Origin of the sequence: Paenibacillus gansuensis (genome assembly GCF_042684925.1) — a bacterium.
Lineage (GTDB): Bacteria > Bacillota > Bacilli > Paenibacillales > DY6 > Paenibacillus_N > Paenibacillus_N gansuensis.
Window position 1 is genome coordinate 1 of record NZ_JBHUME010000008.1, and the last position, 57,671, is coordinate 57,671.

Consider the following 57,671-nt stretch of genomic DNA (forward strand, 5'->3'; position numbering starts at 1 on the left):
GTAAAGGCATTTAACTAGGGTCTCATCATTCATTATTTAATTCTCCTTAAATTCAGCTAAAGTGTCCCGTTAGTTCAGCGACAAACCTCTTTTAATTTGTAACCAATACTTGAATTTCTCTTCGGAATTTACGTTATCTTCTATAACTGCATTATAAATGTCTACACTAAAGAATTTTTTGCGGTATAAGGGATGATTGTATACACTATTCTTTAACTTCAAAATAGCCATTCGTTGTACCACATTTATCTGGAATTTCAATTTCTCGATCTCTTGTTGCTTTTGTTCGAATTCCTTGGAAGAAATCGCCCAGACATCTACTTTCCAAGCGTTTGTATTAAAATCTGCATAACAGCCCCAATAGTACCCCTTCGGTAAGTGTTCTGTATGCCCGATAAACTCATTACGATAATTCATCTTAGCAGGTTTAATACATAATGAAACTTCCTTACCTAATTCAAAAAATGTTTCTTCATTCATTTTATCGCTTGCTAAATAAATATCTAAATCTCTCCATGTCATTAACTGCAGGAAGTAGCTGCCGCTTATAAATACATCCCCGTACTTTTCCAATTTTCGAATTAAACCTTTTTCGTATAGGAGCCCATCTGCCTCTGTCATAATTAAGGAATTGAGTGCTTCCAGCTCAGAATTCATCTTTTTACCTCCAACTGCTTAATTTGGGTTCAACATCCTACCTTGCATCGACTTTGGAATGTAATCTGCCCGTTACCTCAATGCAAACCAGGGAGCAGTTGCCGGGAGGAGAACCTGGTTATTCCACCTTTTGGCTTTGTCTTAAAGAGAATTAACCTTTTTTACTGGATAATCTCTTATAAACAAAGACTATTGGAAACCACAAAAATATGGCGTGCGTGAGTCCGATAAACGATGCAATCAATACGGAAGCTGGAACGCTTATCATACCCGCTTTAACGCCACTTACAATTACTTTTTCGCCGCTTTGAATAACTACTTTATTCGTAAAGAAAGAGGTTATCAGCAAACAGATACCGACAATCAAACCAAAAACTGTATATACTAAAACTGTTTTTCGTATGACTGATTTAAACATCTCAAATTTTTACTCCTTTTGGTTGGTTGATTTCAGCGAATAGGTACATATTTAACTATCGTTTCCCGTTAGCTCAAATCATGTACGATTTTCTAAGCACCGAAGAGATTTTCAATATATTCAAAGTTTTCCTTTAATGTTTTACTGCCATCTACTTGTAATACATTTAACTGTAACTTAGATGCTGTATTCTGCACAAATACAGAAAAGAGTGCATCCCGTGACATCCAATTGTTAAAAGCCATTTTGGGATTTTCAGTGTTTCGTAATATATCATGTATCCAAACCCTTTTGGCATATTGTTCTCTTTGGAATCTCTCAGTTGGAATAATCCAGACAGCCTTATGATGTTCGCCTAAATGAGCTGATACAAGAGAAGGTAATAGTTGATTGCCTTCAACAACACAAGGCTTATCTGTTCTCTTTGCAAGGTCATTTATGACAAACGAAAAGTCCTCAACAAAAGATTGTATATATAAACTTAGCTGTTCTTGGACCTCCCTTGCATAGAAAGCTTCATTATGGCTCATCGTAGAAACTTTATGCATTGCTGGATACTCAGTAGATGAAACATTTTTTAAATGTCTATCAAAATGTTCATCACAAGAATAAAGTTTAACTCCATGCTCTTCTGCATACATCCTTGCTATTGTACTTTTACCTGCACATGATGAGCCACCTATCCAATAAACAACTTGATTTCTAAGCAATTAATTCCCACCTCAAATGTTTTAACAACCACTGTCCCTCAATTCCTTTTTCCAGCCAACGAAACTCATTATGTATTCAATAGATGATGTGAACCCTTTTTAGATGTTCTCATTCCATAACGTTCCACGTTAAACTGCCCTTTAGCGTAACGAGGCTGCCATACAATTTCGTGGCAGCCTCGTCAGTTTCCTTTATTTTACTATCGTTCCCAGTTAGTTGAATCTATTCAGCTTTGTTATTCATTAAACAAGTGCATCGTCGTTTCGGTAGTATCAAATTAGCCAATTATTCAAGGAATTGGTTGCCAAACGTCAAATCGATTACCATTCAAATCGTAGAATCTAAAATTTTTTCGATTTTCATCATACGTTTTAAGTTCCGATACCGAAACCCCCCGTTCTTTTAACGTTTTATATGTCTCTTCAATATTATCTGATTTAAATGACAGCAAATGCATTTCATAGTTTTTACCTTCCCAATGGTCTGTTTTATAAGTAAGTTTCACATCTTCTTCGCTATCAACTGTCACTAACATTATCGCAGGTCCTTTACCGAGATCGAAGCAAATACCATTCCAATGAAAACCTAGTTTCTCTTGATACCACTTTATGGTTTCCTCAATATCTAAGACAGGCAGATACAAAATGTCCATGTAGCCAACAACGTTTTTCATATTAAACCTCCATTTTTATGTTCTTTATGATCCAGCAGTCGCTTAAAGTAATTTATTCCTCGTTAGCTCAGCAAGGACATTTGTATTGCCATTAATCTGTTGCCGTCAGGATCTTCAAAAATAACAATATTGTTTTCTAATTTCTCGTTATGAATGACAATCTCGGATTCCTTTAGAAACTGGAGTGTCTGCCGAATATCATCTGTCTTAAAAAACATTAGCGGCTGGGGAGCTGGAGCCGCGCCATTATTGGAATCCAGCAGAATTTCGGTTCCTTCGAAATGTAGCGTATAAACCGTAGAAAGCCGCCCCTCTATGTAATCTTCGTTGTATGGTAAATCAAACACGCGGCAATACCAATCAACTGCCCGCTTCATATCTGAAACGTGGATAAAGATCGAGCCTACTCGTTTTTCAAGCCTGCTTCCTGCCATTGTTTCCATTCAATGTCCCTCTCCTTTTAAAAGGAAAATAAACCCACATTTAGCATAGCGAATATATGTTCCCTTGTAAAGAGTTAGTTCATAACGTTTACTTTACTATCCTGCCCGTTAGCTTAACGAGGCCCCCTCCCTTTAGTTTAACACTTTAGAATATATTGTTTTGCTGCTGACACAGACTCCATTGTTAAACTCTAATTTAGCTATACCGATTTCGATTATTTCGCCTCTCAAAGGTTGGAATCTGTGTAGGCAATGCTCAAGAGCAAATATTAAATTTTCTTTGTTTAATCTTGTAGCTAAAGTACAATGTGGAGTCCAATTGTCTTGATTATTATATCCATTGTAGTTATCGAAATTATTATATTGTCTGAGGGCGTTACAGTAGTGAACGTGACTATTCAAAAGCTGGGAGCTCATTGTAGGTGAAAGAAAAAGTGTCCCCGATGTAGGGAATATAGAGATGGCATCAAATTTCACATCTATTGGCTGCATTTCATTGGTTGCGATTTCAAATTGAGTTATAAACTGTTCAATTGGGATTTCTGAATTGTATACTGCGATAGTAATATGTGGTCTTAGTTCTTCAATATCAGCCATAAATGAGGAAATGTTTTTTGTCTTTAATTCAGTCCACGTATCTTTTACATAACGTTCGATATCATTATCGAAGAAAAACTCAACTGCGTAACTCATGCATTTCCTCCCCACGTCTCTGCTCATTCAATTACAATTACCTCTCCATCTTTCAAGGTCTTAAATAAGATCTTGTTTTCGATTAAGTAGTCTACTACCTTCTCGATATCCTCAGACTCTGGATGATCGGATCTGTAATGTGGAGCAATAGAGTAATCCAAAATATTTAACCCGTCCCAAATCGTGCTGTGTTGTTCGCCATATGGTTTCTGTTTTGGATCATCTACGAGTTGAAGTCCTTTTAATGTTGGTCCAAGAATACATATGCCTGCGCTATATCCTCCATAAACGATCTGTTTTCCTATTCTGTGATATTGCTTTATAATTTCATCAAAGCCGCTAAGTTTCATTGCTTGTGCTAAAACGAATGTATTTCCGCCTCTTGTCCATATGACGTCATAACCTTCAAGTTTTTTTTCCAACTCTATAGATTTATAGAAATATTCCCTTAAGTCTAATATTTCTATATGAAATCCTAGTCGCTCAAGGTCGGAAACGTCTATTGCATCACTTTGCTTTCTTCTTTCCAAATCGGTTGCAAAATCCAACGCATTGTTTATAAAAGCAACCTTTTTATTTCCGTTCTCTGTCAGTCGTTTTAATGCTACTTCTTCATTTCCAATTTTAAACGAGGATAAATAGTATTTCATGATGGAATCCCTCCCCTTGTCTAAATAATTATTAGTATTAGTTTAATTATGCAGTTTAAGGGAATTCAAGTGAAGTGAATGGAGGGATATATTCAAATTATCCTGCCCGTTAGCCATTCATGCACACCCAGTTCCGCACCACAGAACCATGAAAGTTAATCCGTTCTTTCATAGTAGGTTTAAATAAAGGCTGCTGATCAATTAGATCAGCAGCCTTCACTTTGTTATTGAGCTATAGTTCCCAGTTAGTTCAACCTTTCTAACCAAACGTGACCTTGAAGATACCCCCTCTCAAGAGCCCATCTTAGCCATTGCTTCTGCTCTAAACTAAAACATGGTTTGTCCAATCGCTTCAAGATTAACTCGCTCCTCATTTGCCGCGAAACAAAATAGATTTCTCTTTTTCAAACTTCTCATCTTGTTTTTTATTAAGTTCCTGGACTACTCCACCACCACAAGCCGGAAACACTCGCACCCTGAATTTAACATCATTTCAACAATCAAATTTCTATCTTCCCAAAAAACAGCAATATCTAAATCTTTATGAATTCTGGTCTTTCTGCCTACAAACAAATCAATAGCAGCACCACCACATCTTTTCATTGAAAGCCTAGATCAATTGTTGTTCAGGATAGGATTTTTGAAAGTTATGTCATCAGGTTCTAAACCTGATATGTGGAGTCACTATTCAATCGGCTCGCCTACATGCTTGTGTACTAGGCGTGTTATAAGGTTACGACATTTTCCACGTATGTCCCCATAAATTTAAGGTTGCTCGACATCGGAATCGCTTTTAGATTCATATATAAAGTGGAATCTGATAGGCACATAGGTAAAAATATTAACATTTTGAAACATAGATTTCGATATTATCTTTATGCAGTTACTATACGATAAAGAGGCGTATAACATGTACAGAAGTTCATTAGTAGTCGGTGAGGTTTTATACCAGAATGAAAAGGCCTATATGGAATTGCAGGATATGGATGTCCTACTAACATATAACTCTACCAGAAATACGACAATACCCTTGCTTGATATTTACAGATCTACAGATGTTCACATTAGTTACAAGATTCCCGAAACCAATGAACTGCTAACAACCGCTTTTGAATCTACCTCTGAAAATATAGAAGTTAGTAAATCAAAATGGTCGAACTTTTTGGGGGAGATCAAATGGTCGCATTTCGTTTCTTGGAGGAAGCTAAGAAATTCTATTGTAGTCGCCAGTACAAATAATTCGCTAGTTATTCAACTCCCCAAGGTATTAAGCAAATCCATGACAACCTTTATACAGCAGAAGGCATGGGATAATATACGATGCAGGGTATTATTTGTGGAAGAGAACAGATGGCAACGCATATGCCAATACGAACTTAAATATTCTTGTAAGGTCTCCATTGGTGGCTTTAGTATTGATTGCTCATTTCAGCAATACGCGGAAATTGTTCCTTATGTTTATAATGTACGGTCACTGGTAGCGAAAAAGATGGATGCTAAGTATCAAGAATACCTTATGCGGGAACAAGCGATGGTAAAGGGACATTTAATTGAGCTAAGAAGCGGGCTCAGAGAGTATTTGAGGTCTAGCATCATTGTACGGGATTTCACGATATCTATATTAAATAACGGAGAATTATTAAAGAAAATTGAAACCTCCTTTCAGTTAATGATTACAACGTTGCAACAAAAGGCCTTTCGTATCGACGGGAAAACCGATAAGAGCTTCACTGAGATTACCTTCAGCGACGGCAAAGAATTTCATAAACTGGTTATGTATGCTCGTGATGGAGAGTCCTTTATGGACTTTTATGATAATTATCTCTATAACAAACGGAAAAATGAAGAGGCGCGATTTCATATTGAAGTGGCAAACATGGCAAGCAAACTTAAGTCAATGGAAACTGTAATGGCATTTGTGGAACCAATGGTAGCCAGAGTTTTCGCTCCAGTTTTTATGAATACCCTGGCTATTACAAGTTTTGAAGAAACGCTGCAAACTGAGACGATTCCAAGCTACGGAATGCTTTCTCGCGGAATGACAGATGTTCAAATTGCTTGGTCTCATTCTGCCCTTATATATACTGAAAAGTTCCTTCCCTTTGTAAAGCTGATAGAATCTAAGACCCCAATAAAAAGCATTAATCCCTTTGGGGCTGAAGATGCAATTCACAATTATGCAAACTTACATGCAATATGGCAGGTATTATGGGAATCTGCAATTCCGTACTTTTCCAGTATGTGCGCGAAGTTATTGCCATTAACTTTAGATGGTATGTACTCGGACCAGCCGTTTTTCGCTGTCTGTTACGAAACCATTCAGGAAAAGGTGCCTTCCTTCACTCAAGATCAAATATTAATGCTTATGTCATATTACTTTATGAGCACGAACAGGGTGCCTTCATATATGGAGTACAATGTCTTAAACTGTTATAAATTATTGGAACGAGAGTACTCTGTTTATCGCCAACATAAGGATGCAATATTGCTTGAAAAGGAACTGTTTATGCAACAAGGTGAAAATCGTGAAACTTTAAAAATTGAAGATACTGATCTGATGTCAGGAAGCCAATTTGAGGAGTTTATCGCGAGATTGTTGCGACAAATGGGTTTTTCCGTTTCTATAACGAAAGCCTCAGGAGATCAAGGTGTCGATCTTATCGCTACCAAATCGAATGTTAAGTATGGGATACAGGCTAAGTGTTATTCTAACAATGTTTCTAATAAAGCTGTACAAGAAGTTGTGGGAGGTTTGGCATATTACGGATTGACTAGTGGCTGGGTTATCACTAATAGCTATTTCACTCAATCAGCTCGAGAATTAGCTGTGGCAAATAAAATTGTGCTTTGGGACCGTGATGTGCTAGAGGAAAAAATGGCACAACTTTAGGATAAAGACCACCCGAAAGGGTGGTCTTTGGCATTATTAATTTAAAACTATTGTCATCTCATTAAAAAGTCGTGTTACGCCTCTCACCTTCTTAAAACCTCTCTTACCTAAAGCCACAGTGCTTCACAGCCATTCCAGCTCTCCTCCCCCCTGCTAATTCCTGGAGCAATTAAACTCGTGCTTCGAACAGAGTAAATACAGAGGATTGGACGGAAAAGATCAGTGTCCAAAAGCAACTAAAGTTCCCAGTTAGTTCAATTGCGGCGTCTCCTGGACTAGCTCGGTAACTGCAGCTTCGGGCGGCCTCGTATCCGTTACGGTGGACGTTTTCCCTGCAGTCTACAAACGAAACTACCGCAACAAATAAATATTTGTTGATAAAAGTTGCATTGTCGAGTTATCATAACAGGAACAAATGCTCCTGTCATGAGGTGCAAGGATGCGGAAACGTGACAGAAGATCACCATTGATTTGGCTGCTGTAAGAAAGAAATGCGCGAGGAAGGCATAAAGGTCTACCTGACGACTAGGGACCACTTGGAGATCCGGCATATGTATAAGATTAATGGAGGCTACCAGGGGCATATCGGGTTTATGTGGGGCTATCTAGGGGCGGAGGTACAGCAGCGGCTGAAGTACTATTTAACACCCGCAAAAATTTTTTCCATTTAGTTATTTGCAATTAGCATTATACATGATAAGATTAGAACAAATCCGGAAGCACCGGTAAATGAGAAGTCCATGGGGACGCGCCCCTGGGCTTTTTTTATTTAGGAAAACAAAGAACCTGTACTTATAGTACAGGTTTTGAAGCCGCTTCCGTTTTAGGCTGAGCGGTTTTTGTATTTATTTTGAGCATCATTTCAATAAGCTCATCACGTTTAACGAGTCTTACCTTGGTCGACTTGGCTAATTTATACGCCTGCTGCGTGTAGTCACTATTTGAGACGACCCATGCCTCAGATGCCCCATAGTGCATGATTGCTGTATGAGCTTCCTGGACAGCCTTCAGACCGACATAATTTGAGTATCGCTTAGCCTGGACGACGATCTTTTTACCATCCTTTGATATCGGCACCAAAATCACCGGCTGTCTTAGTCACCTCTGTCCGGTACCCCTGGGCTTTAAAGAGCTGCCCCAGATATTGTTCGAACTGCCGCCCATCCATCTTGTCGACATCAGCGATCCCGGATCTCCGTAGGCGCTCATTCTTAGCATTTGGACTGCCAATTTAATTGAGAGAGCAATACCGAATGCGGTGCCCATAGCAGTAAATCCAATCGGGAAAGAATTCGTTCCAGCATACGTTAGGAAGAATACAGCTGCTGAAAACGAACCTACAATCTCAATGAACAAGTCACCTTTCCTTCTTTTTCTCCTCTTACGCTTAGGCTCAGCAACCGATTCCATCGGCCACCTCTCTTTAATTTTTAATTATTCTACCCTTTAGCTTAATAAGGTTGCCATTGGCAGTCTCGTTAGTTTCCTTTATTAAGCTCACGTGTCCCGATAGTTTAATAGATCATTTATAATGATCTCTAATAAATCAGGTCATCCCTAGTTTCAATGACTTGTACTTCACAATAAACTCTATACTTATTTAGGACGGTATAAACGTCATCTTGTCCCATAATTTGATTGTTCTCATCAAAATATTGCATTGAGCCACCCAATATATATAAAGTTATAACCTCTTCATTTTCTGTTATAAGGGTATGAATGTCACCTGGCGGCTCATATATAAAGGTTTCCGGTACAGCAACCCTCGCCCTTCGTATCTCCATTTCACCTGAAGCAATCATTTCCTTCGAGAAGCCCGTGCTAACAATGCACGGGCTAATGACATTTATGTTCCAACTCAATGACATTTTATATTCCAACTAGCGACATTTAAACTTACAACTCACACTCTAGATGAAATTGACCTTTAATTATTAATCTTTGTTACAGTATAAGTATGACTATTAATATAAATTGTATCCCCTTCTACAACATTCACAAGAGCTAATTGAAAATTATTCATAAATTCTCTTAGATGAAAAACCTCTAGCTGCACATCAAATGTCTCACTAGTGTGAATATCTTGAATCCTTATCAACTTTCCATAATTCAACTCCTGTTGAGATATAGCTTCTTCTTTGTAAATTTTTTTCGATTTACTCAAATTATCATTACCGAAAATATGTTTATTGTGATAATCAATATATTTTTGAGCAATAGAATGCTTAATTATTAGTTTTTTTTCATTAATTGGATGATTAGAATTTTTGTGGATGATTCGCTTTTCATTAATGAGTATAGTTATTGAGCCACGATCAAACATAGCGTGATGGTTGGGGCAGAGGACAATCATATTTTCAACCACATCTGCTCCCTGATGCAAGCCTCCAAGTGGCCTTATATGATGAACCTCAGACATGAACTGATTATTACCTAATTCCAATCGTTCCCCACAAACCTGGCAAGTATCTTCGTACAATTGCTTTAAATGATTCACAATCGGGGTAATTCTATTTACTTTATTTGTTATTAAAGTAAGTCGTTTAGGGTTCTCAACTCCAATATTTTTTATATCATCAAGTGTTTTATTTATAATTTTTTTTGAATCGGAATAAACCGACTCGGGTTTTATTTTTGAACTATTATAATCAACTATGTTTTCGCTTTCTATTATGAGTGCACTATTACTTGGAAGTTCTATTGAATCATTTATGCTTGGATGCACAATAGTTATTAATTTATTAACATATTCTTCCTTTTTGGGAACAATCCCATCATTTATGTCATCAAAAAAGCTGGCTTGAATGTTTTTAGGTATTATTAGTTTATTTTGTCTTACAGTTAAAAAATCTGTATTTTTCTTAAAGTACTTCTCTAGTACCGAAAATGAGTATGGTTTTAATTTATTTAATATGGAATCTATCCTTTGTTGATCTTGTGAAGAGAGAGTTACTTCACCAATAAAATTTTTAACAAAAGTAACATCTGTAAACGTTAAATACGAGGAAGTATATGTTGTATTTAATAAAGACTGATCAGTTTTATACTTCATTTGACTAGGCATAGGTGATTTGAAGTAACTTGACTGGTAATGACTAGGTATTATAAATAACTCCCTACCGTTTTTAATTTCTGTCTTAATCCCATTTGCAATTGCAATCTTTTTAAATTCTTTGTGCTCATAAGACATTATTACAGAATAAATTTCACTTATCCTCGCACGGTCTTTTTTTCCGCCAGAGTTCCCTTTAAATAAAAAATTACCTATAATTCTTTCGTACATTCAACTTCTCTCCCACTACAATCTTTAGGCTATCGCGGCAGCCTTGTATTTTTTTCAATTGAGCCGTCGTCTCTCATCTATTCACCCAGTTATACTTTACGAACCGCGAACCAGAGTTGGATATAGTTTAGGCCGTCTTTGGCGCCATACATTTCGAACTCTATACCATCCACCTGCTCATAGCCAGCTGTCGGGAGCCATTCGGTGTAAAAACGTTTTTACAGCGTTTCGATCGTCTCTCCGAACTGATCCACTGATGCGGCTCCCATGGGAAGATTGCCCACGTATGCGCGGGAATAGTCACTGTGTACCCGTCCGTATTGCTGACTTCGTCTTTGAAGGCAAACAGCATGTACGGGAATGTATCCGGTCCTGTCTTCCGGTAACTGCATACCGCATGCACGGAATGCAAATCGCCTGCACACGCTTCAAGCCGCTTCACGTCGCCGTTCTCAATGCTCTGCTCCCACAGCTTCGCAGGTGTCTGCGGTACTCCCCACCCCCGTCGACTCGGAATACGCCTTCAATGCCGAACACTTCGAGTGAAAGCTTCCGGAGGTATGTGGTGAAGCGTGCAGCAGAACAACAAAAAAGGAGCGAAACCTCCCCCCTTCTGTTCCCGCATGGCTTTCGGTTGCCGAATCCGACTGTACCAAGCCTTTTCTGTCCAAAGAATGAATAATCCATTGGTGAGATCCTGCGAATAAGCGAGCATTCGTTAGAATACTACATTGTACCGAGGGAGTTTAATCTATTGATATCCTTCAACTAATTGATAAAATCTAATACCACCTTTTTCTGTTTAAAGCTATCAGAATGTCATTTCGCTCTTTGACACGGAATATCTTTGTTCCACTTCCATTTTATTTGCCGTTCCGTTTTAAAAATCGTTACCATCATTACTTTGGTGACTGATTTTTAATTGTAAATAACATTTAGATTTTGCATAGCCCTTATCTTAAAGAAACTTGATACTCTTCACCATTATTAAATTGTATTATCAAGGTATCGTGATTTTTAACGGTTAGATTGTAATTACTGTGATGTAGACTTCTACGTCTAAATGTGTTGTTTTGGGATAATCTTAACTTATCATTTGTACGTCGATATAAAAAGCGAGATTCTTGAATAAAAAATGTAACCATTTCTTGTTTTTCAACTGTAACAAAAGCAATCATATGTAAATCCGATTCATGAAAATCATACATAATAGAATTTGAAAAAACCCAGATGATGGGTAACATTATAAATATACAAAAAAGTGTATAAGCTCCATATATAAATATACTGATGGGTGGTCTAATATTTATTATAATTAGAACAATAATACCTAATACGAATATTGAAATAGTTTTAACTAAGACATCTTCTGTAATCAATCCTATAAAAATATAACGACCGAAAACATAGTTTAAAAGGAATATAATAAGAAGAGTAATAAGATATATCGTAATTACACGGCAAATTTTTTTTAATATCATCTTAACCCCCTTCTTAGATCCATCTATTATATCTGAGGTTTTTTTGAGTGTTTAGTATGATGATGTAAATTAGTTTGTGTATGATACTCCAGTAACAGCCTCATAAGTTTCCTTTATATAACTTTTGTGTCCTGTTAGCTTAAAGATCTGTAGTCATATGAACTTCTACTAACTGGGAACGTCTTCGTACGAAACCAATCGGCCGCTTGCTGCACCAACGGTGATGAATTTCTCGGTGTAACATCATTGATCGAAATCCAGTCATAACCATTAGAGTCTTGTCCTTCGAACTGAACCACGGAACCCCCTATTTTTCCAGAGACAATAATAACTTCATATAAAATCGCAATATGATGCACATACTCAGTAGAGTTATCCTGTAACGTCCATAACACAGAAAAATCACAAACACCAATATTGTTGAGTTCTTCGACTTTGAATCCTGTTTCTTCGTTAAACTCCCTTTTTAAGCCTTCCTCTAAGGACTCCGATACTTCTAGTCGCCCCCCAGGCAAGTCAAATTGTCCGACATAAGGGCCTAAACTTTTTCGAATAACTAGAATTTTCTCGTTAACCATACATATTCCGTAAACCCCTATGTGGCGATAAAACTTTTCCTCCATTGAATTTAATCCCCCTATTTTCGTCGCAGGTATGTGTTGAGCAATCGTGTCCCGTTAGCGCAGCGCTACTAGCTACCTTAGCCCATTCAGTTGCTTGCCTGTCAATTTCAAGTCCCAACTTATCCTTTCCCTTAATATATGACGAAATATCATTAGGGAATTTAGCTGCCAGTTCAACTTTGAGGTCTCCATAACTTTTGGCTACTTTCGAATGTGTTCTTAAATAATCTCGAAAAGCAAGGTGCCGCTGAATTTGTGGATTTCCAATGGCGTAAATGTGTATGTGATGAGTCCGATTAATGCCGCCTTTAGTAAAATAACGTCTTCCATCTATTCCGTTTTCACCTTTTGGCTCATAACCTCGGTTGAGCAGTTTCTCATTATATTCGTCTACTATACAGATATCTTTGACAACAGGCATCAAGTCAATTATTGGCTTAGCACTCAACCCTGGGACAGATGTACTCCCTATATGATGTATTTCAATAATCTCCGAACCAATAATTAACCGAAGGTTTTCTGCCTCTTCCTCAAATTTTAAAACCCCAAAGAGGGTCATAAGAAAGAATCTCTACTTTCCTCATCTTCTTATCCTATCCAATCGCTTCGTCATATGAACTAGCTATATATATAATTCGTTACCCTACCCTTTAGCGTAACGAGGCTGCCATACAAATTCGTGGCAGCCTCGATTATTTCCTTTATTTAACTATCGTGTCCCGTTAGCGGAATATCAGGGTTATAAACCTATGATATGGTTCTCCAGGCATCTGTAACGACAAGTTTTAAAGCCATCCTTACTGGGATGCTGGGAAGGCTTTAATTGACTACACTTTTCGTACCGCAAACCATAATTCGATATAATTGAGGCCGTCTTTCACGCCATAACTCATATTCCTTTCCAACACAACCCTCATCTCGAACTGAAAAACAAATAAATAAAGAGACGGCATTTGCACCGGCTCTTTATTTATCACGATTCATTTATGATGCTCCAACGACAGCCGCCACAATCGGTCCTTCAACATAATCGGGACAGACAGCCTTCACATCTTCGATATCGACGGTGCGGAAATTTTTGCCCTCTTTCTTAACGTATCCGATGCTCTTGTTCTTGATGGCAGTTGCAACTCTTCCAGGCTTAGGAATCCAAATCCATTTCTTGAACCGATTCTTCTCCTTGTCAAACCAGCCAACCAGCATATATGGCATGGAATGAAGCTTACAAAACTCAGTTTCACGAATCGGGATGTTTCTCCAATAATACATGAGGAACCGCTCCGATACAATGTACTTCATCTCTTGCACATCCAAGTCAGGAAAGAACTCGAGTGCTGTAACAATACAGTCTACACCCAACTCGCAATCCAGCACTTTTCTCCTGATTTTCCTTGCTTCCGTGAGGCTCGAAATATCCCCGGTGTTTGTTGTACACTCAATCGTCACCAATTTAGAGTTGATGGAATTGAAGAGCACCGGGTATATCTCTCGCTTTGCGACTTCGTGCGCCCTGTTTGACTTATCACAGTTTTCTTTAAATTCTTCCTCGCTCGTTCTCATAGAGCATTTCCTCCTGTTTTGCTGGGAAGCGCAAAAAACCTCTCAGCATCACAGGTCGGATTACGATGTCCCTGTTAGCCAAGGGGCATCGCATCCCTATGCTTTTTTGTCGTACGCTCTAATATATGCACAAGCTGAATTTATAATGTCTGCTGTTAAAAAATTTCAGCGCTTTTTCATTTCTGGCCCCAATCGCACGAATAGCCTCCGCTTTAACGGAGTTGTAAAATTTGGATTAGAATCTAATGCAAGTCCGTTCTAGGTTTTAAAATGATGGCTCTGTTATCGTTGAATGTTGATTTTCGAGCAAAAGAAAACCACCTCGCGTTAAGGTTGTGATTAAACTATCGTGTCCCGATAGCTTAATGTAGGCTAATAAACTTACATCTTTTGAATTGCCATTTCAATTTGTTTATTAAATTGCGCATTCTTCGAATTGTCTACGGTTCCTTGATGCCAATACAGAATAAGAACATTTTTGTATTCATAAATCCTTGGTATTTGCATATCATACTTTGCTTTTTGATGATTGAAATCATTTAGACCTTCTTGTCGATCTGTTTCTGAATTGAAAATGTATAATGAAATGTACTCTTTATTAACTTCTTTTACATTTGGTCGGAACACAAAAAACCTGTTTGCATTAACGTTATTCAATACCCAATCATTTTTCAGTTCCTCTTTCTGCATTTCAATTCCCTCAGTTTTTAAAGCGTCTGTCACTTTACTCAAAGTAAGATTGTTTTCGTTATCCGTCACGAGTTTCTCTTTATCTTTTACATTCACTTGCTCATTTCCCGTTTGATAAGAAAAACATCCAGTTAGAATGAAGCAGATGGCTATTAGTGTAATCATCATTTTCTTCATAATAATCCCCCCTTTTTATCATTTATCGACGTTCGAATATGAAAAAAGGTTTCCAAAATAAGGTGATGCGATTATGCTAACCGTTAGCCTAACGAGGCTGCCATACAAATTCGGGGCAGCCTCGTTAGTTTTCTTTATTGAGCTATCAGTGTCCCGTTAGTTTAATAAAGTTCTGATAATCAAGTTTGCCGTGATATTAGGGCCGTATAGGTGCTGTTTAGCTGCTGTATAGGTTACTTTCTTCGGTTCTTGCACCTTGGACACCAAGTTCCATTCTTGATATTATTTGGTTTTGCCGGCCATTCGTGACCTCGGCCGCATCTCCAAATCAAATGTGTCTGACTATTAATATAAATTTCTGACAAACACTCCCCTCCACGTTGATGGGCCAGTTCATGCATTTCCTCTATAGTATCCTTTCGGCCTTCAGCACGTTTTTTGGTCGAACATATCTTACACCATCTCCCACTCCTTACATCAGAAGCTGTAGCTTTCCATGTATGACCCTTTTCGCATTGCCAAAGAAGATGCATTTGACTGTTGATATACTCTTTAGATAGACACATACCATTCCGCTGCCGAGCAGTTTCATGAATGTCAGCCATTGTTAGTGGCTGATTGCCAGCACACTTCCCGCACCACTGACCACTAGTAATATCATTTGGTTTAGCTTCCCACTCATGACCAAATTTGCAGCGCCACGGAACTGGGGTCTTGTTATTTATATACGAAGTCGCGAGACACTTACCACCGTGTTTCTTTGCCAAGTCCCTTAGCTTATTCAAAGGTTCTAACCCTTCATAAAACGAACTAAGATTTACCTTATTGGTGACTAAAGGAACATCTAGTAGTTTTAGATGCTCCCTAGTAAATTGGATGAGTTCATCGTCAGAGTGAGAGGCAGTATAGGGGATCGCAATCAATCGAATACCGATCGCAACACACATTGCTTCCTTCTTGCGGTCAACTTCTTGCCGCTCAAGAAATTGACCATAGAATTTATGAAAGTGTTCTAGAAACTGATAATGCTGAATTCCGTGGTACTCGAAGGCTAGCTTCAAATTCTCATTATACCCATCCAATTCATATGGCTTTATGATTTTCTTATTTTTAATGAAAGCTTGTCCGGTTAATTCTTGAATGATGATCCGGCATTTATCCTCTGTCGTAAGTCGGCAGTTTGTGCACCAAGAGCCGTTTTTTATAGAATTCGGCTTGGTAAACCACCGGTGACCATTATGGCATTCCCATTCCAGCTCTGTATGGGCATTCGTATAATCAGTAGAAAGGCATCTGCCTTTCCTTGCTTCAGCCAGTTGCTGCATCTCTTCTATACCTGCTCGAGCACCTATTGCTCTCTGTAGAATGGAACACTTTGAGCACCATTTTCCACTTTTGATAGCCACTGGAGCCCGTTCAAAAACATGACTCTCACTGCACAGCCATTTCAGCTTAGTGCCGGTGTTTAAATAATGCTCGGATAGGCACTTCCCGCCCTTGGCTTGTGCTAGCTCCCTCATTTGATCAATGGTTGATTTTTGACCACCGGCGCAGATTCTACACCAGGAGCTAAACTTGACTTTGGCGGGTACAGCGTCCCATGTATGACGATTAGAACATTCCCATGTGAGTTTAGTTTTGCTGTTGATATATTTATCCGACAGGCAGCGACCGCCTCGTACTCCAGCTAACTTGTGCATGTCTTCTATCGTTTGCTTTTTGGTCATTTTCAGTGTTCCCCGCTTGCTTATGAATTAGCGACTGCAGGCTGTGTAATTGAACTATCGTGTCCCGTTAGTTCAATAAAAGGCACACCAAATTGCGGCACCATCATTTGTAGGCTTTTGACGTTTGCGAATATTCAATACTTGTAAATTTTTTTAACTTTACGTATCTTTCTTTTTTTGGGGAGTATAAGTATACGTTTTTCATCCACTCTCCACTTATAATCAGGATATTCTTTTTTGTAAAATTGTATTGCTATACGAGCAAAGTCGCGGAAAGATTCGTCGTTCCATAGACCAATAATATAGTTTTTGTCTTCTTTTTTTAAGTAGGTGTTGTTATTACCGGTATCAATGATATCTCTTAAATAAGGATCGAGCTTGATTCTGTTATCTTTGTCACTGTGACCATGAGGAATTGATGGGAAGTAGTCTCTATCAGCCTGATGAAATACCCACTTAGACTTGATTACCTTACTTGGGGCATCCGTTATAAAATCAAGCTTGTCTTCATCTCTATTTTCCCCTCCAGGTGTGGGAAGAGTTCTATCACTAACACAATCGTTGCTATCCTGATTAGTATTTTGATTAGTTATTTTCTCTCTTTTTTCCTCTGAAGGAAAGTCGCGTTTCTTCATTTGCTCTAGTAATTCTTTAAGTTCTTCACCTTCATCATTATCAAACAAGTTACAGATCAGCTTATACCCTCTAACCATTTGAAAAAGCTCTGCGTGCAATGTACTGAGAGGATGAATCATATTTTTAAGTTCAACCAACCTCTCTAAGTACTCCCAATTAGATAGCCACCCCGATTGCATAGCAGTATTTGTGAAATCAAGGAAATCTTTCGCGGCATCCCTATTTAGATACATTTGTTGCCCCCCATATCGCAGATGTGAAAAACAAATTTGTTTTATCCCGATAATTTATATATTTTGCCTTTAATACTAAGTAGTATAGCGCTAAACGGCCCGTTAGCTTAATGCCTACGGCAAGTCTACAACTTTATTTTTACTGAACACTTCACACATGCTCCTGTACTGGTTCAACAGCTCATAGAACTTGATGTTATAAATGACAAGAACTTTATCCCATACTCGAGAACAACGACCTTGGCGATGATTTTTCTATAGTCAATATATTATTGATGTGACGAGGATTCTGGTGGATAACCGAGTATTCGCCCTTCTATCTCATGACGTGTATAGTCATGCAAATCCGGACGTTCATGATCACTAACTCCGGTGATTCACCATATCAACGGCAGCGTAGTTTGGGCCCAATTTTAATGTCGATTCTCATGCGGTTGGGCTGAATAAGTATAGGGTAAGTGGTCAAAACTGGTTCCTAAAGATGGAGGTGTATAATGAAACGCAAAAACATTTGGTCTACTGAGGATGATAAACAATTAACAGAGATAGTTTTTAGATATCTTAGAAATAGAAGCACGCAGCTTAAGGCCTTTGAAGAGGCAGCAGAGTTACTTGGCCGGACTAAGGCTGCTTGCGGATTTCGATGGAATAGTTTCTTAAGAACACAGCATGCTGAAACGCTCGTGACGCTAATAGGTGACACGAAAGGAAGACGTAGAACTAAACCAGTAGCCGCATACCTGCACTGTGATACCAATACTGAAGGTGACAACAAGCCACTTACTAAAGTCTTTACTTATATTAAAGAACTTGAGCAAACGATTGCAAATCAACAGAAAGAGATAGAGCATCTTCGCAATCAGGTGAAGCACGATGGCGACCGGTATATCGCTAGCGAGGATTTACAGACCCTGATGAAAATCATTACTCAAGCCCGAAGGAATGGCTATCTAAATCAAGCGAATTAACAAGAGGACCATGCTGCGACATGGTCCTCTTACATGACTTATTAGAGATTCCCACTTTTACGTCCTATTAATGATTTTGTCTTACTTGAGTTATGCGTAATTTAATAGAATTCGAGCTTTGCCAAGATATCCAACAAAATTTTCTGTTCTCAAGAACTTGATGTCATAAATGACAAGAACTTTATCCCATTCCCGATAGGCCTCGGCATGCAACAATTCTATGCTTAACCGTTACTAGTCCATCATCCTTATTCTCGAGAAGAAATCGATTATGATCCTTACGGGACTGCATACTTGAAGAACCGAGTAACCAATAAACATGGTTGGTTTATCACGAATAAGGTCATATATCTAATTTAAGCCGAGCATTATAAGTAGTTTCTCACTGTGAAATCGTTTTATGAAGTTTTGCCTAATTTTAAATGGGAAACACTTTGTCCCCCATTACTTACGGCTCAGCTAAAATTATAACGAAAGCTCACAATCATTTGTAAGCCAATCAAGCAAAAACTCTTGCAATTCAGCAAGACCTATAAAATGTTCATTCTCATCAGGACACAATCTGATGTAGGTAAGTGAGTGCTTATTGATTTTAGTCTCGTTACCCCCAAATCCGGCAAAAAGACAGCAAACCCTGTCAACGACTGTTTTTCTGCTGCTTGTGTGCTGAATGGATAAATAAGAGTTTAGCTGTGTAAAGGGTTTAATAGGAATACCAGGTCGGAACAAGTACCGGAAACTAGAAAGTTTTGCGTCGAAGACGATACTGTTTTTACTGTATTCGCTTCCGTCTGATGTTTTATGATGATAATCAATCCGGATGTCTGGCCACCGATGCTCACTCATGGAATAGAACCCATCACTATCTACAGTGTCATCAGGTGAATAAGGCAGCAGCTTGCCATAATGAACATGCAGTTCCCCCACTTCATTTTCCAATATAAAGCGAGATCCCTCTGGAATACCTTGGTTTAAAAAGCTCGAAATATGGTCCGGGAAACCTACACGAGGTCTAAATCCAATTTCTTTAAGTGATTTCATTACTTGCAGCAAGGAATAATATTCATAAATACGCCAGGTCGGCCATGGTATGGCTTTATACTGCCTCGCATCGCCTTCTTGCTTCTTAATCTGCTGCCCTATGCTATATAGTTCATCCAGAAGGTGATAGTAACGATTCTTAAGAATTGGTTTATTCTCTGTCGTTCGAACTTTGTTAAAAGAGTTGGAGCTGAGCAGAAATCCAAAGGAACCAGCTATCCCCTTTATCTCGTGATCCCATTTTTTCAATGACCCTAGCCACTTCTGTAATTTCTCAATCTGAACCCGGGAAGTATGGAATAAACTGCTTTCTCCTTTTTTAAAACCCTCCGGGACATCACGAAGTTGTTTGATTTCATCAAGCTTCCTTATCGATGCATTCATTCTTGCCTTATGATTCTGGATTTCCTTTTCAGTGCTCTCCATGTCTTCACGAATTTGAATCAAGATAACCAACAAGTCGTTCTTCCAATGCTGAATAACCGACTTCATCCATTGGTTCTGAGGATTGTCCGAATGCAATTGCTTACGCCGGTTAAGATAATATAATTGTGGGTTCGTTCCCTGATTTAGTTTAGCCCCCGTGGCGTTGTTCCATCGTTCTGCTTTTGAATCCTGAATACCAAGCCGCGATGACACAACGTGCACTGTTCTTATCTCTTTATACCAATATTTCCTGATGTACTCAATGCACGCCATAATGGACTGTTTATTCGTTTGTAGCCAGCGTGCATAGTCGTGATACCATTTTGAAGGTGAAGTATCCAAATGATCCTCAGAGAAGGTCCGCTGACTCATTACGAGCTCACTACAGATGCCTGAAACTTCATTTTCCAATAGCTGATGTATCCGTGTAACTTGTCCGAGTGTAAGGTTATTTGGCAGACATTGAATGCCCGAAAAATACGTTCTACCGTCCACTGTTACTTTAATGGTGTAATATCCCATCCTCCAAGGATATTCTGTGGAGTCTGATGTTTGAGATGATTCTCGTGAAAAAATGACTTTAACTTGGCCAGGCGGTGAAGCTAAAAATATGATTGGTTGCTGATCGCCGTCCTCGTTAAAACGAGTAGTTTCGATCTGAACGGTAGCTTCCAATTGATTAATCTCATTAATTAAATAGTAGTCAAAGCCAATCGGCACCATCTCACGTACCTCTGGCAGCGCATTGCGATCCACTTCCGTTTCGTGGTCCCAAAATGTACGCAACTCACGCCGATCCCGATAATCCGAACCAAACACTAAATCAACGCGAAACGGTAAGGTGTCCCTATAATACGTAGCCATTACGCGTCAACTCTTTTGCTTTTTGTGTAAGATACTTACTGGAGAACTCGAAATCCCACTCTTCATCACGGAACATTGACACTAGATCCCCTTCTTGATATGTGCCTTTGTGGAAATCATACGTACCTATAAGCGATTCAATCTGTTCACGATGACCACGTATCTTTGTTAAGATCCGCTGCTTCACCTGGTAATCTAGAGCTCTTGTACGGCTTAGCAATGGCGCCCCTTTGTCATCGGTAGGGATATTGTCCAGATATTCGCTGATTCCCATCACAATTCGGAAAGATACTCCTGTTTGGGCATCAATATTACTGATACTCTCGTTCAATTTATCAAATAAGTCTAATTCTTCAGCTAATAGGCTTCTAATCCCATTTGATGACCTCGTCCACTGATTCCGATAAACATCACTTTTAATTTTGAAGTCTTTCGTCCATTTCGGCGCTTCTCCAATATAAGTTGTCTCTTTCACTTCGCGAAACTCTTTCTTCTGAAGGTGAATCACATTCGCACGGTCGAGTAGCCGTTTACTAAAATCCTTTGTTGTTTCGTCAAAATTAGCCGTCCCGACAAACAACACATTTTTTCCAACCTTGATACGATTAGGCAGCGAGCGATCGCGGCAAATCGAGTTCTCACTAAACAAAGTAAGGTATCGGTCTTCCTCGCCCATTTCGAGTAAGGAAATAAATGGGCTGAAGTAGTGTTCTACTTGGCCCAGATTCATTTCATCGAAGATTACCATAAACATACGGTCTTCGTTTTGAGCTGCTTTATTTAAAAAAGAAACTAGGCCGGTTTCTGATTCAGTATATATTCCAAGTTGTTGATTAAGATACCCAAGTATATCTGCCGGTTCAGTATAGGCAGGGCTAACTGGAACAATCAATATATCATCGTTTGACTTTAACCCTAAGGCATTGGCATATAAGGTTGCAAGACGTGTCTTTCCTGTTCCAGACATCCCACCAAGAATCGTTAAAAAGCCTGTCTTAAGTGCAATATGGAAATTGTAGAGGTCAGCCTCAACATAAGCCAAATCCCCTTTATCTGCTAGATAGCGAAGCTGGTTTAAGAATTCGTACTCATTCATGTTTGTACCGGATTCAGATGCGCGCTGGATCACTTCCGCTACTTCTTGGTTTATTACCTCTTCGATGACAGGTTGAGCGGAAACTTGAGATGACGCTGATGTCTCGATAACTACTGGTCTATTAATGCTGACTCCATTACTATCAAATAAATCACGCAATTCAGCTGCATAAACGTCCGGGATGAATGCTAGGTCACGATATATACCTTTCGTACGTTGATTCCAATCCTCTGGAAGTTGTATCTTTTTCACTTCATCTGGCATTTTACAGTAATATGTTGTACGTATGTTTGCAGAAGTGAGCATATCACTGTGAGGGATATGGTAAAGGTATCGATCACACACTAGAAACTCAGGAGTTTCCATTAAATTTGGGTAATCCAATAATCGGAAAGGTTTCAGGTCTGCTAAATGCGATTCAAATCGAATGGAAGATAAGTCTCTATCAACCCGTGGTACCGGAACATAGTGATCCGATTCAAGTGTGTCTCCAACCCAAACGAAGTCGAAGTTATAATGATACAGATCCGAACTGTTATTTCGCTCTTTGATCTTTGGTTTGAACAGAATCAATTTATTTTCAAGATGTTCATACAAGTGCTGTATTTTATTCTCTGTTTCATAATATTTTATTGACCGTAAGAAGGCCTGATTTCGATTGTCAAAGGTAATATAGATATCTTTTGGATCCTTATGAATAACGTTGGTCAATAACTTCGGTTCGGCAGAAATAGCTTGTATGTAAATGTTTATTAAGCCTGGAATATTATTTTCTGTAATGGCCTCTCTCGTTTGTCCTAAGCCTGGTATTCGCGCATCATAGGGATCTGCTAGCTTGCCAAGTAATATACAGTTGCTAATATCTCTAATATCGATCGGTGAGTTAATCGCCATTCTAATTCTCCTCCAACATAAAATTAATGATTTCTGCTATGTGCCTCATTTCCTCGTATCCCGTAACTTCTCTGTACTCTGCTCCAAACCTATTCATAAGTCCTACAAACTGAAACCAGTCATCAGTAGAGATGAAGTTGTTTCGAAGAACGAAAAAGCATGTATTTTTATACCTCTGATCCCATAATCGTTTTGAACCTATACTTGTAAGCGCATCTCTAGCAACCCCCTGGATATTAAAGAAAGTAGTAACGATACTGCTCGGATCATCCGTGACAATAAGGTAGTGACGGTCTTCAGGCTTAATTTCCCTCATATAGCGTTGAATACTATCTCTCCAATAGGATGCAGAATCATATTTCACCTTTATTTGTTCCAATTCGTTATTGGCTGCTTGATAAGCAGTTGTTGCCACCTCATTCTGACTCATCAACACCTCGAGTTGTTGCCTCAGTTGCGCTGCTTCTTTCTCGATCAACTCTAATTCACGTATTCGAGCATGGAGATTTTGATTCTCGCGAGCCTGTCCTTCAATTGTGGCTTTATTCTGTACGAAGTCCTTTTCCAAATCTGCATACTTCTTTGAATGGTAATCTCTAATAACTGCATCACATAGGCGTTTGTATTCGGGATTCTTGTAACGCTCGTCAGTTATAAGAAAAGAAAATAAAAGTTGGTATCGTTCCTTTTTCTTAGTTTTCAGTAACTCCGAAAGCAGCTCATCTTCATCATTGCAGAACTTAGTATCTTGAATTCCTAATACATCGCTCTGTATTACTGGTATTAAATCCTCAAAAGTTTCCCTACCTACAAGCTTGTCTAGCTTATTCAACACCGGCTCCGTGTCAACTAGTGCTTCCAAGGGGCTGAGCTCATTTGGTGCTGCAAGTAATTTAGGCAACAGTTCGATGTACTGATCTTCAAACATTGTATAGAACATACTGATTTGCTGATAAGGCCTTATTCTTGATTCCGCTTTCATTTTTAGAATTAGGTCATCTACAGATTCAGAAACAAGGTCCGGGTATTTGCCGATCAGATCTGCCCCAGATTTCTTGAAGAGTTCGTGTATGTGCATTTTTAAATGCTTCGAGCGGCGACCATTATTACTGAAACCTCGTGTAAGTACACCAACTACCTGCGTTTTAAGAACATTTGGGGTTCTCAAGTCTCGTGGAAATCCGGGAATTAACCTGGACAGCGGAAGATAATCTTTTGATCGTAATGTTCCAAGAAACCAGCTAAGCTCATCCAAAACAGCCCCTCCTATATTGAGTGAATTTCACTACTATTTTACCACATACTGGGCACATGGTAGCACTTATTTGAGCAGAACCCTCATAGAAACAACTTCTGATCGCGTAGTAGCCCCTTCTTCAGGAATGAGCTCAAGTTTTGTCAAAATCGGAAATGGGATAAGTTCTTGTCATTCAAATTTGGCTAGAACTTTATCCCATAAAACAAATAACAAAGATTTTCGCGACAGATAATATAAAGTTGTGTCACCCGACAACACCGAGTACCGTAATTTCCTTACGCGTCCATTTTCGTATAATTAAAGAACTATTAGCTGGTTTTAGTTGATTAATAAAATTAATGCGACAAAAACAAAAAATCCCCAACAATACGATTTACCCAGACAGCGAAAAAGTCTGGTTGCTCTGATTCAAAAGTCCATTTACCGTCTTTAGAACGAAACATAAAACGACTGAGATACCATAACTTTGCAGGAAAAATTATTAATAACTCCAAATACAATACAAAGAATTTCCTCCATCATATAGACGCCACATTTTTGATCTAACATGAATCACCGATAACAGTGCTTCAAATTTTCTATCCCGTTGATAATACTCATTTATCATAAAACGAGCGGAATCATAGGAACTATACTGCCCTTTAGTTCAATAAAGGCTGCTGATCATTTGGATCTGTAGCCCTCAATGTGTTTTTAAGCTATCGTTCCCAGTTAGCGTAATGAACTGCTATCGAATGAGGAGGGGGTGCTTTCTCTTCAAGTTGCAGCTCACCATTTTAAAGGAAACTGCCAATCGCCTCGCGAATACCATAAATAATTAATACCAAACCAGTATATATAGGAGAAGTCCGAAAAATGTACGATTCAACCTTTAAGCAACTACGAATGAAATATGCTTATAACCTTGCATCTCAAATCAGTGAAGTAATTAATTCTGAAGATTGGGATGAACGACTGCAAAAAATATTATGGCCGCATTCGGTTGAGCCTGATAATTATTTTTCTGAACTAATAACTGAAAATATCGAGAAGGTAAATGAACCGACAAAAGAAACATTACTCCATGTACTTATCAGGGATATTTTTAACATGGAGATTGGTGCAAGATTGTATCATTTTAACGATGAAATTTACAGTGAAGACACTGATTTTGTTGAAGAATTTCTTGAAGAAAACTTCATCAATATATTGCAATTCTACAATGTTGCAATACCTGACTACCATGAAATTCTTGAAAGGATAAATAATGATTATGAAAACGATTCAATCAATGAGGATGAATATGAGAAGAAAATCAAAGAATTTGCAGAAGAGTTATCTAGTTTGATCGATCTAGTTGAGGATAATATTGTAAATGAAACATTTTATTTGCTGTATTATGATAAACCCTTCCTCTTTGAATTTAACAACATTCTGTCATCGTATGTAGAAGAACAAATTGGAGTAGTTGCACGTTGCAGTTTACCCGAATGGCTTAAAAGGGCGGTTATCTTTAGAGATTACGGCAAATGTCAGGAATGTGGATGGGACTTATCAGGAGCATACAGAAGATTGGAAGATCGTGAGAGGCATCTTGATCACATGATTCCATTAATAAAAGGTGGAACAAATGATCCAACAAACTTTCAACTTTTATGTTCAGTTTGTAATTTAGAAGATAAAACAGAGGTAATAAAACCTGAGTACCGTATTCAAACTCATTGGTGATCCCCATTAATATCTTCTGGAGCCAAATACCGAAATCCTAACGCAACCAGCATATTGACCAACATCGTGAATGTTGGTCAAAAGAACACTACGATGATAACGACCACTCAATAGAGAGTGGTCGTTTAGCATTGTTAGCAATAATTACGCTAATCTGCCCGTTAGTTCGAATAAAGGCTGCAGATTCAATTTAATCTGCAGCCTTCACTATGCTATTAAGTTATCGTCTCCCGTTAGAATTCCTGTAGAGCGTTAATTTTGTGCATTGCACAAAAACGAGCGACTCCGGTACGATGTATTAGTCACGGGTGAGAGTCCTAGTACTGAATTATCACAATCTAGCTCCAAAAGTAGCTACAACATTTAATTCCTCTGTTTCAGAGGACCTTATCGTACATAATTTTGATGTAACGATCTTCATGATTAGCCATATATGTACACTTTAATTCAGTACATCATGTAACTTTCACATTGCAGCATGAAAATTCCCTTTAATCCTAGTCGCTTCAAACCTTTCAATTGAAGTCCTATTATTCTGATAGAAGTAAACAGATCCTTCGTAACCTACAAGCGCCTTATCATCACGCTGCTGGCCTTCAAAATAAAAGATACGATCGGAGTCTAAGCCGATACATGTTTGTACTCCATTTTCGTCTTTAATGAGCTTTGCTTTACAGATAAATCGCGCCGTTCCAATCATCGCTCATGCTCCTTTTAATATGTACTGTTATAGGCATAACTTTAACTTTAAAAGTTCAATCTTAACATATAAAAGTTATAAGTAAAGCCTGCTTTTGGGGCCAGAGTTAACGTCCTGTTCACTATATATGCGATTCAGGATTGGCGGCGGGATACGCTTTACTTCGATGATGCCAAATAACCCATGCTATTAGCGTGGTGAACCGATAAGTACCTTTTGTTTAACTCTACCTGAATTATGTGCTGGTTGACCCTTACCAGAATTTTATCTGTACCGTGATTCAGTGATAGCAAGTACATATCCATCATCAGTTCCTAGCCATGCACCCGTTTGAATGCTGTAGTATCCTTCAACATTAGCGTAGAAAGCTTTCTGAATTTCATTTTCAGCAGATTCCAACTCGATACCCGGTAGCCCCATATAAGCAAGATTTTCTTTCATTTTGTCGCCGGTATTGAATTCGTCCTTGGTCAGGTTTACACGAATACGGTGTGCTTTACCTTCCAGGAACATGATTTCAACTTTTCCGTTTTTGTAATAATTCATCTTGCCTTTAATTTTGATACCCTCGTCCAATAGGCCCCAATTCACAGATTCTGTTTCAGCAGGAGCCCCTAGAACTGTGTTAACTTCTTTCTCAGTTTTGCGGGCATGCTTGTTCAGGTCAATGACCGCTTTTGCCGCCAATGCTGCTTGTTCTGCTTTCTTCTTAGCTTCAGCTTCAGCCTTAGCTTTTGCTTCAGCGGCCGCCTTTGCCTTAGCCTCATTTTCAGCTTTCTTCTTAGCTTCTTCATCAGCTTTTGCTTTGTCAGCATCTTCGGTACTTTTTTCAGCAGACGCAGTTTCTACAACTGGTGCAGGATCAGCAGATAATTCAACCTTGTCGGGTTCACCACCGGACTTAGTTACAGCTGCCAAGAACAAGAAACCCACGGCTGCTACTACAGCTTTTTTCCGAGTTAGCTTCTTTGATAGGGTGGTACGAAACTGTTCATTGAAAATAGCAATAGCAAATAAAATAAATGCAAGTGAGGATAATGCTGTTAGTGCTGCCATGATGAAATTTCCCCTTTTTTTGATGTTTAATTGTCAAAGAATTATGTAAGTTGGTATTGCTTGGTCAGGCTTATGATTTCTTGTTCCCCTCCTTGATATAATTTTCGTGCATTTCTACTTTGCTTGGGCATGTCCAGCTCGATGGCAGTTTTTCACTTCACTACGCACCTGCAATTACAGCAATTCCAAGAAGAAAACAAAGAGCTGTAACGGCATATCCTCGGACCCGATACTGTACACGAACCTTCCGGGCAACCTTTAACGTTTTCGCAAGCATGAAAATGCCCAACGTAATGAATAGGCTGCCTGTTAATGTCTGCAAGGTTTTTCCCGGATCCTCTGCGAACCGGCTTATTATGACAAACAGTACAACCGACATTGCGCCACCAGCGAATCCCAGTACAAATTTACGGTTCATTCTTCCTCCTCTGGCTTCGTAACGCCAGCGAACGCGCGTCCATTGGATTCCAACCAAAGAATGAATTCATTTAAGAACGCATCAGGATTATCTGCAGCGTTGAGCTGAATACTACCTTCGATATGCAGCCATTCCCCCGGGGAACTGCTCTCCTGGGTTTTGGTTGCCTTATCAATATCTTCAAACGACAAAAATACGTTGCCGGCGGCCGTGCGAACATGTAACCGATGGATATCCTCGAGGTAGTTCTCAGCTATGCCGGTTATTTCATCCCCATCCTTCATCGTTAGCTGCACCATCCAACGACTGGCTGCAGCAACTTCGAGCCACGTTTTAAGCTCCATCCTTTTCCTCCTTGAAATTCCATAAAATCAATGCAGCTTCCTGGGGGGTCAATTTGATCTGCTCGTGCTGCGATAACACTTCAGCAATCTTCTTAGGATCTAAGCCGGCCCGCTGCATTGCCAGTATCATATGGCCCAGGTCGCACTCCCAATTCCAAACATCATGGCTGGGTAAATCCAGAGGCGGAGTCGGCAGTGCTTGCCGTTCCAGGTCCTCGCGCGCTCGCTCAAATGCTTTACGTTCCCGTTCGTTTCTAGGTTCAGGTCCGATCATCTTTAAACTCGCCCCTTTCGTCATTCCTCGTCATCTACCGAACAACTTTCCAAACATCCATTACTTTTATCGGAACAGTTTAATAGGTGAAATCGCCTTTGTTTTAGCGTTACTGTTGCCCAATTGTCCAAAAGTGTTGTTTCCCCACATCCACAGAGAACCGTTCTTATCAATTTAACAGCTATGATTACTGCCTGCGCTCACAGCATTCGGACTGTTCACTTGCCTTTAGCCATTTAGTAAAACCGGCAGCGCGATCTCTGATCTGCTGCCGGCTTGTTGTATTAAACTTCTTTTAGTTCATTTATTTTAGTCTTATTCACCTACCATACCGTCAACATCACGATCATCCATATATTTGTACAGCCAGTGGTCACTCGTTATTGGCATACTATAACCGGCTGCCTTTGCTTCTTTAATCGTTACCTTTCCGTTTCCGTTTGTATCGACACTAGAAAGATCCTCTGAACTTGTTGAATCAGAAGAATCATTGCCCGTTAATCCGAGTGATGCGTTTACTTCATCCGGGTTCACATTATCAAATGTATCAACAATTACGTTACCCTTTAACGAATAGGTATACTGATATTTTGAAGGAATCTGAGTTTCTGTATTCGGGTATGTAATAATTGATTCGAAATCAGTAGCTCCGCCTGCTTTGCGTATCGCATCTTCCATATATGCTTGATCACCGTGTCGGTTGAGTGTACTATCTTGAGGGGTGATATTATAAGCATTTGATACCCCTCCGAGAGAATCGGCAATGACATGTCCTTCATCTAATAGATCGCTTTCGACACCAGGGACTTTCGCCTCATCAGAGCAATATCTACCAGACGATGATGACTCGTTAGTGTCATCTTGTAGAATGATTTCATCAGCAATGACACGCACTAGTTGCCCGTGTTCGTTTGTAAATGCCCAGTATTCACGGTCCCCGTAACCAACATCCACAACGACATTAGGTTCACGATGCCCAGACAAATCACAACCATCCACTTCAATACGTTTGTATCCTGAGAATAGTTCGTTATTTGATTGGGCTGGTGCTTTCTCGGCTACCGGTTCGTCAACAACCATCTGGGTAGTTTCTTCAGGTTCTTTATTAACTGTGGTTACTTCTTGTTGAGCACCTTCTGTATTTGTATTAGGTAAATTTTCTGCATTCGTACAACCAACCATCAAGATGATTATTAACAGTAAGACTAAATAGTTCATTTTCTTTTTCATTTAGGACTCTCCTATAATAGTTTCATACCTGTTCATGTTCTATTATCTTACCATAAAAGACTATTATCACATTAAATTATCCTGCCCTTTCGCTTAATAGAAAAGAAGCAGCTGCGGACCGCATGCTGCTTCTTGGAGTATTGAACTAAAGTTTCCCGTTAGCTTAATCCACTAACCTGTATTGATTGCTATGCACTATATCTTCAACCACAAGTTTAATGTTATCAACGCTATTGTGACTTGTATCTAGAAGATGGTATCTAATCCTGACTTCTTAAACTCATCCATCAAAATATGACACCGTTCTCCCATTCGATGCTCTGGTATTCTAAGTTGGTCTCTGCTTATAAGGGTTTCGGGGTCAACTCACAATACCGTATAAACAACATTTACGGATAACTCCCTTAGCCTATTTCTCAGCCAATAAGCTTCTTCTGGGAAAGTGACATAATCAACTACTACATCAATTCCTTTGGAAACAAAATTGCGTGTTAAGCTCAATATATTATCCCAAATGAGGGATAGCTCCAACTTACTCTCCCAAGGCTTCTGACGCCCGTTAACATGCATATGACTCACGTAATCCCCCGAAATGTATGCACTATTTTTCAAGGTACGAACCAGTGCCCTTGAAGTTGTTGATTTCCCAACTCCAGCTGGTCCCGACAAAATGTAAACAGTTTGCATTTTGGTTCCTTTCTTCAGATAAGACTTTTATATTTTCTATGACTGAAGATACTACCCCTTACTTGAATTAGTGGCTGCTGATCAATCGGACCAGGAGCCTTCACTGTGTTATTGCGCTAACGTGTCCCGTTAGTTCAGTAAACTTATTATTTTCTTACGGGTATTCCATATTCTTCAGGGTGTGTAAAAATATCTTGATACTCCAAGGTGCTAACAACAGTAATCTCTTTATTGATGTTGATAAAATGGCTATTAGCTCACTCCTCCGGTCTCGTTAATGATTTATTCTCAAGAGATTCTATTTTATATTCGAGCGTTTTCACATATTCAAGTAATTGATTTATTAAGCCCTTACTAATGTAACCTGGCGAAGAAAGTTCAACCTTAACTCTCTTTTCGAAGATAGAACTATGATTGTCATCTGGAATTTTTCTTTTTAATGTTAAACGTTCACATAAGGTCTTACATTCGGACCACACTTCGATAGTTTTGTGCAACATCATGATGTAAAAGTAATGTTCGGAATTCTGTGTAAAAGGAAAGTTATAGTATTGACGGTGCCTAATAATATTGAGCTCGTATGCCGCAATATTCTTTTCAACTTGCTGTATTATTTCCATCATTAGCAACCACTCACTTCACTAGAATTTTGAATTAATGACCTTACTTTCTCGATACTGTTCCTTGTAAAAAAATTTGTCTTTCTACCTGCCTTGTCTTCAACAACCTTAGAAGGCACAAGAACCCCATTGTTCATCCACTGTTTAGCCTTCTTTTCCCCGACATGTAATATCTTAAGCACATCTGTGAGCGTATATCCTTCTTGGACTTGCTGTTCTTGCTTCATGATACTTATGCATCTCTCAAGTTCATTTATTTTATATATATTTTCAGCCAATGAATCAAATTTGTAATAGTATGGACGGAGAATGCCACCTAACGTAAACTTCAGTATTTTCACAATTGACAAACCATTTACTGAATACTTTATTAATGCTTCGTGCAGTTTCAGACCATTCGCTTTTTTTCTTGTATATCTCCCCCGGGATTTATTCAATAGATCTAAGACCTCATATCGAGAGAGCCTCTCATATCTCCCGGAACCGATATTGTATGTCTTTAGTAATCCCCCCTTAATAAGTTGTGTTATGGAGCCCCTTTGGATACCAAGTATTAAAGCAGCTTCACCTCTTGTAATGTAGCTGCCCCAATTATGAACAATGTTGTTAAAAGAATCTCTGTTGACTTGGTATCTTTTCCTTTTTTGTTGCTTAAAAGTATTTAGTTCAATGAGTTTGTCATTAGCGAGTTGTTCAATCTTCTCATAACTCATACCGATGGTTGTTCTAATTTCGTCCTTGGAAATGAATTTCCTTTGCTCAAGTAATTCTGGCTTTTTCTTGAAAATTGAAAAATCTGCTCGAACCACACCCTGGTCGGCCTTATTAACCCAGTAAGACTCATATGCTTTGGATATATCAATATATCCATCAAGTTCAAACAATCTTTCGAAGGAAGCTTTTCGTCTGTACATAACCTTAGTTGTAGTATTTTCAAGGAAAGCATCCAATACTGTTACAAATTGGTTAGGGAAATTTTGATACATCCAATAAGCTGTGTTATATGCGTAGTATTGGTCTTTGTTTTGCCTAGTACCCTTTGAAGAGTTATTAAAGATCTTAAGCTTACCAGGGGTGCCTAAGTAGCATTCTCCCCCGTCCAGGAGATGGTAACTATGAAGAATCAAGTTCATGAAGTGTTTCAAGTTAAGATTGAATGGGAATGAAGGGGGTTCTACACCAAAGACTGAAATATACAATTTCGACTGAGCTACCAAGCAATCTAAATTTGTTTCAACTAAGTAGACAGCGTTGTGTAATATGAAGCCGCAATTGCAAGTACCTGCAATCAATGCTTCTAACTTGACCCAAGTCCCACAACCTTGGCAACAATCCACCAATTGAATTTTATGCTCCATACAAAGGTTAAGTGGTATAAGACACCACGAATGCTTATGAAATGATTGTTTACGGATACAGAGAGGACAGTACTTAACCTTATTTTTAAGAATTAACCTATGATAGAACTCACCAAGAAGTTCTTGCAGTTGAAGATGTGATGTCTTGTATAGAACCTCCGCATTTATCCCCGACATTTTGCTTATTAGTTCTATTTTTTGACTGGAAATCTCATTGTTTTTTAGTTTAGGAACAGTTATCTCTATGAATGCTGCTAATGTAGAAATGGAGGGATAATGATTGGCATTACTTAAGCGATACAAGTAGCTTCCTAAGCTTTCACAATGTTTTAGTGGGATGCGATTTCTAAACATGTTTCCCCACCCGCTTTCTTTGTCTCCTAGTTCTTCTTCGAACCCTAAACTTCAATTTATTAAAAATTTTATAATAAGCATCTAACTTATCCGGATCTAAATCATCGAAAGTGTCCAACAAATATGCTGGGACGATCCCTCTACCCTCCACGAGAAGTAAGATAAATCTCGTTGACTTTGGATCAAAATATACGGTAATTGGCCACTCATCATCCACCTGAAACCATTGCTCCTTAACAGCAATTTGGCAGGAATACAAACAGTTATTAAAGTAGATCCCAACTTGTCGAACATTAGCTTGCCCGATGGAAAAAGCAATTGGCAGCATACAGAACCTCATTTCTATTAGAATATGAATCTAGTATAATTCTGTACAAAAATCTTAAATTTAATACATATTTATATCAAATTAAAATTTTGATAACAATCAACCTATGTTTAGTGCGATATGCATTGTCTACACTTCAGTTAAGAGGTGTGGATATGGCCAACCAGTTACTGAAACTTATTGGAATCAGAATTCGTGAACTCCGCAAAGAACGTGGCTTGTCACAAGAGCAATTAGGAGAGAAGGCGGGCTTTCACTTCTCTTATATCGGTGGAATCGAGCGGGCGGAAAAGAATATCTCGATTTTAAATCTCGCTAAGATTGCTTCCGCGTTAGGAGTACATATCGGGGAAATATTCGTATACATCCAATCTGGGCACGATGTAAACACGGATAAAGAGGCTGAACTTGAAGAGATTCTTCAAATCCTATTAGGACAAGATATAAAGGGGCTGCGTAAGGCAAAAACCATTCTGAAAGAACTGTATGAATAACAAAAAGCAGTTGAGGAAGGTTCCTCGACTGCTTTTTATTTCACCTTGGTAAATGCAATTTTATCTACTCTCAAGTCTTCCTTAAAATCTGATGAATAAACAAGGAAATAGGCCGGGCTAGCTTTTGCTAGGCTTCTCATTCTCCAAAGCCACTTGCAAATCAAAAACCTTTCCATGAAAGGGATTAACAACCTTCGGCCTCGTTTCAAATGACAGCAAACTAAATCCATATTCCAAATCACTTTCTTCCAGTTTATCCTTCCCTGATCTTAGCGCAGATATGAGAGAATGGTGAAGAAGATGATACAATGTTCGGGGGATACCTAGTGTTGCGTAGAAGATTTTCTTCGCAAGTAAAGGATCATATAGATGTGACCTCTCAGCAAGTGGCAATTCTTTATCCATACTCTTTAGAAACACCCTAAACTCTTTTATCTGGTCGACAGTTGAATAATTAAATCCAACAAATGAAGGCTTGTATGGAAATCGCTCGTCGAGCTGACGGTTTGACGCAAAAATTCGCTTTGCATCTTCCTTGATGCCACCGAAAATAATAGGTATATTGATGTCATTCAATAGTTGCTTTAACCAATCTGCAGCCTTCCTTATTACGCGTTGTGTTTCTGTATCGATTAAATGCTGTATTTCATCGATGATTAACAATTCAACTTCAGCATCTTTAATATGATTCTTTACTCGAGCTGTAAGTTGCTTCTCTGTCCCTCTATCATACAAGGGATCACCAAGTTGTTGGAGTAATTTCGAGGCAACGTTTGCAGGCCTAGAATTTGAGTCCAACTCCACACGAAGTATTGGAACAATATCACATTCAACTTTGTGACCACCCAGTATTTTTATCTTTTTTGTACGCGCGTAACGCTCCTCATAGGTCTTAAATAATGTAGATTTTCCTGCACCGGTATCCCCTAATATCGCAGCACCGTTTTTAAGTAAATGAGAATCGTGAATAACTTGGTAGAGCTCTTGAAACCTCCGGTGATGAACAACGATTTTCTTAAGCCCTAAGAGTCTCTGCTGTAAATCTTCCTCCGTTATGGGAGTACCATTCAAACGGGTATAGTTCTGCATCTTATCCTCCTATCCGAGATATCCCGTAAACCGGCAAATCGTCATCATCTGTTTCAAATTGTGACTGTATGTTTTCTATAAAATCATTATGTTGTTCAGATATCATTTCAGCACAGGTATTATCGACAATGCTTTCTTCCGAGAGCACTTGTTCTTTTTTTCCCTCGCCCTTGGATATCTCACCTAAGTATTGAAGTGTTTCACCATTATCGGGCAATCCTAGATCTTCATAATTAATAGACTTTAGTGACAGTCCTTCGACGATAATAGCCTCCTCTGCAAGTGTATTTTTATACTTATTACGCTTATCTTTATGTTGATCGTTCTGAATTTCTTTTATTTTTATTAACGCTTCAGTTACATGAGTATCGTCAAAGGAGTCGCGCTTTCTACCTTCAGATAGACAGATAGCCTTCATTTGCTGAAAAGGAAGTGGAAGAGCTGTATCCACATCATAATGCTTTTCGAAGTTGCTCATACGGTTTGAATCGAGGTAAGCTTCAATAAAGGATTTATCATAGGGGTCCTCTACATAAACCTTCTTAACATTTGAATGATCAAACCGTACAACTACTTTAGTATCCTCATCCCCATTTTGCTTTAATCGATACCGTAATTTCATGAGCTCATCACTTGTATACCATGTTTCCGCTAGCATAATTCCCTGATTCTGTACCTTCCTCTGTTCTCTACCTCCACACAAAGCAAGAGTAATTTCTTTTTTACTGAATGGCAATTCTTTAATAAGACTAGGATCATCCGAGAAAGCCTTCTCCCATATTTGATGTGGTGTTCCCCCCATTCTGCTATGACTCCAATTGTGGGATATGATATCAACAAAAATTATGTGGGCGATGTAATAAAATGCTTGGAGTGTGATACAAGCCTTTCCTTTAGAATCGTACTGCTTTTTCTTAAATATATTAGAGAAGCTCGTACCTTTCAGTGTATGTACTATATCGTTAAAGGTTTTTTGACCGCGTTCAACCGTTCCCTTCTTATGCCCTGCTTGGATCTCAGGGTAAAGGGGCTCGATTCCAAAAAAGTCAAATATCTCTTCCAATTCATAAGAATTATTTTGTGGGGCATTGTCGATAACAAGTTCCTTAGGAATTCCATATGCTGTCCACTCATTTTTTACATCAGGGTACAACTTTTTCAAGTATACTTTTGGTAAAAAACAATGCAGCAAACATTGTTTGATCGCATGCGTGTCTGGATGTTCAAATGTAATATAAAAACCCAAAGGCTCACCGCTAAATACATCGATAGCATACACAAGCCAAGGTCTTTTTCTTTCAAGAGTTATTGGATCAACTAAATATATATCAACAGGTGTCCAATCAAGTTCAACCCGCTGTAACGGTCGAGTTGGTTTTTCAGTCATACTCCTTGAGCCATCACGGTCCAACTTAGCTGCAACATATCCTTCTCTTGCCTTATTTTGGCGATACCAATCGCGTTTCTCCTTTAATATCCTCCAAACCGTTTGAAATGAACGAAGAACTTGCTTTTGGTCAGCATCCCTTAATTCGTTCATTTTATTAATGCTATCCTTATACAACCGGTAGATATTCCTATAAATAACATCTTCACCTGTATATAGATAATCCTCCAATATTTTTTCTAATGAGTCCATTACTTCTTTCTCTGAATGTCGTATTTTCGGTCCTGGTTTTAGATCAACCAAATAACGTGCATCACCGTAATCATCCCAAACCTTTTTCCAGTTATAAAAAGATGCCTTAGACACTTGGTAACCCTTCTCTTCACGACAGCTTTTTAAATACATATCCAGATTTATCTTCTGATAATAACCATGTATAACGGGATGAAGAACATCTAACTTCATCTTTAGTACTTTACGCTCTTTATCATTTAATTGACGAGTATCCAACTTGATCTTATTGGACCTTCCCGTAATATCCTGGAAAACTAATCTTTCTTCATACAAGGCTTCTTCCAACTCGGTAAGGGTGAAGCTTTTTGTTTCTTTATATTTTAAGAGTTCAACGACAACCTCCTTTTGTTCTTTACGTTTAACCACATGTTCCATTCCATCTAACAGAAATTTGGTTCCATATGAAAAACTGAATCTAGCCACAAGCATCCTCCTCACTAGGTAAACCACAAATTACTGAATTGTCATTCAAAGGTTGGCTTACTAGGTCTGTAATGACTTTACTTGCGAAAATAAGTTTGTGAAGATTGAGCATAAACAATGATGCATCGACAATATTGCATGCCTTCCGTAAATCACTAATGGTTTGTGGTCCTAGATGATTTAACATGGCAATAATATATGCAGTTATAGCTGGGGTAACTTTATGACGATTAACCTCATTCAGTAGTCTAAGATTATTCTGTAAAAATCCTAGCCTAATCTGGTCTTCCGTAACCACAATAAATGACCAACCCTTTTCTTCACAGAACTTCGTGGCTGCGTAAAACTTAGCTCGGTTTAAGTTTGATCCAACAAACTCCTTTGATTTCACTTCAACTAGGCAATAACGATTATCTCGTGTAATAATTAGATAATCAGGAAAATACCGACGTTTACGACCATTATAATGAAAGCGAATCCCCACTGGCTGGTAATATATTTTTACAACTATTGGATCAAAATTACACAGACGAACATAATCTCGTTCTAGAAGACTCTCGGCATGTATAACCCTTAGGCTTTTGGAAGAGCCAATCTTGCTTCTATAATGTCGTCCTCTAGTTGGTCTAATCTTACGTGCCGGAGTTTTCAAAATTTACCCCCTGTTCCAGAATTGGTTAGAGTCAGTTTCGCCAGTACAGAGTATGACTAAACATACACAACCAATTTTTGATGATAGGGCCTAAGGGAATGGGCAAACGGTACGGAAATTTGAAACTTTATTCTTGTTGCCATGGCACAAAGCGGTGAAACTTACGACCCAAATCGAACTTCATATGAAACAAACTGCTTAACCGCTCCTCCAATTAGCACAAAAACTGGCTTATTCGCAGGATCTCAAGATTGCACGGAGTACCGGATTGCGTTCAACAAAAGGGCCCAGACCCGTACCGTTAGGATAACCGGCCTCCACCCTCTGGATAGACGTAACGAAGGAATGAGAGGGCAACGACCCGTCGAGAAATGGGAGTGAAAGCTTCCGGAGGTATGTGGAGCAGCGTGCAGCAGAACAAAAAAAAAAGGAGCGAAACCTCGCCCCTTCTGTTCCCGCATGCCTTTCGGTTGCCGAATCTGACTGTACCAAGTCTTTTCTGCCAAAGAATGAATTATCCATTGGTGAGATCCTGCGAATAAGCGAGCATTCGTAAGAAAACTACATTGTACCGAGGGAGTTGAACGAGGCTGCCAAACAAATTCGTGGCAACCTCGCCAGGTGGCGACCAATGCACATATGCCTATAACAATTCACGAGAAATGCATGAAATCTATCTTTTTGATTGGTTGGATCAAAAATGGTGGGCTGAGTCAATATTTAAGTGAATTTTGTGGCCAACTGCAAGCTCCTGAAGAAGTCCATACGTTCGAGCCTTACTCGCTCTGGACGGCTGCTGCCAAAATGTATTGCCACTGGTAAAAAACAAGATTAAGTACCTGTTTGATGAAGCATTCGTTTCTCAAAAGCTGCAATAAATTCTGGGATGCCTTCTCGGTAAAATAAATACCTCGAATAACCGTCCACATTAGGGCCTGATATTGGGACAAAGCCATATTTCAACAAGTGTTTACAGAATTGTTTATTTGTTATTTTCTTATTCTCAAGTTTCAAAAAACTTATAGTCCAGTATTTTTTATAAAATGCATCTAGGCTATCTTTTTTTATAAGGATTAAATTATCCCGCACTTTAATTGCATCAATAAAACCTCGCCTTACCCAATGACTTATATCGTAGCTTGTGAGACAAAGTTTTTTTGCAGCTTCTGCTACTGAGTAATATTCTCTTTCATCATCACTATTTTTGACATATGATCTATCTCCCAGATACCCATTATGTCGTCTTTTCGGAGAACTACTTTGCTCTCTTTTTATATACGATGATTTAAGATGATCCTTTTTGATCAGTTTTTCAAAATCATGCTTGAAAAATAGATATTTATTGAAACCCACCTTTTCATCTTCTTTATTTGCAGGAATACACTCTCCGCCTATTATTAAAGTGACGAGGTCAATCAACCCTTTGTTTGCCTTTCTAATCAGCTTTAATACTTCTTCAAAGGAGATTAGTTCTGATTCGAATACTTTATTCTGATTGCCCATGCGTGATTCAATTGATTCAAAGATAAATAGTACATCTTTTTTCAAAAATATATTTAGGGTTGATCGTAACTTACCCTTTTTTGATATAACAGGAGTAAAAATTCCCTTGTGAATTAATGTAGATGCATCCTTTGGATCAAGACCTATATGGGCAGCAAGACCTAATGCCCCTTTTATCATGTTAACCTTCATTTCCTCTACATCCTTTTTAAATAATAAAGTATTGTAGAGTCTATTCTCAGGCTCATAGTATCCCCTTAAGACCCCTTTATTCATCAATTCTCTAATTACATCAATCTTTAATCCGAGAGTTTTTAATGTTTGAAAACCTGTTATATATTTTTTTTCAAAAATGTCACTTTTCTTGAATGAGCTTGATATATACTCCTGGAGATTATTGTCTAAATATTCTTCAAAACCTGCTCTAAGAAAGTTTAACTCTGCAGAAGCATAGTATTGGTAAATATTCCTGGAAAACTCGCCGAAATCTCGAGTTACCCCATCCCCTAAATTTTTCGCGATTTGCCTTCTCTTTAACTTCATTTCATCCAGAAAGATGTGGTATCTTGTCGGAAATTTCTCAAAAACGCTATATGCCCTTGATAGACATATATTTAGGTCGGAGACACTCAATCTCCTATAAACAGAAATGTGGTTGTCTAAGTGTTCCGGAAAAGAGTTAGATACAAGTATTAGAACACCAAGTAATCCGTTTAGAGGTAATTGTGATACCGGATTGTTAATCTCTACTGTTGCATTGGTTGAGTGCAGCTTTTCATATATCAGCTTCGATAATTGAACATCAATATTAGGTCGAGATGTACTGGAAGCTAGGTCATGACCACAATTATTACAACTATAAGAAAAGCTGCTTGACAATATTATTCTCTTATTGCAAGTTGGACAAGTATCAATTAACAATTTTTTATGAAGATGACATACCGTATAAGCATATAAATCCCATACTTTTCTAAAGTATCCATATTCCCTGAGACAATCGGGACATATCCTCATCTTTTCGGTTGAAATGTGCATTTTAAGAATGGATTCACAATGTAAATTGATCGCCCTACCTTTTTCTAGATCATAATTGAGTATTTTTAGTTCTTCGAAAGGCTTATCCAGCATAAAAGAGATTTTCTTTAGTATAGTTTCGTCAATGTTAAAAAAGTTAAACTTTCGAAATTTATACAGATTTTCTTTACCTAACATTTTAGAAAACCATTGATGATGATACATGTTTAACTTCATTATTCTTTGAAAATAACCGTACAAACTTTCATCGAAGTTATAATCAGGTCTTATTAAAAATTGTGATGTATTCATAAGAGACAGTCAGTAACTCCTTTCTGTATTGAATGTTTTTGTTAAAGACTTACATGAACTTTATTTGTATTCAACCTATGATTGGTGCATTAGTGGAAACTCAGAATAAAATACAATATGAAATAATGACAAGGTAAATATGAATATCCGATTGTTGATGTTCAAAGTATGATTTATCTTCACATCCACTTCTGTACGAGGATCTTAAAATTGCGTAAAATTCATAGAAATCTTACTAATAAGCTTGAAAGCGTGCGATTACGATTTACATGTATTAATTTATTATCTTTATCTTTTACGTAATGACGAATATGTTTAATATCAAGATATTTATATTCAAGGTGATTAATTGCCGCTAATCTATACAAGAATCCCACAATCGATTAATCAGTGAATTTTGTATTCGGTTAGCTAATGTTTTCAACAATGAACGTCACTTTCTTTTCAATAAAAATGGGGTAGGCAATTGTTATCATTGCCTACCCCATTGAATATTCATTCAAATAAATGCATAAAAAACTGTTTCTAACGAATTCTGTAATGATTCGTCCAACGAATTCTGAAACATTTCTAAAGAATTATGGAATTTCACAATAAAAAGGACCCCGCAGGGTCCTTTTCAATTAACTGCACTTACTATATCCGCAGTTCGTACAAGTTTTGCAGCCTTCCACATTCACCAGCGCCGCGGTACCGCACGCGGTGCACAGATCCAGCGACGGCATCGAAGTAGACTTCGCTGCCTTCGGAGCAGGCGCCGCTTCAGGAGCCGCTGTCAATTCGCTCGTTGCAGACACGAGCTCATCCGGGTCGCTGCCCTGAACGTGAATCTCGAGCGCCTTCGCTACAGCGTCGGCGATCGATTCTACGCGGTTCGGGCCGAAGCCGATCGCCCCGGAACCGCCGATGCCCTTCAGGTGCTTGATGAGCAAAGTCACCTTGTTGCCATGGTCGCCGTAACGCAGGAACAGCGAGCATACACGGCCCAATGCTTCCGCCATCGCGAACACATCAGATCCGGCTTTGCCGACGTTCAGGAAGATTTCCGTAGGAACGCCTTCCAGATCGTTAATGGTAATATAAGCCATGCCAAACGGCGTGTTTACTTTGTAAGTAGCGCCCTTGAGAATTTGCGGACGGCTCTTGTACTGCTTATCGAATAATCCCTTCGCGGCAGGCGTCGCCTTTACCGGCAAAGAGGATTCCAGCTGTTTCAAGGAACCGGCGTCTGCAGAAGCAACAGGAGCAGCTGCCGCCTGTTCAACCTTCTCACTGACAGGAGCATCCTTCTTAACTTCGTCGGATTTCTTCTCCGTGCTCAGAACCTGCACATCGCGGCTTCCGTCACGGTAGATCGTTACGCCTTTGCAGCCCAGTTCGAATGCCAGCTCATACAAGCGCTCCGTCTCTTCGACTGTGAAGTCGGACGGGCAGTTCGCCGTCTTGGAGATCGAGCTGTCAACCCAGCGCTGAATCGCCGCTTGCACGCGGATGTGATTCTCAGCGGACAGATCCATGGAAGTAACGAAGTATTCCGGCAGATCCTGGCCCGGATTCGCATCTTTCCACTCCTGAGCGATCGGAACATACTGCTTGTCGAAGCCCAGACGGCTTTGACGGAAGTATTCGAAGGCAAAGTATGGCTCGATGCCCGTGGACGTGCCAACCATCGTTCCAGTGGAACCTGTAGGCGCTTGTGTGATGACTGTAACGTTACGCATGCCGTTCGCACGAATCGCTTCCCCGACTTCAGGGAACTCGCCGACAATATTGCGCATAAATCCGCTTTGCAGGAACTTGTCTTCGATAAAGTGCTTGAACGAACCTTTCTCGCCCGCAATTTCTGCAGAGGACAAGTAAGCCTCTTTGGCCATAAAGCCATATAATTTATCAAGGAATTCCAGCGATTCCGGGCTGCCGTAACGGATCTGCAGCTTGATCATCAGCTCAGCCAGACCCATCGTGCCAAGGCCTACGCGGCGCTCGCCCTGCTGATTCACTTTGTTCTCTTCAAAATGATACGGAGTCGTATCGATTACGTTATCCAGGAAACGCACGGAATAACGAACGGTTTTGCCCAATTCATCCCAAGCTACATCATGGTTTTCCGCATCATAGAACTTGGACAGGTTGACCGCGGACAAGTTGCATACCCCCCATGCCGGCAGGCCCTGCTCGCCGCAAGGGTTCGTACAGATGATCGGGTTGAAGTACCAGGAGTTCGACATGTCGTTATAGTACTCCATGAACACTACGCCCGGCTCAGCCGATTTCCATGCGGACTCGATAATCGTGTGCCACACTTCGCGGGCGCGGACCGTCTTCACGTGGTTAACCGCTTTGCCCATCTCTTTCCACTTATCCAAGTTGCCGTCCCAAAGCTCGTCGTAATCCGGATCCTTCGTATCAGGGAACACGAGATCCCACTCGAGATCTTCTTTCACAGCCTTCATAAACGAGTTCGACACACACACTGATAGGTTCGCATTCGTTACTTGGCCTGCCGTCTGCTTAACGGTAATAAAATCCATCAGATCCGGGTGCCAGTCGTTGATCATCAGCATCAGCGCGCCGCGGCGGCTTCCGCCTTGCTCAATCAAACCGGTTGTGTAGCTGAACAGGCCGCCCCACGATACCGAACCGCTGGAGGAACCGTTCACGCCCTTCACTACTGCACGGCGAGGGCGCAGCGAAGAAAGGTTAATACCAACGCCGCCGCCGCGGGCCATAATTTCCGTCATCTCGGACAGGGTGGCCATGATACCGCCGCGCGAATCTTTAGGAGACGGGATGACATAGCAGTTGAACAAAGTCAGCTCATCGCTCGCGCCCGCTCCAGCCGCGATCCGTCCGCCCGGAACGAGCTTCCAGTCATCCAGTATATAACGGAAATTCTCCGTCCACTCCTGGCGTTTCTCAGGTGTTGCTTCTACAGCCGCAATTGCGCCTGCCAGACGGTCCCACAGTTCATCAGGAGTTTTCTCTATAGTTAGTGTCAATTTCTCTATGTCAGACTCCACGGTTTCCCCGCTGCGGAGCATTACAGTTACTTTATTGCCATTGCGTTCGATGACCTCGCCCACCTCTTTGGCCGGGAACTTAGGGTCATCCTTGGTAAGAACCAGCACGACATCGCCGACTTTCGTCTGGCTGGTGTCCGCATTCTTCCAGGCGTAACGGTCCAGGAATATTTTCTCACTTAATCCTTCTAAACGCCTCTTCTGCAATGTCTCCAACAACAACTACCTCCCACGAAAATAAATACAAACACAAGGCACCGCCCACAAATGTCGAAAATACGAAAAACGGCTATATAAGGGCAAAAACAGGCGGATCCAGCCGCATGAGAGAGCCTGTAATAGTGTATGTATTCAGTACCATATATTGTGTGCGAATCCCATTATACTATACTACATATTGTGCATCTAATGACCGAAAGACGATTATCCCAACTTATCGGACGACCTTCCCCGATTTGCTTTCGTTTTCTCTATGAATCTCTCTTTTTTATGATTTTTGTTAATATTTAACGACAAAAACCGCCATAAACCCGCGAGACCCCGACACAGCTGCGTTCTTCCGTCCCACTCTTTCTATTACCCTCAAGACTTCCCATTTTACCATGAAAGGTTATGGGTTTGATTCGCCAATTTTTGGACCATACTAACGTTACATCATAGGACCAAGGGGGCGAACAGAACAGCATGCGCAAAACGAACCAGACGGAGCAGACGCGGAATTTGAACGGACAGCTGCAGATTCATTTTCAGAGAACGTGGCTGGAAGATATGGAAACCCGCACGGACAAGAACGGTCCCTGGGATGACTGGACCCTGTTCCAGCTCGGCATGGAAGCGGAGCAGTCCCAGCTGGTATCCGGATTTGACGAATTAATATGCCTCAATCATATCCACACGCTCAAGCCTCTTCCTCATCAAATTGACACCGCCAAGAAAGTGCTGCACGAAATGCGCGGCCGCGCCATTCTCGCCGATGAAGTGGGACTCGGCAAAACGATAGAAGCCGGCCTTATTTTAAAAGAATATATCGTCCGCGGACTGGTCCGCAACATTCTCATTCTCGTGCCCGCTTCGCTTGTCCTCCAATGGGTGCGGGAGCTGAACCAGAAGTTCGGCATCAATGCCGTTGCGCAGAGGAAAGCCTATATGTGGACACAGCATGACGTGGTGGTTGCCTCCATGGACACCGCCAAACGCGATCCCCACCGGGACATCGTGCTGGGCCAGGAATACGACATGCTGGTCGTCGACGAGGCGCATAAGCTGAAGAACAAGAAAACAACCAATTACCAGTTCGTTAACCAGATAAAGAAAAAATACTGCCTTCTCCTGACAGCCACGCCTGTGCAGAACGACTTGAGCGAGCTTTATAACCTGATTACCCTGCTGAAACCAGGCCAGCTGGGCGGCCAGGGCAACTTTTCGGCAAATTTCGTTGTGGACAAACGGGTGGCAAAGAACGAGGACCAGCTCCAGCAGGAGCTTTCCAAAATCATGATCCGTAACCGCCGGGGCGACGGGTTGGGCTTCACCAAGCGGAATGTGAAGAACGTACCGCTCATCCTCTCCGATGAAGAGCAATCATTGTACGACGGAGTCACACAGTTTGTCAAAACCCGTTATGAAGATGCCGGCGGCGACATATCCAGCGCCCTCTCTCTTGTCACGTTGCAGCGGGAAGTGTGCAGCAGCCGGGACGCCGTTTTTCTCACACTGGTGAATATGTTCAAAAAAACTTCCGAAGACTCCCCCGTTCGTCCGAAAATTTGGGAGCTGGTCAACCGGATCAAGCAGATTCAGGCCAATACCAAAGCGGAAAAAGCGATGGAGCTCATCCAGACGATGGATTCCAAAGTGATCGTGTTTACCGAGTACCGCGCGACGCAGGAGTATTTAATGAAGTTTTTTAAAGACCACAAGTTGATTGCCGTTCCTTACCGGGGCGGGATGAACAGGGGGAAAAAAGACTGGATGATGGACCTGTTCCGCGGGCGCGCTCAAGTGATGGTGGCGACGGAAGCCGGCGGCGAGGGCATTAACCTTCAATTTTGCCATAATATCATCAACTTTGACCTGCCGTGGAACCCGATGAGGGTCGAACAGCGGATCGGCCGCATTCACCGTCTAGGGCAGCAGAACGACGTAAACATCTACAACCTGTCTACAGTCGGAACCATCGAAGAGCATATCATCCACCTGCTGCATGAAAAAATCAATATGTTCGAATCCGTCATCGGCCAGCTGGATATGATTCTGGAGCGACTGGAAAAGAAAAATTCCTCCCTTGAAAACTCCCTGTACAAAATCATCCTCGAGTCCAAAAACGATGAGGAAATCAGGCAAAATCTGTCCCAGCTCGGCGAGGCGATCCACGGGGTCAGACAGGAGCTGGAAACCGAGGAAACCGGGGAGGAAACAGGCGCTTTCTTAAATAACGGCGCCCTCGGCCGGATTGTGGAGGGCCGCTCATGAATAACAAACAGATCCAAAAATATGTGATGCGCTTTCTGGAAGCGACGGAGTGCCAGATTATCGAGAAGCATCCTGCCTACGTCACGGCCAAACTGTCCCCTGCTGCTGACAGGGAGCTGACCGGCAGAACCTACTATTGGAGCTTTGTGGAGCGTACCGGGGCGGAACCCCAGACGATGACGTATACATTCGTCTTCGATCCGGAGAAGCACGCGGAAATTACCGCGGCCAAAGGCCAGCCGGCCCGCCCCGGCGTCATCAGCTCCACGGCAGGACCACAGCAGCCGCAAGGGGAATCAATCCTCGGACGGTACTTCGGCTTCGTGCCGACTTCGCCGGTCGCACGGGTCCCGCAGGATCACGTCACGTTCGGCAGCAAGCGGCTGCTGCAGCTGTTTGATGTAGCGCGCAGCAAAGGCCGCTACGTCTGCCTGTTTGAAGAGCCGGACCGCGGACAGAAAGCCGCCGGCTCCCCCATGCAGTACAGCACGTGGCTGTGCGTCAACTTCAAGGCGCAGTTTATCTGCGACATGAAGCGCGACGAGCTCCACTCGCTGGGGATGAATCTCTCGACGGGGGAGATCGTCGAGAATTTTTACGGCGGGCTGTCCGAGCGCAAACTTACGCCGAAGCTGCCTGCACACGTGCTTACGCCCAAACGCACGGTAACTCTGCAAAAGGCCGCCGGCCAGCTCGAACAGCTGCTCGAGCGCAAGATTAAGCAGTATGACCACAGCTGGGCGGAAGAAGCCCAGGAACGGCTTCAAGAAGAATTGCTTCGGATTGAGGGTTACTATACCGATCTGCTGAAGGGTATGGAAGAGGAAGAAAAGAAGAACGAAATCCAGGCGCAGTTCGATAATCGTAAATCCGAAATCGAATGGCAATACAGACCGCGCGTCGAAGTTGACGCGGTATCCTGCGGAATCTTCCACCTTGATCCGCTGCAAGCTGCTTTGAAGTGACCTTTCTCGCTAAGAGGCGGCAAAAAAACAGCCTGTTCCGCCATTTCTTCTGACAGGTTGCAACAGCCTTTTTACGGCATCTCTAGTAATATGAACGCATAAGTATAAAAGAAGGACGATCCTACTAAAGAAGGTGACCATGCTGGCCAACCAACGGACCTTACTCGGTATTTTATGTATAGCTCTAACTTTATCCATGCCCTGTGCCGTTCAAGCTGTACCGTCTGGAGGAACTGAACCCGCCGCAGTTGTCAATGAGGCTCCTGCAACCAAGGACAGGCTCCAGGATTTTATTAAGGTCCAGCTGGAGACGCTTTCGGAGCAACAAGGCTATGAGAGCTGGAAGCGTGCCGGCATCGAGGTTACGGCCCTCGGTCCCGGTACGCACGGCTGGCTGGTCCTGCTGAATGTGAATGGCCGTGACGCCGGTTATCTGATCATAACAGCGGGCGATGACGGAACGCTTACCCTGGCAGAGTACGGCCGCGGGACGGTTGCCCTGTTCAATCTCAAAACATTGTATGCTGCCATGCTGCAGCAGGAACTTATCCCCCGTACATTATCTTGGTACGCATTTCAGAACAATGGAAAATATAAGTTCATGCCGGTATACCTCTCCCCCCTGCAAGCCTTTTGGCAGGTCACAAAAAGGGACGGAACGATACTATATTTCGAACCGAGAACCGGTGAGCTGCTGCCTTTACATAAAGCGCAAATGGCTGCTTACGGCAGGCTTTCCGTCTCGATGCCAACCTCCGCGGCAGCTTCCTCTGCCGAACCGGATTCCCTGATGCTCGCTTCCTTCGATCCATATGAAACGCTTACGTGGATTCGGAAGGCACCGGAAACGGTACCCACATTCGACGCGCTGGAAGCACTCCTGCGGCAAAAGCGGAAGACCGTTTATTCCTGGGAGCCTTTCGGCCGAACGCTGGGCTATACAGCTGCTGTGGTCGGTTTTGAAGTAAGACCAGGCAGTGAGCCCTATGTACTGCTGCACCACGAGGACAGCACACGGGCCGTATCATTTTCTTCTTTACAACAATCAGGCGGATTTTATTGAATGCTGGCATTTACAAAAAAGACACCTTTCTCCGGCTCTTCCGGGATCAGGTGTCTTTTTTGCTGCGGCGGTTTTTTTGGAATAACATTTCCAAGGACATGGGAATCATCCCGAACCATCGGGTCGACCAAGGTTCCTTAACGGCCTCCTGGCGGGATTGCCTTCGGATTTCTTTCGGGGTTTCCATATAGGTTACAACCTGTTGTGTAATGTATTTAATGAGATCTTCCCCTTTGGCCACCTTGCATCCCTCCTCTTCTTACTCCTATTATGCCCGTTTGGCCGGAAAAGTAACCGCCTTGCATGAAATCGGCGCGGGTGCGCATCATGAGAAGGTAGACTTTCAGAAGGAGGATGAACGATGAGATTCGCAAGCGGTTCCCTTTCTTGGTTACTGTGCGCACTGCTCGCCTGGGCAGCCGCCTTCCCCGCCTCCACGGCCTTGGCAATGCCCGTCCTTTCTACTCAGGTAATTATAGATGCCGGACATGGCGGTGTGGATGCCGGAACCAGCTTCGGTACCCTGCTCGAAAAGGATATCAACCTGAAGATTGCCAAAAGATTCTATCACCAGTTAGAAAAACGCCGGATCTCAACTGTTCTGAACCGCACAGGAGACTACGCATTAAGCGATCATAACGAGTGGCTGCGCAGCTCTTCCCGGCACCGGAAAGATCTGGCTCACCGAAAAGAATTGACCCGGGAAATTAAAAGCGGACTCCTCGTATCCTTGCACGTGAATTGGGGCCCTTCATCGGCAAGCGGACCCGTAGTATTGTATCAGCGCAACCTGCATAGCTACCTGCTGGCCAAGCAGCTCCAAACGGCCTTAGACAAAGTGTACGGCACGCATGGCCAGCCAAAGCGCGGTAAAACGTATTACTTGCTGAACCAGACCGTTATCCCTGCTGTCATTGTTGAAATGGGTTTTATGAGCCATCCCCGGGACAGAGCGCTGCTGACAGGGCGCAAAGGCCAGGAAACCGTCGCTAAGGCGATGGCCGATGCCGTAACCGGGTATTTGCTGCTGCATACGGAACCGGCGATCAGGCCGGACCTTCAGTCGCGTATCAGAATAAAAAAGCCCCCTACCGAAGTAGAGGGCTGTCATTGTTATAGTTGGTGCGGTCGAGAGGACTCGAACCTCCACGGGGGGTTAGCCCACACGGACCTGAACCGTGCGCGTCTGCCAATTCCGCCACGACCGCAAATGCTTCAGCCTTACAAACCGTACTGCTGAGTCACAAGGAATATCTTATCAAGTTCGAGGATAGATGTCAACAATTTTTGTTGAGGACATTTCGCCGGATTTCTTCGATTAGTTTCACTAAAAAACCCTCTACCGAAGTAGAGGGCTGTCATCGTTATAGTTGGTGCGGTCGAGAGGACTCGAACCTCCACGGGGGGTTAGCCCACACGGACCTGAACCGTGCGCGTCTGCCAATTCCGCCACGACCGCATATCGCTTCGACTAAACTGTTATGTTCGCCGTCGTCACAAATAAGATCTTACCACGAATTCCATGTGAATGTCAACGGTATAACCATTGGTAAATATGTACATTCTACCGGATAAACAGCAGCGATCAAGGAGGACATATGGATAAAGAATGGATTGTACAATTTGAAGTAGATCATGAGCATCCGGACGTAACAAAGCGCCTTCGCGGGCTGCTTTATGTCAGCGAGGACCGCAAACCTAATCTGGAAGAGCTGACCGCATGCCTGAAAGCCTGCGGCTTCGACGTCCGTCCTGATGATCCCGGAGCGTTGACCTTTCTTCCCGCCGCCCCTGCGGAAGACAACTACCGCATCCGCATTACCGGCATGGTCCGCGGGGACCTGAAGAACAACGACGAAGGACAAGAGCAGATCACCCGGGAGTTGGCTAAAAATTTCATGAAGCCAGACCCCAACTTGTGAATGATTAGCCCAAGCCCCGTATAAGTATAATAGTAACGAATCGCTTTTAGGGGGTTTCCGGTATGGAAACATGGTGGGGACAAACCGATATCGCATACCTGTGGCTTCAGGCCAACAGCAGACAGCTTCTGCTGTTTATACTCGTAACGGCCGCTTTCATTCTCTTATGGCGTTCAAGCTGGAACAACAGGTACCGGCGGATCATGAAGACCACATTTGAACGTACGCAGCTTTATGTCACGGTTACCCGTTCCAATAAGAAGACGCATAAGCTGTTCCCATCGCTTTACCGTATATCTGAGAACGAAGATCCGGAATATTATATATTTGAGTACAAACTGCCTATCGGCATGACGGTGAAACAATTCGAAGAAAAGAAGAAATTTTTTGAGACCGCCTTTGACTCCAAAGCCGTGATCAGCGGGGAAGGCTTGATCCTATCCATCAAAATCAAAAAAGTGAAAATGGAGCACGCGGCGTAACCTCCCCGCTTCTGAAAAAACACCTTGTCTCAAAGGCATAATGATGCCAAGGAGCAAGGTGTTTCTACTTTAATGTACGATACCCTCTAACGCTTTCTGAACCCTTGTGACACCTTGGGATATCGCATGGCCTCCGCCGAGAGCACCGGCCACGGCAACGGTCTCCATGATTTCTTCCCTGGAAGCTCCCTTGTGAAGAGCCTCGCGGACATGATAGAACGTGCACACTTCATTGTTAGCGAACAGGCCCATGCCCAAGGCGATCAGCTGCTTTGTTTTGGCGTCGACCGCTCCTGGCTGAAAGCACTCCCCCGTAAAGCTATGATAAGATTGCACAACTTCGGGCAACTGCTCCGACATGTGGCTCAGCTCATCCTTGTAGGCCGCTACTTTACTTTCCATCTTATGATCAGTCATGCTCAGGTTCCTCCCTAGACAGTTCGGATTTACCCTCTTATATGTTTCTGTTCGCAAGGGCGGTAAATCCATTCAACCTAGGTTGTCCCTGTCGGGGTTAAAATATAAGTGCGCGTTCCTCATCAGCCGGCTGATATATATAGCTGCGGTCAAGTTTTACAATCCTTCGGTTCTGTTTGCGGATCATCACGCTTTCCTCATCCCAAGCGACTACGATGCCTTTGACATCGTTTGTTTCCAACGCGTCCCGGACGACCCTCAGCTTCGTGCTGTTAATTCTATATTCATCTAATTGTTCATCTGTAATCAACGGTATATCCCCTTTCTTGTTCAAAAAAAGAAGCCTAAACGAAATAACATTTAGGCCTTTGTCTATATAATTGCCGAAACCCGCAGCCGAAAATCAGCCTACCGTTTCTTTAGAATCATTGGTTTCATACCAGCAGTCCAGAACGGTGCTGGACATTACGCGCTTGCCGATATACTCTGTCTGTGCAGGTGTGAATTGCTCCGCCCAAGGTATGGACAGCTCTTCGCAAAGCTTGACGACAGTCAACAGTTCTGACCAGGCAACATAGCGTTTGTACCAGAAAAATTGAGGATGCTCGATCATATAGGGATATAGATCGTCAAACTCCGTATGCTTACAGTCTAACGCGCGCTCAAAATGTATTTTGGCATCGGATAATTTCTTCGTAAAAAACTCGGCCATTTGTTCGTTCCCCATAACTTTCGCCTCCCCTCGTGACTTACCATTTATTATAAAATAAAATCCCTGCGGTGGGAAGGCGCGAAACATTAAAATTACCAACCCTCCGCTGACTCTACTCCTCAAATACGATCCGGTTGCCCGCTAATGAAGAAATTTTGACCAAGGTTTCCACGCGGATTCCCTGTTCCCTGATCGTCCGGCCGCCGGCCTGGAACGTCTTTTCCAGCACGACGCCCATCCCGGCCAGCTCTGCTCCCGCCGTTTCTACTATACGGATTAATCCCCGTGCAGCGTCTCCGTTGGCAATGATATCGTCGATGAACAATACACGGTCCTCCGAGCTAAGAAAACGCTTGGATACCATAATGTCCGTAACGATCCCTTTCGTAAATGAAGGAACTCTCTCGCAGTAGGCGTCATTATCCGTCGTTACCGATTTCCTGCGGCGGGCGAAAACCAGCGGAACGCCTAGCTCAAATGCAGCGGCGAACGCGATCGAAATACCGGAAGACTCGACAGTCAGTACCTTCGTGATACGCTCCTCACGGAATCTGCGGGCAAACTCGCGGCCCATCTCCATGATCAGCTGCGGGTCCACTTGATGATTCAGCAGCGCATCCACTTTCAACACCTGGTCGTTTACTACGCTGCCTTCCTGTAAAATTCTCTGCTTCAATTGTTCCATAGTCCACGCTCCCCGTTTTCTTATTTGTAAATTAACACAAATGTTGAAAAGCCCGCAACCTTTATTAACAGGTATGCCCGTCCGAAAGCAGACATACGCTGAATATATAAGGGTAGAAGCGTTCTATCCTCCGGAAAGGTGGCTGTGCATGAGAACGATCGGCAAAACACTGCAAATAGCATTTACTTATATCGGCACGGTAGTCGGGGCTGGTTTCGCCACCGGCCAGGAAATCCTGCAGTTTTTTACACGTTACGGCTGGTGGGCGGCCGCTACGATCGCGGCCGCCAGCATCCTTTTTATATGGCTGGGAACAAAATTAATGCTCATGTCCCATGACATCGGGGCGGCATCTTATGAAGATTTCAATAAGCACTTGTTCGGAGAAGCTTGGGGCAGACGCATAAGCACCGTGTCGATGTTTCTTATCTTCGGTGTCTCTTCCGTAATGCTGGCAGGGGCAGGTTCGGTATTCGAAGAGCATTTGCATATCTCGTACCAGACCGGCCTGGCCGTGACGCTGGTCCTTGCCTACCTGGTGCTTTCGAACGGGATGAGGGGAATTCTGGCTGTCAATTCATTAGTAGTGCCGGTTATGCTTTCGTTTACGTGTATTGTCGTTGCGCACACGCTGCAATCGCCTGCGCGCAGTAATTGGCTCGAGCTGTCTGGAGATTTTTCCCTGGCCCAAATATGGACATCCCCGCTGTTGTACGCAGCATTCAACTTATCAATGGCGCAGGCTGTGCTGGTCCCCCTAGGCTCCTCGGTGACGGACCGCAGGCCGCTGTTGTGGGGAGGGATTCTCGGGGGTATCGGGGTGGGCGCGATGCTGCTGGCAGGACATTTTGCCTTGTCGGCACAGATGCCGGGCATCACACAGTTCGACATTCCCATGGGACATCTGATTTCGGGTTTAGGTATGACTGTGCAGCTTATTTACATCGTCATCATCTATGCGGAAATTTTTACAACATTTCTTGCGGATGTCTACGGGATCATGATCCAAATTTCGCAGCGGTCCTCTTTGCATTCTCAATGGATTCTGCTGCTGATCCTCGGCTTATGCTATCTTGTCAGCCAGGCCGGGTTTACGTTTCTGCTCTCCACTTTGTATCCGTTGTTCGGCGCCATCAGCATTGCTTGGCTCGGGATGATGATCTGGAGGCGGCGAATCGCATAAGGAATAAGCGGCGCAATGTCTTCAGTGCGCGCTTTCTTCCCCTTCATCCTCCTTCGCAGCCGCTTCCTCCGGGAGGCTCAGCATATGTTGCGGCACGAAACTCCGGTACATGTCTTTCAGCTCCAGAATGACACGGTTCAGTGAATAGGAACGTTTTGCTTTCTCCGATGCCGCCCTCGCCAGCTGATAACGGTAACTCGGATCCATAATGAGGTTTTCAAGCGCATCGCACAAAGCGGCAGGGTCTTCAGGCGGAACAAGGAGTCCGTTTTGGCCGTCCTGGATCTGTTCAGCGATGCCGCCTACATTCGTACCGACCAGAGCCAGCCAGCAAAGAGCCGCCTCTGCAAACACCGATCCGAACGCCTCCGCTCTTGAAGGCAGCACAAACACATCAAAGAAGGGCATAAACTCTTCAGGATGCAGGGTATAGCCGTAAAATATCGTTTCTTCATATACGTCCAGCTCCACCGCCAGCTGCTCCAGCTCTTCCCGGATCGGACCGTCTCCTATAATGTGAAGCACATAATTATGCCCTCTGCGCTTCAGCTCGGAGCAGGCGCGAATTAATATATCCAGTCCTTTGGCAGGTACAAGGCGGCAGACGGTAATCAGCTGCGTTACTTCATTCTCATGGGGAACCGGCCGGAACCGTTTATCGTCGAATCCGTTCGGAATCACTTGTATGTTGTCTCCCGAGTCCATATATTCGGATAAGTACTTTTTAAAAGAGTCCGACACCGTAATGATCCGGTCTGCTCTCTGTTCGATCTCCCTGTACAGGCTCGTCAAAAATGCCTTTTCCGGCCCGGTATCTTCAATCTTGCGATTCAACAGCAGTTCGCGTTCAAAGCTCGAGTGAATCGTAACGATCAGAGGCGTGCCGGGAAATCTCTGCTTCATAGCCAAAGCCGCAATCGGATGATGCGCATGGATCACGTCGTAAGATTTCTTGATGCGGAGCTGAGTCCACCATAAATAATCCTTGTAAGTTTGAATGTACTTGTCGACGATCGGATTGCCGCCGTAAGGCTTCCAGTCAAACGTATCGAAACTAATTTCTTCCGAACCCTTGTTGCGGATCCGCTTAGGCAGAGAGAATAAATCCATCTCCCAGCCCATCTTGATAAATCTCTCCTGAATATACGGCACCATGGAGGAAACGCCGCCCGGCTGTTCCGGCGGAAAAAATAACGCCTGTAATATGTTCATGCAGTTTTCCCCTCCCTTTTACCCAGGTTTTATGATATAATAGAACGTATGTTTCTGTAAAGAAAGACCAAAGACCCATCTTGGAACGATGATGGACCAACCCGAACGGAGCCTTTTGCCTGTCATGAAACCATTAGACTTTCTTACCGGTCCTGCCGGTCTCTTGTATTCCTCTTCCTGCATCAGCATTATTGTGTTACTGATGTTCATAATGTCGGCAAGACTATTCCTCCGGCGGCGCAAGAAAGCATACCTCTCCTTGACCCTCTCGCTGGTTATTACCCTTGTCTCGCAATTACTGATTGTACTAGATTCGCTGCATAACGGAGAATGGCTGAATGCGGCTCACTTGGGCCATCTGCTGCAGATAGTCGCCTTTATTGCGTTGCATGCTGCTATTTATCAATTATACAACAAAACCGGCGGCAGAGAGTTTGTCCTCGTTACCTTTTTCATCGGTACAGCCGCAGTTATTTCCTTTCTGCATTACCGGTTCAATACGCCGATGTTCACACCTGGCAGCCCCGTCTATTCACCGCTATACGCGGTCCATAATATATGGCTTGAGCTGTACTTGTTTCTGCTGGTGTTCATCTGCTTTTATACGGTATCCCCCTACATAGGACAAAGCGTCAAGTATCAGGCCGGCCTGACCGTCTTTTTTTTCCTCCAGACCGCTCACCTAGCGAATGTATACTTATTTGACCATCAGCAGCCCGGCTTAACGATTGTTGAGAATTTTCTGCCGCTGCTATACTATGGCATCGTCTTTTTCATCCTGTTTGACCGGGTCGTTGAACTGCTTCAGGCAGTCTACAGATCCTCCATTACGGACGGGTTAACGGGGCTGTTCAACCGTAAATTCTTCTTTAACAGAGTACGGCAATATGTATCCGCGGAGCACAGAGTATCGGTTATTTTCGGTGATATTGATAATTTCAAAACCTTGAACGATACCCAGGGGCATCATAAAGCGGACGGGGTTTTGAAACAAGTAGCGGAGATCATGGCCGAGGAAACGCAGGGTATCGGCCTGGTAGGGAGGTATGGAGGAGAAGAGCTGGTCGCCCTCATCACCGCGCCCGGCGTGAAACCGGATGAGGTGGCCGAAGCCATTCGCGGAAGAGTAGAAAGCGAATCTATCGTAACTATCAGCCTGGGCTGCAGCAAATATAAGAAAGGCCTGACCGCCGAGGAACTTATCCAACTGGCAGATCAGGCCATGTATATGTCGAAGACAACCGGAAAGAACAAAGTCACGCTTCATTCCGGACGTTAATTCATTTATGTTATCCTATCTGTATCACCGGAGAAGGGACGGCCGGCGAGCTGTTTCCTGCATCCGATCCGGCAGAGATTCCGGCAGGCGGCTTCTGATGGATGAAAGCCGTGACTCTGTCTTCCGGCACTGCCGGAGGGACATGGATCTGAAACCCGCCGAGTAATGCATAACTAACCGCAGAACAACAAAGAATGGCAGCCGCCAGGGTGCGTACATGTTTCATGACCTTGAATCCTCCTGTTAATTCATTCATGCACTCTAGACGCAGCGGGAAGCTCTTTTGTTACTTGGAACTTTATTCCATTGAAACTTACTGAATTACAAGGTGAAGCGGCTTAAGCCGTCTTTAGGCGAGCAGATCGTTTCATTCCGGAGAAATATCAAAATGGAGTATAAAGTGAAACTTATACTTTCTGATATTTTGAGATAAACCTCTATCGGGACTTATAGTTTCATATGTGATTAAAAAACCAGGCCCGGTAGTGTACCTGAGCCTGGTCGGTAATACTTGATTATGTTGTATGCTGCTCGTATGGGATCGGGTCGGTCATTCCTGCTTCTGCGAAGCCTTTCAATCTCAGCCTGCAGCTGTCACAAATCCCGCACGCTTCCTCTTTTCCATTATAACAGGAAGTCGTTAGTTCGTAGGGAACGCCCATCTTCATTCCTTCCCGTATAATCTCGGCTTTCGTAAGATCGATTAAAGGAGTTTCGATCGAGAGTGTTTTCCCCTGCGCTCCTGCTTTGGTTCCTACGGCAATCACTTCTTCCATCTTGCGGATAAACTCAGGCCTGCAGTCCGGGTAACCGCTGTAGTCCATCGCATTCACACCGATATATACAGCTTCAGCTCCGTTTACTTCCGCATAGGAAGCTGCGATAGATAGGAACAACAAATTTCGCCCGGGCACATAAGTCACAGGAATATCTTCTTCCGGACTTTCCGCCCCTTCGGGCACTTCGATCGTATCGTCAGTCAGCGCGCTGCCTCCGAATTCCCGGAGAAAATCGAGCCGAACCACTTTATGGCGGTGGGAAACTTCATAAAATTCAGCAACTTTCCTTGCATTCTCTAGCTCGATCCGATGACGCTGCCCGTAATCGAAAGTGATTGGATACAGCTCATAACCGCTCGTTTTGGCGTATCCCATACAAGTTGTGCTGTCCAAACCGCCGCTAAGAATGATAACGGCTTTCTTCTTGCTGTTCATGCTACAGACCTCACCTTTCCTTAGACTCCGCGCATAGCGGGATCCCAAATAATTTTGTGCATTTGCATATTCAGCTTTACATGCGACAAGCCATGCTCGAGCATCAGAGCAACGAGCTTGTAAGGCGGCATTGTTTCCCATACAGGGCTGAACAACGGAAGAGCCTTGGTCGGATGCTCGGTAAGCAGATCCACGGCCCTCTGAAAATCTCTTTCACTTCCGATAACGAATTTCAATTCATCCTGCGGACGGAGCAATGTAAAATTGCTAACCAGCATCTGCTCCTCTTCTCCTGAATCCGGAAGCTTGTAATCCATAATGTAACGGACTTTCGGGGAATGGACGGTTGCCAGAAAAGGTTTCAAATCAACAGCGCCATTCGTCTCTATGTGAATATCGGTCAAACGTTCCATATCGGCCAAAGCCTCTATAAGTGCCGCGGATTTGGTCCCGTACAACAAAGGCTCTCCGCCTGTAAGGCAAACGTGGGTTGATTTGTATTTGCTTACTTGTTCTATAATATCGGCAATTGACATTACCATTTCGGCTTCTTCAGGCGGATAGCTGTATTTCGTATCGCACCAGGTACACCTTAGGTTACAGCCAAAAAGCCGCACGAATACGGTCGGGAAACCTGCACGCGTTCCTTCTCCTTCCACTGTCTCGAAAATTTCCACCATCGGCAGGCGGATGTTCTTCAAGTCTTTGG

Annotated in this window: 56 protein-coding genes, 2 tRNA genes and 2 pseudogenes (1 of these 60 running past the window's edge); 12 read left to right on the plus strand and 48 right to left on the minus strand. The window is 42.1% G+C overall.

The window, feature by feature from the left end:
- Positions 1 to 69: 69 nt before the first annotated feature.
- The 8 genes from ACFSUF_RS12070 to ACFSUF_RS12105 all read right to left on the minus strand — a co-directional run bounded on the left by ACFSUF_RS12070 (position 70) and on the right by ACFSUF_RS12105 (position 4,848).
- Entirely contained in the window at positions 70 to 657 is a 588-nt protein-coding gene (locus ACFSUF_RS12070) for a hypothetical protein (RefSeq protein WP_377603167.1), read from the minus strand.
- 151 nt (positions 658 to 808) lie between these two features.
- Positions 809 to 1,075: a hypothetical protein gene (locus tag ACFSUF_RS12075; protein ID WP_377603168.1), complete on the minus strand. Its 267-nt coding sequence runs from the start codon at positions 1,073 to 1,075 to the stop codon at positions 809 to 811.
- 92 nt (positions 1,076 to 1,167) lie between these two features.
- Entirely contained in the window at positions 1,168 to 1,785 is a 618-nt protein-coding gene (locus ACFSUF_RS12080; RefSeq protein ID WP_377603169.1) for a hypothetical protein, read from the minus strand.
- A 290-nt stretch (positions 1,786 to 2,075) separates the two neighbouring features.
- Positions 2,076 to 2,459 carry a VOC family protein gene (locus ACFSUF_RS12085; protein ID WP_377603170.1) on the minus strand — a complete coding sequence of 128 codons (384 nt, stop codon included), beginning with the start codon at positions 2,457 to 2,459 and terminating at the stop codon, positions 2,076 to 2,078.
- Positions 2,460 to 2,521: 62 nt separating this feature from the next.
- On the minus strand, positions 2,522 to 2,902 hold the full coding sequence (locus ACFSUF_RS12090) for a VOC family protein (protein WP_377603171.1): 381 nt from the start codon (positions 2,900 to 2,902) through the stop codon (positions 2,522 to 2,524).
- Between the two features lie 132 nt (positions 2,903 to 3,034).
- A complete protein-coding gene (locus ACFSUF_RS12095) occupies positions 3,035 to 3,595 on the minus strand; it encodes a 2'-5' RNA ligase family protein (RefSeq protein WP_377603172.1) in 561 nt (186 codons plus the stop codon).
- 23 nt (positions 3,596 to 3,618) lie between these two features.
- Positions 3,619 to 4,245: a Type 1 glutamine amidotransferase-like domain-containing protein gene (locus ACFSUF_RS12100; protein ID WP_377603173.1), complete on the minus strand. Its 627-nt coding sequence runs from the start codon at positions 4,243 to 4,245 to the stop codon at positions 3,619 to 3,621.
- A 441-nt stretch (positions 4,246 to 4,686) separates the two neighbouring features.
- Entirely contained in the window at positions 4,687 to 4,848 is a 162-nt protein-coding gene (locus ACFSUF_RS12105) for a nucleotidyltransferase domain-containing protein (protein ID WP_377603174.1), read from the minus strand.
- Positions 4,849 to 5,155: 307 nt separating this feature from the next.
- Between ACFSUF_RS12105 and ACFSUF_RS12110 the strand changes: the two genes are divergently transcribed.
- The gene (locus tag ACFSUF_RS12110) at positions 5,156 to 7,135 is read left to right on the plus strand and encodes a restriction endonuclease (RefSeq protein ID WP_377603175.1); all 1,980 of its coding nucleotides are present in this window, start codon (positions 5,156 to 5,158) and stop codon (positions 7,133 to 7,135) included.
- Positions 7,136 to 7,927: 792 nt separating this feature from the next.
- On the opposite strand, the pseudogene ACFSUF_RS12115 reads toward ACFSUF_RS12110, so the two are convergent.
- From ACFSUF_RS12115 to ACFSUF_RS12165, 11 genes and pseudogenes are all read right to left on the minus strand, one after another.
- Positions 7,928 to 8,303: pseudogene (locus ACFSUF_RS12115) on the minus strand (restriction endonuclease).
- On the minus strand, positions 8,234 to 8,545 hold the full coding sequence (locus ACFSUF_RS12120) for a hypothetical protein (protein ID WP_377603907.1): 312 nt from the start codon (positions 8,543 to 8,545) through the stop codon (positions 8,234 to 8,236). Before ACFSUF_RS12120 ends, ACFSUF_RS12115 begins: the two are co-directional and overlap by 70 nt.
- Before the next feature lie 517 nt (positions 8,546 to 9,062).
- A complete protein-coding gene (locus ACFSUF_RS12125; RefSeq protein WP_377603176.1) occupies positions 9,063 to 10,418 on the minus strand; it encodes an HNH endonuclease in 1,356 nt (451 codons plus the stop codon).
- A 160-nt stretch (positions 10,419 to 10,578) separates the two neighbouring features.
- Positions 10,579 to 10,860 (minus strand): hypothetical protein, encoded by a 282-nt coding sequence (locus tag ACFSUF_RS12130; RefSeq protein WP_377603177.1) that lies wholly within the window; start codon positions 10,858 to 10,860, stop codon positions 10,579 to 10,581.
- A gap of 511 nt (positions 10,861 to 11,371) precedes the next feature.
- A complete protein-coding gene (locus ACFSUF_RS12135) occupies positions 11,372 to 11,899 on the minus strand; it encodes a hypothetical protein (RefSeq protein ID WP_377603178.1) in 528 nt (175 codons plus the stop codon).
- 134 nt (positions 11,900 to 12,033) lie between these two features.
- A complete protein-coding gene (locus ACFSUF_RS12140) occupies positions 12,034 to 12,522 on the minus strand; it encodes an NUDIX hydrolase (RefSeq protein ID WP_377603179.1) in 489 nt (162 codons plus the stop codon).
- Positions 12,470 to 13,081, minus strand: coding sequence for a GrpB family protein (locus tag ACFSUF_RS12145; protein ID WP_377603180.1), 612 nt, complete (start codon positions 13,079 to 13,081; stop codon positions 12,470 to 12,472). The genes ACFSUF_RS12140 and ACFSUF_RS12145 overlap by 53 nt, the downstream gene beginning before the upstream one ends.
- A 425-nt stretch (positions 13,082 to 13,506) precedes the next feature.
- Entirely contained in the window at positions 13,507 to 14,082 is a 576-nt protein-coding gene (locus ACFSUF_RS12150; RefSeq protein WP_377603181.1) for a hypothetical protein, read from the minus strand.
- Positions 14,083 to 14,463: 381 nt separating this feature from the next.
- Positions 14,464 to 14,949, minus strand: a complete 486-nt coding sequence (locus ACFSUF_RS12155) for a hypothetical protein (protein WP_377603182.1) — start codon at positions 14,947 to 14,949, stop codon at positions 14,464 to 14,466.
- A 233-nt stretch (positions 14,950 to 15,182) separates the two neighbouring features.
- Positions 15,183 to 16,676 carry a zinc-ribbon domain-containing protein gene (locus tag ACFSUF_RS12160; protein WP_377603183.1) on the minus strand — a complete coding sequence of 498 codons (1,494 nt, stop codon included), beginning with the start codon at positions 16,674 to 16,676 and terminating at the stop codon, positions 15,183 to 15,185.
- A gap of 134 nt (positions 16,677 to 16,810) precedes the next feature.
- Positions 16,811 to 17,545 carry a hypothetical protein gene (locus ACFSUF_RS12165; RefSeq protein WP_377603184.1) on the minus strand — a complete coding sequence of 245 codons (735 nt, stop codon included), beginning with the start codon at positions 17,543 to 17,545 and terminating at the stop codon, positions 16,811 to 16,813.
- 494 nt (positions 17,546 to 18,039) lie between these two features.
- Between ACFSUF_RS12165 and ACFSUF_RS12170 the strand changes: the two genes are divergently transcribed.
- A complete protein-coding gene (locus ACFSUF_RS12170) occupies positions 18,040 to 18,513 on the plus strand; it encodes a hypothetical protein (protein WP_377603185.1) in 474 nt (157 codons plus the stop codon).
- 465 nt (positions 18,514 to 18,978) lie between these two features.
- Here the strand turns inward: ACFSUF_RS12170 and ACFSUF_RS12175 are convergent, their stop codons facing one another.
- Genes ACFSUF_RS12175 through ACFSUF_RS12185 form a run of 3 tightly spaced genes read right to left on the minus strand, consistent with a single transcriptional unit; the run spans position 18,979 to position 24,089 of the window.
- Positions 18,979 to 20,844 (minus strand): hypothetical protein, encoded by a 1,866-nt coding sequence (locus ACFSUF_RS12175; protein ID WP_377603186.1) that lies wholly within the window; start codon positions 20,842 to 20,844, stop codon positions 18,979 to 18,981.
- Positions 20,828 to 22,834 (minus strand): McrB family protein, encoded by a 2,007-nt coding sequence (locus ACFSUF_RS12180; RefSeq protein WP_377603187.1) that lies wholly within the window; start codon positions 22,832 to 22,834, stop codon positions 20,828 to 20,830. The genes ACFSUF_RS12175 and ACFSUF_RS12180 overlap by 17 nt, the downstream gene beginning before the upstream one ends.
- A gap of 1 nt (position 22,835) precedes the next feature.
- Positions 22,836 to 24,089, minus strand: coding sequence for a hypothetical protein (locus tag ACFSUF_RS12185; RefSeq protein ID WP_377603188.1), 1,254 nt, complete (start codon positions 24,087 to 24,089; stop codon positions 22,836 to 22,838).
- An 858-nt stretch (positions 24,090 to 24,947) separates the two neighbouring features.
- On the opposite strand from ACFSUF_RS12185, the gene ACFSUF_RS12190 reads away from it, so the two are divergent.
- Positions 24,948 to 25,799, plus strand: coding sequence for an HNH endonuclease (locus ACFSUF_RS12190; protein WP_377603189.1), 852 nt, complete (start codon positions 24,948 to 24,950; stop codon positions 25,797 to 25,799).
- A 466-nt stretch (positions 25,800 to 26,265) separates the two neighbouring features.
- On the opposite strand, the gene ACFSUF_RS12195 is transcribed toward ACFSUF_RS12190, so the two are convergent.
- From ACFSUF_RS12195 to ACFSUF_RS12240, 10 genes are all read right to left on the minus strand, one after another.
- Positions 26,266 to 26,499 carry a hypothetical protein gene (locus tag ACFSUF_RS12195; RefSeq protein ID WP_377603190.1) on the minus strand — a complete coding sequence of 78 codons (234 nt, stop codon included), beginning with the start codon at positions 26,497 to 26,499 and terminating at the stop codon, positions 26,266 to 26,268.
- A gap of 264 nt (positions 26,500 to 26,763) precedes the next feature.
- The gene (locus tag ACFSUF_RS12200; RefSeq protein ID WP_377603191.1) at positions 26,764 to 27,555 is read right to left on the minus strand and encodes a hypothetical protein; all 792 of its coding nucleotides are present in this window, start codon (positions 27,553 to 27,555) and stop codon (positions 26,764 to 26,766) included.
- A 160-nt stretch (positions 27,556 to 27,715) separates the two neighbouring features.
- Entirely contained in the window at positions 27,716 to 27,973 is a 258-nt protein-coding gene (locus ACFSUF_RS12205) for a hypothetical protein (RefSeq protein WP_377603192.1), read from the minus strand.
- The gene (locus ACFSUF_RS12210) at positions 27,970 to 28,317 is read right to left on the minus strand and encodes a hypothetical protein (protein WP_377603193.1); all 348 of its coding nucleotides are present in this window, start codon (positions 28,315 to 28,317) and stop codon (positions 27,970 to 27,972) included. The genes ACFSUF_RS12205 and ACFSUF_RS12210 overlap by 4 nt, the downstream gene beginning before the upstream one ends.
- The gene (locus tag ACFSUF_RS12215) at positions 28,307 to 28,591 is read right to left on the minus strand and encodes a hypothetical protein (RefSeq protein ID WP_377603194.1); all 285 of its coding nucleotides are present in this window, start codon (positions 28,589 to 28,591) and stop codon (positions 28,307 to 28,309) included. The genes ACFSUF_RS12210 and ACFSUF_RS12215 overlap by 11 nt, the downstream gene beginning before the upstream one ends.
- Before the next feature lie 66 nt (positions 28,592 to 28,657).
- Entirely contained in the window at positions 28,658 to 28,765 is a 108-nt protein-coding gene (locus ACFSUF_RS12220; RefSeq protein WP_377603865.1) for a hypothetical protein, read from the minus strand.
- A gap of 141 nt (positions 28,766 to 28,906) precedes the next feature.
- Entirely contained in the window at positions 28,907 to 29,821 is a 915-nt protein-coding gene (locus tag ACFSUF_RS12225) for a DNA/RNA non-specific endonuclease (protein WP_377603195.1), read from the minus strand.
- Between the two features lie 366 nt (positions 29,822 to 30,187).
- On the minus strand, positions 30,188 to 30,508 hold the full coding sequence (locus tag ACFSUF_RS12230; protein WP_377603196.1) for an AAA family ATPase: 321 nt from the start codon (positions 30,506 to 30,508) through the stop codon (positions 30,188 to 30,190).
- Between the two features lie 622 nt (positions 30,509 to 31,130).
- Positions 31,131 to 32,840, minus strand: coding sequence for a TniQ family protein (locus ACFSUF_RS12235; RefSeq protein ID WP_377603197.1), 1,710 nt, complete (start codon positions 32,838 to 32,840; stop codon positions 31,131 to 31,133).
- The gene (locus tag ACFSUF_RS12240; RefSeq protein ID WP_377603198.1) at positions 32,833 to 33,168 is read right to left on the minus strand and encodes a hypothetical protein; all 336 of its coding nucleotides are present in this window, start codon (positions 33,166 to 33,168) and stop codon (positions 32,833 to 32,835) included. Before ACFSUF_RS12240 ends, ACFSUF_RS12235 begins: the two co-directional genes overlap by 8 nt.
- 155 nt (positions 33,169 to 33,323) lie before the next feature.
- Between ACFSUF_RS12240 and ACFSUF_RS12245 the strand changes: the two genes are divergently transcribed.
- Complete coding sequence (locus ACFSUF_RS12245) at positions 33,324 to 33,662, plus strand: helix-turn-helix domain-containing protein (RefSeq protein WP_377603199.1); 339 nt, start codon at positions 33,324 to 33,326, stop codon at positions 33,660 to 33,662.
- 117 nt (positions 33,663 to 33,779) lie between these two features.
- On the opposite strand, the gene ACFSUF_RS12250 is transcribed toward ACFSUF_RS12245, so the two are convergent.
- The 5 genes from ACFSUF_RS12250 to ACFSUF_RS12270 all read right to left on the minus strand — a co-directional run bounded on the left by ACFSUF_RS12250 (position 33,780) and on the right by ACFSUF_RS12270 (position 43,575).
- Positions 33,780 to 34,751 (minus strand): TniB family NTP-binding protein, encoded by a 972-nt coding sequence (locus ACFSUF_RS12250; RefSeq protein ID WP_377603200.1) that lies wholly within the window; start codon positions 34,749 to 34,751, stop codon positions 33,780 to 33,782.
- A gap of 1 nt (position 34,752) precedes the next feature.
- The gene (locus ACFSUF_RS12255; protein WP_377603201.1) at positions 34,753 to 36,855 is read right to left on the minus strand and encodes a Mu transposase C-terminal domain-containing protein; all 2,103 of its coding nucleotides are present in this window, start codon (positions 36,853 to 36,855) and stop codon (positions 34,753 to 34,755) included.
- Positions 36,848 to 37,507, minus strand: coding sequence for a TnsA endonuclease N-terminal domain-containing protein (locus tag ACFSUF_RS12260; protein ID WP_377603202.1), 660 nt, complete (start codon positions 37,505 to 37,507; stop codon positions 36,848 to 36,850). The genes ACFSUF_RS12255 and ACFSUF_RS12260 overlap by 8 nt, the downstream gene beginning before the upstream one ends.
- Positions 37,508 to 38,338: 831 nt before the next feature.
- Positions 38,339 to 40,336: a TniQ family protein gene (locus ACFSUF_RS12265; RefSeq protein ID WP_377603203.1), complete on the minus strand. Its 1,998-nt coding sequence runs from the start codon at positions 40,334 to 40,336 to the stop codon at positions 38,339 to 38,341.
- Positions 40,337 to 40,959: 623 nt separating this feature from the next.
- Positions 40,960 to 43,575 (minus strand): adenosylcobalamin-dependent ribonucleoside-diphosphate reductase, encoded by a 2,616-nt coding sequence (locus ACFSUF_RS12270; protein WP_377603204.1) that lies wholly within the window; start codon positions 43,573 to 43,575, stop codon positions 40,960 to 40,962.
- Positions 43,576 to 44,040: 465 nt separating this feature from the next.
- On the opposite strand from ACFSUF_RS12270, the gene ACFSUF_RS12275 reads away from it, so the two are divergent.
- From ACFSUF_RS12275 to ACFSUF_RS12285, 3 genes are all read left to right on the plus strand, one after another.
- Complete coding sequence (locus ACFSUF_RS12275; protein WP_377603205.1) at positions 44,041 to 45,828, plus strand: DEAD/DEAH box helicase; 1,788 nt, start codon at positions 44,041 to 44,043, stop codon at positions 45,826 to 45,828.
- Positions 45,825 to 46,793: a YqhG family protein gene (locus ACFSUF_RS12280; RefSeq protein ID WP_377603206.1), complete on the plus strand. Its 969-nt coding sequence runs from the start codon at positions 45,825 to 45,827 to the stop codon at positions 46,791 to 46,793. Before ACFSUF_RS12275 ends, ACFSUF_RS12280 begins: the two co-directional genes overlap by 4 nt.
- A 139-nt stretch (positions 46,794 to 46,932) precedes the next feature.
- Entirely contained in the window at positions 46,933 to 47,856 is a 924-nt protein-coding gene (locus ACFSUF_RS12285) for a hypothetical protein (RefSeq protein WP_377603207.1), read from the plus strand.
- Positions 47,857 to 47,902: 46 nt separating this feature from the next.
- On the opposite strand, the gene ACFSUF_RS12290 is transcribed toward ACFSUF_RS12285, so the two are convergent.
- The gene (locus tag ACFSUF_RS12290) at positions 47,903 to 48,097 is read right to left on the minus strand and encodes a YqzE family protein (RefSeq protein WP_377603208.1); all 195 of its coding nucleotides are present in this window, start codon (positions 48,095 to 48,097) and stop codon (positions 47,903 to 47,905) included.
- Between the two features lie 207 nt (positions 48,098 to 48,304).
- Between ACFSUF_RS12290 and ACFSUF_RS12295 the strand changes: the two are divergent.
- Positions 48,305 to 48,859, plus strand: a pseudogene (locus ACFSUF_RS12295) (N-acetylmuramoyl-L-alanine amidase); the annotation flags it as partial.
- 117 nt (positions 48,860 to 48,976) lie between these two features.
- Here the strand turns inward: ACFSUF_RS12295 and ACFSUF_RS12300 are convergent.
- Both ACFSUF_RS12300 and ACFSUF_RS12305 read right to left on the minus strand, forming a co-directional pair.
- Positions 48,977 to 49,064: transfer RNA gene (locus ACFSUF_RS12300), tRNA-Leu, on the minus strand.
- Between the two features lie 163 nt (positions 49,065 to 49,227).
- A tRNA-Leu gene (locus ACFSUF_RS12305) sits at positions 49,228 to 49,315 on the minus strand.
- A gap of 139 nt (positions 49,316 to 49,454) precedes the next feature.
- On the opposite strand from ACFSUF_RS12305, the gene ACFSUF_RS12310 reads away from it, so the two are divergent.
- Both ACFSUF_RS12310 and ACFSUF_RS12315 read left to right on the plus strand, forming a co-directional pair.
- Positions 49,455 to 49,778, plus strand: a complete 324-nt coding sequence (locus ACFSUF_RS12310) for a hypothetical protein (protein ID WP_377603209.1) — start codon at positions 49,455 to 49,457, stop codon at positions 49,776 to 49,778.
- A 62-nt stretch (positions 49,779 to 49,840) separates the two neighbouring features.
- The gene (locus ACFSUF_RS12315; RefSeq protein WP_377603210.1) at positions 49,841 to 50,260 is read left to right on the plus strand and encodes a hypothetical protein; all 420 of its coding nucleotides are present in this window, start codon (positions 49,841 to 49,843) and stop codon (positions 50,258 to 50,260) included.
- A 69-nt stretch (positions 50,261 to 50,329) separates the two neighbouring features.
- Here ACFSUF_RS12315 and ACFSUF_RS12320 read toward each other — a convergent pair whose 3' ends face one another.
- From ACFSUF_RS12320 to ACFSUF_RS12335, 4 genes are all read right to left on the minus strand, one after another.
- Positions 50,330 to 50,677 (minus strand): carboxymuconolactone decarboxylase family protein, encoded by a 348-nt coding sequence (locus ACFSUF_RS12320; RefSeq protein WP_377603211.1) that lies wholly within the window; start codon positions 50,675 to 50,677, stop codon positions 50,330 to 50,332.
- A gap of 97 nt (positions 50,678 to 50,774) precedes the next feature.
- Positions 50,775 to 50,987 (minus strand): hypothetical protein, encoded by a 213-nt coding sequence (locus tag ACFSUF_RS12325; RefSeq protein WP_377603212.1) that lies wholly within the window; start codon positions 50,985 to 50,987, stop codon positions 50,775 to 50,777.
- A 93-nt stretch (positions 50,988 to 51,080) separates the two neighbouring features.
- On the minus strand, positions 51,081 to 51,404 hold the full coding sequence (locus ACFSUF_RS12330) for a hypothetical protein (protein WP_377603213.1): 324 nt from the start codon (positions 51,402 to 51,404) through the stop codon (positions 51,081 to 51,083).
- A 97-nt stretch (positions 51,405 to 51,501) separates the two neighbouring features.
- Complete coding sequence (locus ACFSUF_RS12335) at positions 51,502 to 52,074, minus strand: xanthine phosphoribosyltransferase (RefSeq protein WP_377603214.1); 573 nt, start codon at positions 52,072 to 52,074, stop codon at positions 51,502 to 51,504.
- Between the two features lie 148 nt (positions 52,075 to 52,222).
- On the opposite strand from ACFSUF_RS12335, the gene ACFSUF_RS12340 reads away from it, so the two are divergent.
- A complete protein-coding gene (locus ACFSUF_RS12340; protein ID WP_377603215.1) occupies positions 52,223 to 53,257 on the plus strand; it encodes a YkvI family membrane protein in 1,035 nt (344 codons plus the stop codon).
- Positions 53,258 to 53,278: 21 nt separating this feature from the next.
- Here the strand turns inward: ACFSUF_RS12340 and ACFSUF_RS12345 are convergent, their stop codons facing one another.
- Positions 53,279 to 54,469: a glycosyltransferase family 4 protein gene (locus ACFSUF_RS12345; protein WP_377603216.1), complete on the minus strand. Its 1,191-nt coding sequence runs from the start codon at positions 54,467 to 54,469 to the stop codon at positions 53,279 to 53,281.
- A gap of 124 nt (positions 54,470 to 54,593) precedes the next feature.
- Between ACFSUF_RS12345 and ACFSUF_RS12350 the strand changes: the two genes are divergently transcribed.
- Positions 54,594 to 55,748, plus strand: coding sequence for a sensor domain-containing diguanylate cyclase (locus tag ACFSUF_RS12350; RefSeq protein WP_377603217.1), 1,155 nt, complete (start codon positions 54,594 to 54,596; stop codon positions 55,746 to 55,748).
- Positions 55,749 to 55,758: 10 nt separating this feature from the next.
- Here the strand turns inward: ACFSUF_RS12350 and ACFSUF_RS12355 are convergent, their stop codons facing one another.
- The 3 genes from ACFSUF_RS12355 to ACFSUF_RS12365 form a co-directional block, all read right to left on the minus strand.
- Positions 55,759 to 55,974: a hypothetical protein gene (locus tag ACFSUF_RS12355; protein ID WP_377603218.1), complete on the minus strand. Its 216-nt coding sequence runs from the start codon at positions 55,972 to 55,974 to the stop codon at positions 55,759 to 55,761.
- Positions 55,975 to 56,263: 289 nt separating this feature from the next.
- Positions 56,264 to 56,962 carry a 7-cyano-7-deazaguanine synthase QueC gene (queC, locus tag ACFSUF_RS12360; protein WP_377603219.1) on the minus strand — a complete coding sequence of 233 codons (699 nt, stop codon included), beginning with the start codon at positions 56,960 to 56,962 and terminating at the stop codon, positions 56,264 to 56,266.
- 20 nt (positions 56,963 to 56,982) lie between these two features.
- On the minus strand, positions 56,983 to 57,671 hold the 3' portion of the coding sequence (locus ACFSUF_RS12365; protein WP_377603220.1) for a 7-carboxy-7-deazaguanine synthase QueE. It continues 31 nt past the right edge of the window; the window shows 689 of its 720 coding nt (coding positions 32–720); its start codon lies beyond the right edge, outside the window; its stop codon occupies positions 56,983 to 56,985.

Coding starts and splice junctions, on each gene's coding strand:
- ACFSUF_RS12070 (WP_377603167.1), bottom strand. CDS start 657: ATGAATTCTGAGCTGGAAGCACTCAATTCCTTAATTATGACAGAGGCA.
- ACFSUF_RS12075 (WP_377603168.1), bottom strand. CDS start 1,075: ATGTTTAAATCAGTCATACGAAAAACAGTTTTAGTATATACAGTTTTT.
- ACFSUF_RS12085 (WP_377603170.1), bottom strand. CDS start 2,459: ATGAAAAACGTTGTTGGCTACATGGACATTTTGTATCTGCCTGTCTTA.
- ACFSUF_RS12090 (WP_377603171.1), bottom strand. CDS start 2,902: ATGGAAACAATGGCAGGAAGCAGGCTTGAAAAACGAGTAGGCTCGATC.
- ACFSUF_RS12095 (WP_377603172.1), bottom strand. CDS start 3,595: ATGAGTTACGCAGTTGAGTTTTTCTTCGATAATGATATCGAACGTTAT.
- ACFSUF_RS12100 (WP_377603173.1), bottom strand. CDS start 4,245: ATGAAATACTATTTATCCTCGTTTAAAATTGGAAATGAAGAAGTAGCA.
- ACFSUF_RS12105 (WP_377603174.1), bottom strand. CDS start 4,848: ATGAAAAGATGTGGTGGTGCTGCTATTGATTTGTTTGTAGGCAGAAAG.
- ACFSUF_RS12110 (WP_377603175.1), top strand. CDS start 5,156: ATGTACAGAAGTTCATTAGTAGTCGGTGAGGTTTTATACCAGAATGAA.
- ACFSUF_RS12120 (WP_377603907.1), bottom strand. CDS start 8,545: ATGGAATCGGTTGCTGAGCCTAAGCGTAAGAGGAGAAAAAGAAGGAAA.
- ACFSUF_RS12125 (WP_377603176.1), bottom strand. CDS start 10,418: ATGTACGAAAGAATTATAGGTAATTTTTTATTTAAAGGGAACTCTGGC.
- ACFSUF_RS12135 (WP_377603178.1), bottom strand. CDS start 11,899: ATGATATTAAAAAAAATTTGCCGTGTAATTACGATATATCTTATTACT.
- ACFSUF_RS12140 (WP_377603179.1), bottom strand. CDS start 12,522: ATGGAGGAAAAGTTTTATCGCCACATAGGGGTTTACGGAATATGTATG.
- ACFSUF_RS12145 (WP_377603180.1), bottom strand. CDS start 13,081: ATGACCCTCTTTGGGGTTTTAAAATTTGAGGAAGAGGCAGAAAACCTT.
- ACFSUF_RS12150 (WP_377603181.1), bottom strand. CDS start 14,082: ATGAGAACGAGCGAGGAAGAATTTAAAGAAAACTGTGATAAGTCAAAC.
- ACFSUF_RS12155 (WP_377603182.1), bottom strand. CDS start 14,949: ATGAAGAAAATGATGATTACACTAATAGCCATCTGCTTCATTCTAACT.
- ACFSUF_RS12160 (WP_377603183.1), bottom strand. CDS start 16,676: ATGACCAAAAAGCAAACGATAGAAGACATGCACAAGTTAGCTGGAGTA.
- ACFSUF_RS12165 (WP_377603184.1), bottom strand. CDS start 17,545: ATGTATCTAAATAGGGATGCCGCGAAAGATTTCCTTGATTTCACAAAT.
- ACFSUF_RS12170 (WP_377603185.1), top strand. CDS start 18,040: ATGAAACGCAAAAACATTTGGTCTACTGAGGATGATAAACAATTAACA.
- ACFSUF_RS12175 (WP_377603186.1), bottom strand. CDS start 20,844: ATGGCTACGTATTATAGGGACACCTTACCGTTTCGCGTTGATTTAGTG.
- ACFSUF_RS12180 (WP_377603187.1), bottom strand. CDS start 22,834: ATGGCGATTAACTCACCGATCGATATTAGAGATATTAGCAACTGTATA.
- ACFSUF_RS12190 (WP_377603189.1), top strand. CDS start 24,948: ATGTACGATTCAACCTTTAAGCAACTACGAATGAAATATGCTTATAAC.
- ACFSUF_RS12195 (WP_377603190.1), bottom strand. CDS start 26,499: ATGATTGGAACGGCGCGATTTATCTGTAAAGCAAAGCTCATTAAAGAC.
- ACFSUF_RS12200 (WP_377603191.1), bottom strand. CDS start 27,555: ATGGCAGCACTAACAGCATTATCCTCACTTGCATTTATTTTATTTGCT.
- ACFSUF_RS12205 (WP_377603192.1), bottom strand. CDS start 27,973: ATGAACCGTAAATTTGTACTGGGATTCGCTGGTGGCGCAATGTCGGTT.
- ACFSUF_RS12210 (WP_377603193.1), bottom strand. CDS start 28,317: ATGGAGCTTAAAACGTGGCTCGAAGTTGCTGCAGCCAGTCGTTGGATG.
- ACFSUF_RS12215 (WP_377603194.1), bottom strand. CDS start 28,591: ATGATCGGACCTGAACCTAGAAACGAACGGGAACGTAAAGCATTTGAG.
- ACFSUF_RS12225 (WP_377603195.1), bottom strand. CDS start 29,821: ATGAAAAAGAAAATGAACTATTTAGTCTTACTGTTAATAATCATCTTG.
- ACFSUF_RS12230 (WP_377603196.1), bottom strand. CDS start 30,508: ATGCAAACTGTTTACATTTTGTCGGGACCAGCTGGAGTTGGGAAATCA.
- ACFSUF_RS12235 (WP_377603197.1), bottom strand. CDS start 32,840: ATGTTTAGAAATCGCATCCCACTAAAACATTGTGAAAGCTTAGGAAGC.
- ACFSUF_RS12240 (WP_377603198.1), bottom strand. CDS start 33,168: ATGCTGCCAATTGCTTTTTCCATCGGGCAAGCTAATGTTCGACAAGTT.
- ACFSUF_RS12245 (WP_377603199.1), top strand. CDS start 33,324: ATGGCCAACCAGTTACTGAAACTTATTGGAATCAGAATTCGTGAACTC.
- ACFSUF_RS12250 (WP_377603200.1), bottom strand. CDS start 34,751: ATGCAGAACTATACCCGTTTGAATGGTACTCCCATAACGGAGGAAGAT.
- ACFSUF_RS12265 (WP_377603203.1), bottom strand. CDS start 40,336: ATGAATACATCACAATTTTTAATAAGACCTGATTATAACTTCGATGAA.
- ACFSUF_RS12275 (WP_377603205.1), top strand. CDS start 44,041: ATGCGCAAAACGAACCAGACGGAGCAGACGCGGAATTTGAACGGACAG.
- ACFSUF_RS12280 (WP_377603206.1), top strand. CDS start 45,825: ATGAATAACAAACAGATCCAAAAATATGTGATGCGCTTTCTGGAAGCG.
- ACFSUF_RS12285 (WP_377603207.1), top strand. CDS start 46,933: ATGCTGGCCAACCAACGGACCTTACTCGGTATTTTATGTATAGCTCTA.
- ACFSUF_RS12310 (WP_377603209.1), top strand. CDS start 49,455: ATGGATAAAGAATGGATTGTACAATTTGAAGTAGATCATGAGCATCCG.
- ACFSUF_RS12315 (WP_377603210.1), top strand. CDS start 49,841: ATGGAAACATGGTGGGGACAAACCGATATCGCATACCTGTGGCTTCAG.
- ACFSUF_RS12320 (WP_377603211.1), bottom strand. CDS start 50,677: ATGACTGATCATAAGATGGAAAGTAAAGTAGCGGCCTACAAGGATGAG.
- ACFSUF_RS12330 (WP_377603213.1), bottom strand. CDS start 51,404: ATGGGGAACGAACAAATGGCCGAGTTTTTTACGAAGAAATTATCCGAT.
- ACFSUF_RS12335 (WP_377603214.1), bottom strand. CDS start 52,074: ATGGAACAATTGAAGCAGAGAATTTTACAGGAAGGCAGCGTAGTAAAC.
- ACFSUF_RS12340 (WP_377603215.1), top strand. CDS start 52,223: ATGAGAACGATCGGCAAAACACTGCAAATAGCATTTACTTATATCGGC.
- ACFSUF_RS12345 (WP_377603216.1), bottom strand. CDS start 54,469: ATGAACATATTACAGGCGTTATTTTTTCCGCCGGAACAGCCGGGCGGC.
- ACFSUF_RS12350 (WP_377603217.1), top strand. CDS start 54,594: ATGAAACCATTAGACTTTCTTACCGGTCCTGCCGGTCTCTTGTATTCC.
- ACFSUF_RS12355 (WP_377603218.1), bottom strand. CDS start 55,974: ATGAAACATGTACGCACCCTGGCGGCTGCCATTCTTTGTTGTTCTGCG.
- queC (WP_377603219.1), bottom strand. CDS start 56,962: ATGAACAGCAAGAAGAAAGCCGTTATCATTCTTAGCGGCGGTTTGGAC.